Source organism: Pseudomonas sp. Leaf48 (assembly GCF_001421885.1).
Classification (GTDB): Bacteria; Pseudomonadota; Gammaproteobacteria; order Pseudomonadales; family Pseudomonadaceae; genus Aquipseudomonas.
In genome coordinates, this window is record NZ_LMLH01000006.1 from 1 (window position 1) to 57671 (window position 57671).

Sequence of the window (57671 nt, forward strand, 5' to 3'; positions counted from 1 at the left end):
AAATTAGCTCGGGTATTGTTTGCCTTGATGAAAAACCAAAGCGAATACAAGCCAAATTCTATGCTTGGGGGTTCCCCCCAAACATAGAATCTCCCACATTTTGTTCTRCGGTGACCACAAAGCCTGCGGCTGTCCGATATCCCGTGTGGGAGCGGGCTTGCTCGCGAAGACGGTGTGCCAGTCGCAATCACCGGCGTCTGACCCACTGCATTCGCGAGCAAGCCCGCTCCCACATTTTGTTCTACGGTGGCCACAAACCCTGCGGAGGTCCGGTCGCGCAGTGCGGCTACCGCAGCCTTCACCCCGCAGGCGGTTTCGCCAGTCGAATCCCCGCCGCACCCAGGCGCTTGAGTATTTCAAACAGCAGCTCGCTTTTGATCGCGCCGACCATGCGCGGGCTGCCGACGTAGCCGGTAATTGTCAGGGTTATGCCTTCGGGCTTGAGCTGGCTGAAGCGCACGAAGGGTGCCGGTTTCTCAAGAATGGATTCGTGCTCGGTGTAGGTGTCGTACAGCAGGTTGCGCACCTGCTCCGGGTCGATATCCAGTGGCAGCAATAGTTCCAGTGATGCCACCCCCTGGGCGCTGCCGCCGAGCGTGACGTTGCGCAGATTCTGCGAAATCAGTTGTGAATTGGGCACGATGACAATGGACCGGTCGGCCAGTTGGATTTCCGTAGCTCGCACGTTGATCCGGCGAATGTCGCCTTCGACTCCGCTGATGCTGATCAGATCACCGACTTTAACCGGGCGCTCGGTCAGCAGGATCAGCCCGGAGATGAAGTTCTTGACGATTTCCTGCAGGCCGAAGCCGATACCCACGGACAGGGCGCTGACGATCCAGGCCAGGTTGGTCCACTTGATGCCCAGTGATGACAACGTCAGCAGCACCAGCGACGCGTAGCCGATATTGGCAAAAAGGGTGCTGAGCGAGGCGCACATGCCCGGGTCCATTGCCGTCTTCGGCAGGAACTCGTTGTCCAGCCAGCGACGGAACGAGCGGATCAGATAGACGCCTATTACCACGGCCAGCAGGGCATTGAGCACATTGCCTGGCACAATGTTCAATCTGCGCAAACCGTCACCGCCGAGTATGGCCAGGGTATTGGTTGCCAGTTGCCCGAGTGTCGAACCCACGCCCCCGACCAGCAGGGTGATGCAGGCGATCAGCAACAGCGTGGCCCGGCCGGCGCCGGACAGAATGACTGAGATCTGCTCCAGGCGCGCGTCGCCGATTCCGAGCATCTGTTTCAGGGCCTTGCCGGTGCTTTGCCGAGGAGAAAACACATATTCGCAGGCATCCTTGAGTACCTGCGTCAGCATGTAGAAACCGGCAAAAATGATGTACAGCCAGACCAGTTCGTAGGTGATGAACCGGGCCAGGGATACGTAACCCACCAGCAAAGCGAGGAAAGAAACCACCACCGCGATGCTGGCGAAGGCATACACCATCCCTGCCAGCGTCCTGCCCGCTTCGGGGATTTCACCCGCGGCTACCAGGCCGCGCCGTACCCTGTTGGCGCGCATCAGAAGTGCTGCGATCAACGCCGAGACGACCAGCGCGATGAATCCGCGGACCGAGATCACCACTTCAGCACTGATTCCAGTGACGTTGGTGATCTGGGCCACCGCGCCCAAAATCAGCAGGACCAAGGCGAGACGCCCGGGGTATGGTTTGATTGCCAGTGCGACCGGATCGGCAATGGCCGGCAGACGCCATGAGGGATGTTGTGTGGACAGGAGTGCGCGGCTCAATCCGGTGATCAGCACACAGGTATAGAGGGTTTTTTCCATCTCTTCGGAGAATCCCGCCAGTTGCGCAGGCAACGGCAAGCGGTAAGTCAGAGCGAAAAACAGCAGTTTGAGGGCAATGCTGGCCGTCAACATGGTGGCGATGACCGAAGCCATCGTCAGGGCGCTGCGCCGCAGTCGCCCCTCTGGCACTTTATGAATGCACAGCCAGGTCAAGCCTCGTTCGGCCAACCCCCGGCCGACGAACCACAGGACCAGGGTCAGTATCACCATGGCGCTGGTGGCAAGGCGTTGCCCCGGTTGCCAGGCGGCGTCGAGTGCGCCATCCACTTGTTGCATGAAACCGGCCAGGCGTCTGCGGTCATCCAGTGGCGGATTGAGCAGCGTGGTCCAGAATAGGGGATTGAGTATGCTTCTGGTCTGCTGGGTCACTTCGGTTTCCAGCAAGGTGCGACGAATGCTGGCGATCTGGCCAAGCAGTTCGGTGGCACTGCCCTTGAGTACCGTCAGGGCCTTGAGGTGACTATCGACCTGGTTTTTTTGTTCGGTGAGCGTTGACCGCTGGCGGGTGATATCGGGTTTCTCGGCTTCGGCGGTATCGAGCGGAACAGGCCCCAGCACCGCCAATTGCGCCTGAAATTGCGACTGTTCGGGCAGTAACAGTGCCGAGAGGCGATCCACTTCCTGGATAAAGGCCTGGGCCAGATCCTGCGGACCTTCCAGCTGGCTGTAGTTGGTGGCCAGGGAAACCTGCTGCTTGAGGCCGCTCAGCTGACGTTGCAGGTCTTGCAGATCACTATCGGAAACGCTGAGGGTGGTAGTGGTTGCACTGGCGTCAGCTGCGGGCGGTGGCGCTGGCTCCGCCGCCACCCATGTGCTGCTCGCCCCGAAGAGGGCAAGCACGACGACCATCATCAAACCGAAAGCGTTGCGCATAGGCGTGTTCGATCCGTTGTTTGTCACTCAGCCTATGAGGTTAGGCTATGACGCAGGGCTTCGGGCATTGTTTTGCTGGAAAGGGACGCAGCTGGCGCGAGTCTCAAACCAACCACCCGCGGATCCATGGCCTAGACTTGTTCGCAGGCCAGTGTTCATTGAGCAGATTGTTGTTCCTGATCGACGGACACAGGGCACCCATAAAAACAATCGGGAGATCCCCATGTCCGCTTTGATCCGTCGTTTGAGTCGCGGCCTGGCCGCTGCAATCACCGCTGTCGCGCTCATCGCTCCAGCCTTGGCGCTGGATACCGTCAAGTTCATGGCCCCAGGTTCAGTGGGTGGCGGTTATGACCAGACCGCCCGGGTACTGGGCAAGGCCCTGGTGGAAGCCGGCACGGCCAAGTCAGTTACCTTCGAGAACAAGGGCGGCGCGGGCGGGACCCTGGGGCTGGCGCAATTTGCCAACAGCACCAAGGGCGACCCGAACGCACTGCTGGTGGTCGGTGCGATCATGGTCGCCGGTATCGAGCAGAACAAACCGCAGATCAGCTTGAAGGACGTGACGCCGATTGCCCGTTTGTTCACCGAATACAACGTGATTGCCGTGCGCAAGGAATCTGAATTCAAGACCCTCGACGACTTGATCAAGGCCTTCAAGGCCAACCCGACGAGCATTACTTTCGGGGGTGGCTCCAAGGGCTCGATCGATCACATCGGCATCGCCGAGCTGGCGGGCAAGCTCGACGTGCCGGTCAACAAGGTCAATTACGTGGCCTTCGGTGGCGGCGGTGAAGTGGTGGCCCAGGCCTTGGGCGGCCAGCTCAAGGTCATCACCGGTGGCTACGCCGAGCTGGGCCAGTACATCAAGAGCGGCCAGTTTCGGGTCCTGGCCATCGGTGCGCCCGAGCGCGTTCCCGGGATCGACGCGCCGACGCTCAAAGAGAGCGGCTACGACGTGATCATCGGCAACTGGCGCGGTGTGTACGGCGCTGCGGGCCTGAGCGCCGAACAGCGCAAGGACGTCATCGATGCGGTGGTGGCGGCCAGCAACAGCAAGGTGTGGCAGGACAACGTGCAAACCAACGCCTGGACCCCCAGCGTGTTGACCGGTGACGAGTTCGGCAAATTCGTCGACGAAGAACACGTGCGCCTGCGGGCGATGCTGGTCAAGGTCGGGCTGCTCTGAAATGAGCGGGACCCGTGCAGTGATGCCGGCACAATTGGCGGTCGGCGTCGGTCTGATCGCCCTCAGCGTTGTGCTGGCGATTGGCGCCTGGCGCTTTCCCCCGGAAATGGGCTTCGTCATCCTCGCCGCTTACGTCTACCCCTATGCGGTCGCGGTTTTTTTGGGGACGGTGGGGCTGTTGCTGAGCTACCAGGCCTGCACCGGCGGTTTTCGCGAGCTGGATAACGATCAGACGAACACCGTGGCCGGCGGCAAGGGCGGGGCGGCCTGGGTCTCGGCCGGGCTGATCGGCGTTGCCTTGCTTATCAATGTCATCGGCTTCGTACTGTCTGCCGGCTTGCTGTTTGCCTGTTCGGCGCGGGGTTTTGGCAGCCGTCATCCGCTGCGGGATCTGGCCATCGGCATGGCGTTGACCTTGCCGATCTACTGGCTGTTCAACGCCGGACTTGGAGTTGCCTTGCCGGCGCTGGTCAATGTCTGGATCTGACAGGAGTTCGACACGTGGACATTCTCGCAAGCCTGGCGATGGGTTTTTCCGCGGCGCTGACGCCGATCAACCTGATGTGGGGCTTCATCGGCTGCCTGCTCGGTACTGCCATCGGCGTGTTGCCGGGAATCGGGCCGGCGTTGACGGTGGCCCTGCTGTTGCCGATCACCGCCAAGGTCGATCCAACCGGGGCCTTGATCATGTTTGCCGGCATCTACTACGGCGCGCAGTTCGGCGGTTCCACGACCTCGATTCTGCTCAATACGCCGGGTGAGTCGTCCTCGATGGTCACGGCGCTGGAAGGCAACCTCATGGCCCGCAATGGCCGAGCAGGTCCGGCCTTGGCTACGGCGGCGATCGGCTCATTTGTCGCCGGCACCATCGCGACGGTCCTGCTGACGTTGTTCGCACCGCTGGTGGCCCGGCTGGCGCTGAATTTCGGCCCGACTGAATACTTCGCCATTCTGGTGCTGTCTTTCACCACGGTGTCGGCGGTGCTCGGCGCCTCGATGCTGCGCGGCTTTGCCTCGCTCGGCATCGGGTTGACCATCGGCCTGATCGGCCTGGATTCGACGTCGGGCATTGCCCGCTACACCCTGGGAGTTCCTGAACTGGTGGATGGCATTGAAGTGGTGCTGGTGGCGGTCGGCTTGTTTGCGGTCGGTGAGGCCTTGTACAGCCTGCTGTACCAGACGCCATCCGCGGAAGGCCGGCATCGCCTGACTTCATTGTGGATGACCCGGGCTGACTGGAAGCGCTCGGTTCCGGCCTGGCTGCGCGGCACGCTGATCGGCTTTCCGTTCGGCTCGATACCGGCCGGGGGCGCGGAGATTCCGACCTTTCTGTCGTATTCCGCCGAACGCAAACTCAGCAAGTATCCCAAGGAGTTTTCAGCCAATAAAGGCGAGGGCGCCATCGAGGGGGTCGCCGGCCCGGAAGCGGCCAACAACGCCAGCGCTACCGGGTCACTGGTGCCATTGCTGACCCTGGGCATCCCGACGTCGGCTACCGCGGCGATCCTGCTGGCGGCGTTCCAGAACTACAACCTGCAACCGGGGCCGATGCTCTTCCAGACCTCGGCCGACCTGGTCTGGACCCTGGTGGCGTCGCTGTACATCGGCAACGTCATCCTGCTGGTGCTGAACCTGCCGCTGGTGGGGCTGTGGGTCAAGCTGCTGCAAATTCCCCGGCCTTATCTGAATGCCGGGATTCTGGTGTTCGCCACCATCGGCGTGTACGGCATGCGCCATTCCTCCTTCGACCTGCTGCTGATGTTGGCCATCGGCTGGGGCGGCGTGCTGATGCGGCGCTTCGACTTCCCGGTGGCCCCGGTGATTGTTGGCATGCTGCTGGGGCCCATGGCAGAGAAACAACTGCGCAATGCCTTGTCGATCAGCCAGGGTGACTGGATGGTGTTCGTGACGCAGCCGATCTCGGCGTTTTTCCTCGGGTTGACGTTGTTGGTGCTGGTGATTCCCCATTTGCTGCACGCGCGGGGGATCAAGTTGCATGAGGATGATTGAACCAGGGGCGAGGTAGCTCGCGATGAGGTTGGCACAGCCAACATCGATGTCGCCTGACAATTTTGTGTCGTACTCAGAGTTAGTGTGCGCTGCAGATCACTGTAGGAGCGAGCATGCTCGCGATGGACTTGGGGACACCGCGCCGATCCAGTAAGCACGCGTGATCGTTGACGTCCATCGCGAGCATGCTCGCTTCTACAGGTAATTTTGCGGTTGCTTTACGACTGCATCAGAACTTGAACGCCTGCCGTCCTGCCAACAGCCATTTACCGTCCAGCTTTTGCCAGACCTGGAAGTTTTCGATTTCCGTCGGCACCACTTCAGTGCCTTTGAGCGCTTGCGCCGAGAAGTGGTGACGGACCAGCGCGACATCGCCGGAGACGGTGAGGGTCTGGTTTTGCATTTCAAGGGTCTTGAAGGCGCTTTTGCCGGATTCGAGTCATCGTACAACCTGGCGTGAGCTACAGGAAAAAAGCGAACTTGCGTGGCGCGCTTGCCTCGAAGTTAAAAGGAAATGCCCTGACTTCGAGGTATTGCACCATGCAGTCTGACTCGCGTTTACGGCTCGACCTGACCTTTCTCATGGTGTTTTTGCTGGTCGTCGTGGTGTCGGGTTTTTCTCCCCGCAGCCGTGTGGACTGGGCGCTGGAGAACCTGTTGGTGTTATTGCTGGTGGGGACCCTGATAGCGGTTTATCGCCGGTTTCGCTTGTCTGTAATGTCCATCACGCTGGTGTTTGCGTTTCTGTGCGTGCATGAACTGGGCGCCCATTACACCTATTCCCTGGTGCCTTACGATCGTTGGTCTTCAGCGTGGTTGGGCTTGAGCTTCGACCGGGCGGCCGGTGCCCACCGCAATCACTACGACCGCCTGGTGCACCTGAGCTACGGGCTGCTATTGGCTTATCCGGTGCGCGAAGTCTTGTGGCGACTGACGCCGCTGCGCGGGCTCTGGCTGTTTTTCGTGACCCTGAACATCATCCTTTCGACGTCCGCCGTGTATGAACTGGTGGAATGGATCGGCGGGGCGTACCTGGGTGAAGACACCGGGAAAGCCTTCGTCGGCGCGCAAAACGATCCCTGGGACGCACAAAAGGACATGGCCATCGCAGTCTTCGGCGCATTGGGCAGTTTGCTGCTGGTTTCCCTGCGCGGCGCGACGGAAAAAGCATCGCGGCCTACCGCATGTCACAAAAACACTAATCAGCGGGGATAGCCTTCAATTACCGCTCCGGCCAGCCGATAACCTCTTCAATCGCGACTTTCGCGGTGGGCGGAGCAATCGACCGATGTGCCAGAGGGAAACCCCAAAGTGTCCATAAAACTGCGTTTACTGTTACTGATGGGCACCGGCCTGCTGGCTGCGTTGATTATGAGCATGGTCAGTTACCTGGGAAATAGCGCGATGGCCGGGGCCGTTGACGCCAACGATGTCGGCATGGTCGCCCTGCGCAATCACCTCGAAGCCGACATGATGCACGATGCACTGCGCGCCGATGTGCTGTCGGCGATGCTGGTCGGGCTGGGCAAGAGCAGCAGCAGTAAAGCCGAAGTGCGCAGCTCCATCGAAGAGCACGCCCAGCGGTTTCGCCAGGTGCTGGGTGAAAACCTCAAGCTGGCGGTCAACGAAACCATCAAGGCCGGCCTGAATCAGGTCAAGCCAAGTCTCGACACTTACATCGGCGCCGCCGAGCGTATCGTCGCGTTGGCCCTGGATAACCCGCAAGCGGCACAACAGGAACTGGGTACGTTCAACACGGCGTTCAGCCAGCTGGAAGAGCAGATGGCAGCCCTCAGCGAGCTGATCGAGAACAACACCCGGCAGACCAGCCAAGGCACCCAGCAGGCGATCAGTAGCGCCAATCTCACCCTGGGCGCCGTACTGATTGCCAGCCTGTTGCTGTTGCTTGCGCTGGGACGCTGGGTAATTCCGAGCATCACGGGGCCGTTGCGGGCCGCCAGCCGCATCGCCGACGGCATCGCCCGGGGCAATCTCAACGAGCCGGTTGTCGAAGCCACCGGTCAGGACGAAGCCAGTGCGTTGCTACGCAGCCTGGCAACCATGCAGCGGGATTTGCGCGGCATGATCGAGGTGGTGCGCAGCAACGCCCACGGCGTGAGCGGCATGAGCGAGCAACTGAGCAACGGCTGCCACCAGGTCGCCGGCAGCAGCCAGCAGCAAAGCGCAGCGGCCAGCACCATGGCCGCCGCCGCCAGCGAAATGACCGCGAGCATCGAGGAAATCACCCGGCATGCCCAGCGGGCGCTGAACATGGCCAGTCAGGCCGAGTCCCTGGCCAATGATGGCGGCCGGGTAATCCGTCAGGTGGTCACTGACATGGACGGCATCTCCCGTTCGGCGCAGCAATCGGCGCAAGTGATCCGCACCCTGGACAAGGAGTCGGAGGGTATTTTCAACATCATCCAGGTGATCAAGGGCATCGCCGATCAGACCAATCTGCTGGCATTGAACGCTGCCATCGAGGCCGCGCGCGCCGGGGAGCAGGGCCGTGGTTTTGCCGTGGTCGCCGACGAAGTCCGCAGCCTGGCGGGGCGCACCAGCGCCTCGACCCAGGAGATCGCCAGCATGGTCGCGCGCATTCAGCAAAGCACCCGCGAGGCGGTTATCAGCATGGAGGAGGGGGTGGCCCAGGTCGATAAAGGCATGGCCGTGACTGCCGACGTCGAGCGAGCTATCGGTGAAATCCTCGAAGCCACGCTCAACACCACGCAGTTGGTCAACGATATCAGCCGAACGATTGGCGAACAGAGCCTGGCCAGCAATGAAATCGCGCATCAGGTGGAGATGATTGCCGGGATGTCCGAGGGGAACAGCAAGGTGATTGGGCAGACGGCTTTGACCACTGATGAGCTGTCGACGCTTGCGGGTCAGCTGTCGCAATCGGTGGGGCGCTTTCGGTTGTGAGACTTGTGAGGGGGTCAGAAGATTAGAGTTGATAGTGCCGGCCTCTTCGCGAGCAAGCCCGCTCCCACATTCAATCGAGTTCTTCAGATAGAAACGCGATCAAATGTGGGAGCGGGCTTGCTCGCGAAGGGGCCAGTTCAGACAGCTGAAATTATAGATATTTGTCTGTAACCGCCCCCTCCGAAGCACTCGACACTGTCTTCGCATACTTGGCCAACACCCCACGCTTGTACTTGGATTCAGGCCGCACCCAACGGCTCTTGCGCTCGGCCAGTTCGGCATCCGAGACCGCGACCGTGATCTGCCGGGTTTCTGCGTCGATGGTGACCCTGTCGCCGTTCTCGATCAGCGCGATGGGCCCGCCCTCAAACGCTTCCGGGGTGATATGACCGACCACGAATCCGTGGGACCCGCCCGAAAAACGCCCATCGGTGATCAGCGCCACATCCTTGCCCAACCCCTTGCCCATGACCGCCGACGTCGGCGACAGCATCTCGCGCATACCCGGCCCACCCTTGGGCCCTTCATAGCGAATCACGATGACCTCGCCGGGTTGGACCTCGCCGTTGAGAATGCCGGCCAGCGCACCTTCCTCGCCGTGGTAGACCCGCGCCGTACCTTCAAACCGCAGTCCTTCCTTGCCGGTGATCTTCGCCACCGCGCCGGTGGGCGCGAGGTTGCCCCGCAAAATCACCAGGTGCGAATCCTTTTTGATCGGCTGATCGAAGGGCCGGATCACGTCCTGGCCGACCGGGTAGTCGGGTACGTTTTCGAGGTTTTGCGCCAGGGTCTTGCCGGTGACGGTCAGCACATCGCCATGCAGCATGCCGGCGTCGAGCATGCGTTTCATCAGGGGCTGGATGCCGCCGATGGCTACCAGCTCGCTCATCATGTAGCGGCCGCTGGGGCGCAGGTCGGCGAGCACTGGTGAGACCTTGCCCAGTTCGACGAAATCATCCAGGGTCAGTTCGACATCCACTGCGTTGGCCATGGCCAGCAAGTGCAGCACGGCGTTGGTCGAGCCGGCGAGGGCAATCACTACGCGGATGGCGTTCTCGAAAGCCTTGCGGGTCATGATGTCGCGCGGCTTGAGGTCGAGCTTGAGCAGTTCCATGACCTGCTGCCCGGCGCGGAAACTGTCCGAGGCCTTGTCGCCGCCGATGGCTTCCTGGGAGCTGGAGCCGGGCAGGCTCATGCCCAGCGCTTCGATGGCCGAGGCCATGGTATTGGCGGTGTACATGCCACCGCAGGAACCGGGGCCGGGGATCGCCACTTCCTCGATCTGCTTGACCTGGATCTCGCTGATGTCGCCCCGGGCATGCTGGCCCACGGCTTCGAACACGGAAATGATGTCGGTATGGCCGGCGCCCGGGCGAATGGTCCCGCCGTACACAAAGATCGAAGGGCGATTGAGCCGTGCCATGCCGATCAGGCACCCCGGCATGTTCTTGTCACAGCCGCCCACGGTGACGAGGCCATCGAAGCCCTCACAGCCGGCCACCACTTCGATGGAATCGGCAATCACCTCCCGGGACACCAGCGAATACTTCATGCCCTCGGTGCCGTTGGCGATGCCGTCGGAAATGGTGATGGTGTTGAAGATCACGCCTTTGGCCCCGGCGGCGTTCGCGCCTTTTTCCGCTTCGACGGCCAGCTTGTCGATGTGCATGTTGCACGGCGTGACCATCGCCCAGGTCGAGGCGATGCCGATCTGGGGCTTCTTGAAGTCTTCGTCGGTGAAGCCCACGGCGCGCAACATGGAGCGGGCCGGTGCGGCTTCGACGCCGTCGACCACTTGGGAGGAGTACTTGCGCAGATCGACTTTGTCACTCATGACCTATCCTCACATGCGTCTGTGAAAAAACAGGTTGAGTATAGTGGGCCTGACGCGCACGCCCGGACCAGCAGGTCAGGAACAGACGCGCGGGTTTGCCCTGACGTGATATTATTTGCACTAACTTGGTTTGACTTATTCAGTTTTCCTTTCTTTGAGAGGGGTTAACAGAATCACTGTCGCTCAAGTAGCTGAAGCCAAAAAAGATAAAAAGTCAGTTCAGAAGGGACATATAACTGGGGTCGATGCAGTCCGTCGGCCTTGTGTGCCCACCCTCCAATCGTCATGCGCGAGCAACCACGACATCCTGCCTGAATGCCGTGAAACAGGCCTCGCGAGTGCAGATGGAAGGGCGGATGGCGTTTATCATAGGTGCTACAGATGTTTAAGAAAGTGAACACGGCCCTCCTGGGGCTGGCCTTGTCGTTGGGGATGACGACCGCCCAGGCCGAAGAAGCCAAGAAAGTCGACGTGCTGCTGATTGGCGGCGGCATCATGAGTGCGACCCTCGGCGTCTGGCTCAATGAGCTGGAACCCGGCACCTCGATGCAGATGCTCGAACGCCTCGACGGTGTTGCCCAGGAGAGTTCCAACGGCTGGAACAACGCCGGTACCGGTCACTCCGCTCTGGCGGAACTGAACTACACCCCGGAAGACGAGAGCGGCAAAGTCTCGATCCCCAAGGCGGTGGAAATCAACGAAGCGTTCCAGGTCTCCCGTCAGTTCTGGGCCTGGCAGGTTCAGCAAGGTGTGCTGAAGAACCCGCGTTCGTTCATCAACTCCACGCCGCACATGAGCTTTGTGTGGGGCGACGACAACATCAAGTTCCTGAAAAAGCGCTACGACGCTCTGCAAGCGAGCCCGCTGTTCGCCGGCATGCAGTACTCCGAAGACCCGGCTGTGATCAAGCAGTGGGTGCCGCTGATGATGGAAGGGCGTGACCCGAACCAGAAAGTCGCCGCCACCTGGTCGCCGCTCGGCACCGACGTCAACTTTGGCGAAATCACGCGCCAGTTCGTTGCTCACCTGCAAACGACGCCGAAATTCGACTTGAAGCTGTCCAGCGAAGTGCAGGACATCACCCGCAACGAAGACGGCAGCTGGCACGTCAGCTACAAGAACCTCAAGGACGGCAGCAAATCCGGGACCGACGCGAAGTTCGTGTTCATCGGCGCCGGCGGCGGTGCCCTGCACCTGCTGCAGAAGTCGGGCATTCCTGAAGCCAAGGAGTACGCAGGCTTCCCGGTGGGCGGCTCGTTCCTGGTGACCGAGAACCCGGCCATCGCCGAGCAACACCTGGCCAAGGCCTACGGCAAAGCCTCCGTTGGCGCACCACCCATGTCGGTTCCGCACCTGGACACCCGCGTGCTCGACGGCAAGCGTGTGATTCTGTTTGGCCCGTTCGCGACCTTCAGCACCAAGTTCCTCAAAGAGGGTTCTTACCTGGACCTGCTGACCACTACGACCACGCACAACGTGTGGCCAATGACCAAGGTCGGCATCAAGGAATACCCGCTGGTCGAGTACCTTGCCGGTCAGCTGATGCTGTCGGACGAAGACCGCCTCAACGCCTTGAAAGAGTACTTCCCGAACGCCAAGGCTGAAGACTGGCGCCTGTGGCAGGCCGGCCAGCGCGTGCAGATCATCAAGCGTGATGAAACCGCTGGTGGCGTGCTGAAACTGGGTACCGAAATCGTGGCATCCCAGGACGGCTCCATCGCCGGTCTGCTGGGCGCCTCGCCAGGTGCTTCGACCGCTGCGCCGATCATGCTGACCGTGCTGCAGAAGGTGTTCAAGGACAAGGTCGCGACCCCTGCCTGGCAGGAGAAGCTGCACCAGATCGTGCCTAGCTATGGCACCCAGTTGAACGCCAGCCCCGAGAAGGTTGCGCAGGAGTGGGCTTACACCGCCAAGGTGCTGGAGCTGACTGCGCCGCCGGCGATTGGGCAGGTAGCGGCTCCGGCTGCTGCCCCGGCTGACGCGCCTAAAGCACCGAAAGACAATGCTGCGAGTGATATGGCTCTGTAACCAGAGGCCCAATCAAAAAGCCCACTGAACCGGTAACGGTCAGTGGGCTTTGTTTTGGGCGTTTGGCGCAAGCCGGCTCAAGACGTTTGAGTGTTCACCGCATCAAAGCGTTTGAGCATGTTGCGGTACATCCGGGTGCGTCGGTGATTGCCGGCGTAGCCGCCCGCGGCCGCGACCGTTCCGGCCTGGACGTGATCCAGGTAGCTGAAGACTTTCCCGGGGGAGAGAAACTCCACCTTGTGGCCAAGTTGCAGCATGCGATCCTGCAGCTCATAACCGGGCACTCGATCATCTATCTGGAAGTGCAGGCCATGCTGTTTGATGAGCCGGCTGTTCCACAGCGTACAAAAGCTCTTCAGGTGGGTTTCCCTGTAGGGTTTTGGCTCTTTCGAACGCAGGCCCAGGGTCAGCTTCAGGCGTCTGTAGTGATGTTTGAACAGGCGGGAGCTGAAGCGCCAAAGGGTCCGGAGGGTGCCTCGATTCAGCTGCTCGGTGCAGCCGACCGCGGCGACGTTCGGGTCCCTGGTGCAGTACTTCATCATCATGGCAAACACTTGGGTGTCGTAGATGAAGGTATCGGTGTGCATCAGGAACAGATAGTCGGTGTCGATTCTGGCCAACGCCATGTCCAGCGCCTTGCCGTGGGCAATGTGCCCGGGTTCTTTGGCGGGGGCGTCGCGTTCGATCAGGTTGATCCATTGGAGTGAACGCAGGTATTCGATACTTTCATCTGCCGAGCCGTTATCAACCACCCAGACCGGGATGTTGGCTTGCTGTACATGCTCAAACAAAAGGTCCAGGCAAATTTTGGTCAGGTCGAACGTTTTGTAATTAACCAGGACGATGCTGAAGGGTGGTTTGGGCGATGTATCGTTGGGGCTCATCTTCGAAATACTCGACAATCCAAGAGTCCCGAAGGGTAACGGGGCAACCTTAGCCCAAGCTTAATTTTCCTTTGCCCGGGCGAGGCGGGCTGGAGTTATTGAGCTATACCAATACTTTCCCTCGCACTTCTTCCATGACTGGAGGTTGTCAATGAATCCCCGTATCCCCGTGGCTGTGCTGTTGGTGGCCGCGAGTCTGGTCGGCTGTACCCATTCATCGAACCAGTCGCTGAACCTTCCATTGACCGCCACGTACAGGAATCAAGGCCAGGCGGGGACTACTACGTTGACGGGCGTCGACAAGCAAACCAACTTCGACTTCTACATCAGCGGTGTTCCCTCCGGAACCATCCTGCCTCCGCGCATTTACACCTTCGTCAATAAGGGCTCTTGCCAGCAGCCAGGCACTGTCGCTTATGCCATGAATGACAAGGTCAACGTCCAGAGCGCGGCGGGTGCCAAGGGCTGGAGTTTTTACAGGAGCGCGCCGATTGCGATCGCTGACATGATTTCCCGCAAGTACTCCATCGTCGTGCGTTCGGCTCCGGAGGATGGCAACTTTGATCTTTTCTGCGGCGATGTCGTCAAGACGACGCAGTGAGAACGCTGTTGCAAAGTGTGAGCCGAGTGAGCGGGTAAGGGGGCTTAGCTGCCAGGTTCGCCGCCCACTGCTTTGTCTGCATCGCTCGTGGCGTCCGCTTCCTTTTTCAACGAACCCGACTCGGCACCGGAATTGGAACCTGCAGCTTCCTCACCCTTTTTATCGGCTTTTTCTGCGTTTGACTCAGGGACGTTCGACTGGTTGATTCCGGGAACCTCGTTGGGTGGAAGGGTCGTTTCTTCTACCGGTCTCTGGGTTGCAAAAGCCGAGATCGAGAGGGTCGACAGGAGGCTGGCGAACGCCAGAACAGCGATTGTTCTGTTCATCATTTCAGTCTTCCGTGGGTGGGATGTATTGGGTTGGAGGAGTCGCAGGAGGGAAGGTGCCGGGTGGCTGACGAGTGGTGGCCAACAGCTTCTATGTGCGTGCTGCATCTGATCATCAGCAAGATAGAAGAAGGTTCTAGTACCATAGTGCTTATATCGAACTGGATATTACATTTTTATGCTTTTCTGGTAATCATGTAATCCCGATTGGTAGTAGTGACGCGATCTTCATGGAAAGTTGGAAAGCGGCCCTTGGCTCAGCTCGCATTGGTGAGTCCAAATACAAAACGTTGGTGCAGACCATCATTCGCGAAATCGAAAATGGGAGGTTTGCAAATAACCAGCGCCTGCCGTCGCAGCGACAGGTCGCCAACGTTTTGGGTATCAGCGTTCAGACGGTGAACAATGCCTATGAGGTGCTGGAGCGTCAGGGGCTGGTGCGGTGTGAAGTCGGTCGTGGCAGCTTTGTCATGCGAAATACCGTTCAACAGATCACCGATGAAATTCTTGAAGCAGCGGAACGCTCCGTGGTGGATCTGTCAATCGCACGCATCATGCAAACTCAGGTCCATGACCGGATCTGGCAGGATACATGCGCTGAACTCAGCACCGAAGAGCAGCAGCCATGGATGTCCTCCCTTCTACCCCGGGCCGGGTTAGAGGCGCACCGCGAGGCGGCCATGGAGTGGGTCAATGGATTGGGCATGCAGGTCGAGCGTGAGAATCTGCTGATAACCAATGGTGCTTCCCAAAGTATTTTTCTGGCCCTGGCATCGATTGCCGGTCCTGAAGACGTCGTGCTTTGCGAAGGGTTGACCAATCACATCGTGATCGGTAACGCCCAGATATTGGGGTTTACGCTCAAGGGGTTGCCGACGGACAGTGACGGCATTGACCCGGATTTCTTCGAGGATATGTGCAGTAACGAGCGCATTACTGCACTGGTATGTACGCCGAACCTGAACAACCCTACGTCGAGCCTGATGCCCGACGCCCGCCGCCGTGAGATTGCAGCGATCGCACGACGCTTTGGCGTACACATCATCGAAGACGATGTTTATGGACCGCTTGTGGCTCAGCCGCATGTCCGGCCGATCAGTTATTACGCTCCCGAGTTGTCCTTCTACTGCACGAGCATGACCAAGTCGGTAATGGCCGGTCTTCGTATTGGTTGCCTGGTGATGCCCGGGCGTCTGACCCAACGCACGGAAAGTATTTTGCGTGTCAGCACCTGGATGGCCTCGCCCCTGATCGCCGAAATTGCGACGCGCTGGATTCGCGACGGGCGTGCCGACAGCCTGGTGAAGTTGCAACGCAAACTGCTCGGTGAGCGTCAGGCCATGGTCAAGGAGTACCTTGAAGAACACCTGCTCGGTCATCATCTGCAAGCACCTAGCGCCTGGGTAAACATTCCGCCGCAATGGGAAGTGGACGACTTGGTGCGGGCGTTGCGCGCACGGCACATCGCAGTGACGCCGCCAGACCCCTTTCTTGTCCGTGGCATCTCCAGGCCTCGAGCGGTTCGGCTGTGCGTCGGCGCCAAATGCACTGACCAGGTATTGCGCAAGGCATTGTCCGACATCCGTGAGGTGTTCGGACAATCGCCAGAACCATGATTCTTGGGGGGGCGGGGCGTGAAATACCCCTCGATAAAGTGAACTAGTACATTCCTTGTGAGGGTTTTCCGTTTTTATACTCGGACAACACCCTCGGGAGTTGGGATGTGGAAAAGTCGGAGCTGTTGCTTAACGGTATTTGCCTTACTCGTCAGTGTGGCGGGGACTTGTCCAGGCGGCTTAAATGGAATTGCGCCAAGGCGTTAATCAAGGACGGTGATTCAATTCAAACTCACCGGGCGAATACCTGCGCTCGACGCGGTGCCGTACTAGCTGTTCGCCATCTTTTGCAGCAGGTGCAACACGAAGCATCTTGGCAGCGAATGTTAATTCGTTCGCCAGCGCACCTGCAGCCGGCCATAAGGCGAGGGGAATAATTAGCTTAAAGAGCAGATCAGGAACACAGGCATTTAAAAAACACGCCCAGAAGTTTTTTGTACATGTTTGTTCTATTAACCCTGTTCCGTACCGAGCACCACCCAATGACGAGTAGAGCTCTGAAGTAGATCTCTGGACCCTGTTTTTTGGTTGGTCTTCGCGATGTACTAACTAGTTGGAGATAACATGGATATTTCCGCAAAAGCCATCCCTCTCAATCAGCCTGCGACCGCAGGTTCATTCCAGGGCGTGACCGATGGACTGACTGTCACCGAACCCAGTCGCGTATTTCTGAATCTACGGCCCGCTGACATTTCCTCATACAGCCGTGAAGGCGCAGACTTGATCGTCGTCACCGGTGGAGAGTCGTTGCGTATCGTCGGCTTTTATCAGGATAAAGCCGATAGCCAGCTTTACCTGAAGGATGACGAAGGCAACATGTTGCTGGCCGACCTGTCGCCGGCCGCGAGTGGCGGTGCGGTATTCGCTCAGTACACCCCGCAGGCGGAGGCCTCACCTTTTGAGTCCCTGACTGGCGCCGCCGCTGAGGATGACGATGGCTTGGCGGGATGGGCTTTGTTCGGGGCCGGAGCGGTAGCCCTCGCCGCCGGACTCAGTTCGGGCGGCGGAGGCGGCGGAGGCGGGGACGATGCACCGCCACCTGCCACGAGCGTGCCCGATACCACGCCTCCGGGCACGCCGACCGCCAGCTTCAATGCAGACGGCAGTGTCATCAGCGGTACAGCTGAGCCGGGTAGCACGGTGGGTGTCGATTTGAATGGTGATGGCACCAGTGATCTCACCACCGTAGTCGGCTCGGATGGCAATTACAGTATTCCCCTGACTCCACCACTGGCCAACGGCGAGACAGTGAACGTGGTTGCGATCGATCCGGCAGGCAATGTCAGCCCGCCCGCCAGCGCCAACGCTCCGGATACCACGCCGCCAGCCATTGCGCAGATCAATGGATTTAACGATGACGTGGGTAGTGTGACGGGCAATCTGGCCGATGGCGCTTCCACGGACGATACAATGCCCACGCTGACCGGCAGGGGGGATGTCGGCACTACCGTGCGTGTCTATGTTGACGATACATTGCTGGGCACAGCTTTAGTCGACTCCAACGGCGATTGGAGTTTCACCCCGACAGCGCCTTTGGGCGCGGGCGTGCATCATTTCGAAGTCACCAGCGTGGATGCGGCGGGTAACGAGTCGCTCGAAAGTGCGCCGTACTCCATCACCATCGACACTACGGCTCCGACCGCACCCGTGGTCAATCCCACCAATGGCACGCTGCTCGCAGGCAGTGGCGAACCCTTGAGTACCATCGCTATCGACGTCAACGGCGACGGCGTGGCTGATTACAGTGTCGCCGCCGATGCCGCCGGAAACTGGTCGGTAATACCAGTGCCGGCCCTGGGTGATGGTACTGCTATCAGCGTCACGGCCACCGATGCCGCCGGCAATACCAGCAGCCCCACCGGCGTGGTGGTGGACGCTGACCTGGTCGACAGTATCGCGCCTAGCGCCCCGCTGATCAGTGCGATCATGGACGATGTCGGCAGCGCAACCGGCTCCGTGGCCAACGGCGGCAGCACCGATGACAATTTGCCAACGCTCATGGGTACCGCCGAGGCAGGCAGTACCGTGCACATCTTCCTCGCCGGCGTGTTGCTCGACAGTGTGGTTGCTGATGCGGTCGGTGCCTGGAGCTATACGCTGACGACACCCTTGGCGAACGCTAGCTACAGTTTTACCGCGACCAGCCAGGACGCGGCGAGCAATGAGTCGGTATCCAGCGCGCCTTACGTGATTACTGTCCAGCATGATCTCAGCGCTGGCGGGTTGTCTGGCAGCGATGCGCCGATCCTGGCGATTCCCGAAGCCGGGGGCGGCGGCATCAATGCCGCCGAACTGGCCAATGGCATTCAGGCGGTAGTCGGGCTGGCCACTGGCACCCAGGTGGGTGATGTCATCACCATCACCACCAACGATGGCACCAGCGACTTAGTCACCACCCACACCGTGACCCAGGCCGATCTCACGAACGGTATCGTCGTGGTGACCCTGACCGGCACCTACGCCGATGGTCACTACACAAGCAGCGCCGTGATCAGCGACTCGGCCGGCAACAGCTCGGCGCCGTCCAGCACGCTGCAGTTCAGCGTCGATGCCACCAGCCCTGGCGGGGTGACGGGCACCGATGCTCCGACCGTGGCAATTGCCGAGGCCGCAGGCGGCATCAATTCTGCCGAACTGGCCGACGGCATCCAGGCGGTGGTCGGGTTGACTCCCGGTACCCAGGTGGGTGATGTCATCACCCTCACCGCCAATGATGGCACCAACGACGTTGTCACCAGCCACACCGTGACCCAGGCCGACCTCACGGCCGGCAACGTTGCGCTGACCCTGGCGGGCACCTACGCCGATGGCAACTACAGTATCAGCGCCGTGATCAGCGATGCGGCCGGCAACAGCTCGGCGCCGTCCAGCCCACTGCTGTTCAGCGTCGATGCAACCAGCCCTGGCGGGGTGGCGGGCAACGATGCTCCTACCGTGACTATTGCCGAGGCCGGAGGTGGTGGCATCAATGCCGCCGAACTGGCCGATGGCATTCAGGCGGTGGTCGGGCTCACTCCTGGCACTCAGGCAGGTGATGTGATCACCCTCACCGCCAATGATGGCACCAGCGACTTCGTGACCAGCTACACGGTGACCCAGGCCGACCTCACGGCGGGCAACGTGGCGGTGACCCTGGCCGGTAGCTACGCCGATGGCGACTACAGTATCAGCGCCGTGATCAGCGACGCGGCCGGCAATAGCTCGGCACCGTCCAGCCCACTGCTGTTCAGCGTCGATGCCACCAGCCCAGGAGGGGTGACGGGCAGCGATGCTCCGACCGTGGCGATTGCCGAGGCTCTCAATGGCATTGATGCCGCCGAACTGGCCGATGGCATTCAGGCGGTGGTCGGGTTGACTCCCGGTACCCAGGTGGGTGACGTGATCACCCTCACTGCCAACGATGGCACCAGCAACTTCGTCACCACCCACACCGTGATCCAGGCTGACCTCACGGCCGGCAACGTCGCGGTGACCCTGGCGGGCACCTACGCCGATGGCGACTACAGCATCCGCGCCGTGATCAGCGATGCGGCTGGCAACAGCTCGGCGCCATCCAGCCCACTGCTGTTCACGGTTGATGCCTTCCAACCTGGCGGGGTGACGGGCACCGATGCCCCGACCCTGGCGATTGCCGAGGCCGCCGGCGGCATCAATGCCGGCGAACTGGCCGATGGCATCCAGACTGTGGTCGGGTTGACCCCCGACACCCAGGCGGGTGATGTGATAACCATCACCGTCAATGATGGCACCAGCGATTTCATCACTACCCACACCGTGACCCTGGCCGAGCTCACGGCCGGCAGCGCCGCGGTGACGCTGGCGGGCACCTACGCCGATGGTGACTACACAACCAGCGCCGTGATNGATGGCATTCAGGCAGTGGTCGGGYTGACCSCCGACACCCAGGAAGGTGACGTGATCACCATCACCGCCAACGATGGTACCAACGACTTTGTCACCACTCACACGGTGACCTTGGCCGAGCTCACGGCCGGCAGCGCCGCGGTGACGCTGGCGGGCACCTACGCTGATGGCGACTACACAACCAGCGCCGTGATCAGCGACGCGGCCGGCAACGTCTCGGCTGCGTCCAGCCCACTGCTGTTCAGCGTCGATGCCACCAGCCCTGGCGGGGTGACGGGCAACGATGCCCCGACCCTGGCGATTGCCGAAGCCGCGGGAGGCATCAATGCCGGCGAACTGGCCGATGGCATTCAGGCAGTGGTCGGGTTGACCCCCGACACCCAGGAAGGTGATGTAATCACCATCACCGCCAACGATGGCATCAATAACTTTTTCACCACTCACACGGTGACCCTGGCCGAGCTCACGGCCGGCACCGCCGCGGTGACGCTGGCGGGCACCTACGCTGATGGCGACTACACAACCAGCGCCGTGATCAGCGACGCGGCCGGTAACGTATCGGCTGCGTCCAGCCCGCTGCTGTTCAGCGTCGATGCCACCAGCCCTGGCGGGGTGACGGGCAMCGATGCCCCGACCCTGGCGATTGCCGAAGCCGCGGGAGGCATCAATGCCGGCGAACTGGCCGATGGCATTCAGGCAGTGGTCGGGTCCGACACCCAGGAAGGTGACGTGATCACCATCACCGCCAACGATGGTACCAACGACTTTGTCACCACTCACACGGTGACCCTGGCCGAGCTCACGGCCGGCACCGCGGCGGTGACCCTGGCCGGTAGCTACGCTGATGGCGACTACACAACCAGCGCCGTGATCAGCGACGCGGCCGGCAACGTCTCGGCTGCGTCCAGCCCACTGCTGTTCAGCGTCGATGCCACCTGGCGATTGCCGAAGCCGCGGGAGGCATCAATGCCGGCGAACTGGCCGATGGCATTCAGGCAGTGGTCGGGTTGACCCCCGACACCCAGGAAGGTGAYGTGATCACCATCACCGCCAACGATGGCATCAATAACTTTGTCACCACCCACACCGTGACCCTGGCCGAGCTCACGGCCGGCAGCGCCGCGGTGACGCTGGCGGGCACCTACGCCGATGGTGACTACACAACCAGCGCCGTGATNACCCACACCGTGACCCTGGCCGAGCTCACGGCCGGCAGCGCCGCGGTGACGCTGGCGGGCACCTACGCCGATGGTGACTACACAACCAGCGCCGTGATCAGCGACGCGGCCGGCAACGTCTCGGCTGCGTCCAGCCCGCTGCTGTTCAGCGTCGATGCCACCAGCCCTGGCGGTGTGACGGGCACCGATTCCCCGACCCTGGCGATTGCCGAAGCCGCGGGAGGTATCAATGCCGGCGAACTGGCCGATGGCATTCAGGCAGTGGTCGGGCTGACCGCCGACACCCAGGAAGGTGACGTGATCACCATCACCGCCAACGATGGTACCAACGACTTTGTCACCACTCACACGGTGACCCTNCCGATGGCATTCAGGCAGTGGTCGGGCTGACCGCCGACACCCAGGAAGGTGACGTGATCACCATCACCGCCAACGATGGTACCAACGACTTTGTCACCACCCACACCGTGACCCTGGCCGAGCTCACGGCCGGCAGCGCCGCGGTGACGCTGGCGGGCACCTACGCTGACGGCGACTACACAACCAGCGCCGTGATCAGCGACGCGGCCGGCAACAGCTCGGCGCCGTCCAACCCGCTGCTGTTCAGCGTCGATGCCACCAGCCCTGGCGGGGTGACGGGCACCGATGCCCCGACCCTGGCGATTGCCGAAGCCGCAGGAGGCATCAATGCCGGCGAACTGGCCGATGGCATTCAGGCAGTGGTCGGGCTGACCGCCGACACCCAGGAAGGTGACGTGATCACCATCACCGCCAACGATGGTACCAACGACTTTGTCACCACTCCGACACCCAGGAAGGTGACGTGATCACCATCACCGCCAACGATGGTACCAACGACTTTGTCACCACTCACACGGTGACCCTGGCCGAGCTCACGGCCGGCAGCGCCGCAGTGACGCTGGCGGGCACCTACGCTGATGGCGACTACACATCCAGCGCCGTGATCAGCGACGCCGCGGGAAACAGCTCGGCGCCGTCCAGCTCACTGCCATTTACCGTCGATGCCACCAGCCCTGGTGGGGCGACGGGCACCGCTGCCCCGACCCTGGCGATTGCCGAAGCCGCCGGCGGCATCAATGCCGCCGAACTGGCCAATGGCATCCAGGCGGTGGTCGGGCTGACCCCCGGCACCCAGTTGGATGACGTGATCACCATCACCGCCAACGATGGCACCAACGACTTCGTCACCACCCACACCGTGACCCAGGCCGAACTCACGGCGGGCACCGCCGCGGTGACCTTGGCGGGCACCTACGCCGATGGTGACTACACATCCCGCGCCGTGATCAGTGACGCGGCCGGCAACAGCTCCGCCCCGTCGAACACCCTGCCGTTCCGGGTTGAGGCGGTCAACGTTGCACCTAATGCTCAGGCAGACAATACAGCTCTGCTTGGCCTGATAGGCGCTGACGCGCTGAACCTGATTGACTTGAGTTCGCAGGCGTTCAGGGCGGTGGACCGTGATGGCAACCTGACAAGTGTCGTGGTGACGTCTGGCGCGACGCTGGCCTTGGCTGCGCTGCAGCTTGTTGCCTCAAATGCTCTGGCAGCGGAACTGGGGCTGCAGGTCAATATTGTCAACAATCCGGGGCTCTTGGGTATTATTGCACCCACATCGACGCTGACCATTACTGCAATCGACGGCGGAGTCATCGACAACCAATCGATCAACGAACTGCTGGCTACTGTGCACTACGGGCAAGATGTGAGTGTGCTGGCGGCTACTGTTCTCAGTGGCAGCGTCATCACGGCCACGGATAGCAACGGCTTGTCGTCGTCCTCAGGACTGGGCGTGTTGGCGGATGCCGATATTCTCAACTCTCAAGGTGACACCAGGATCCAGGAGGGCACGTCGGCCAACGACACGCTGACCGGGACATTGGCAGCCGACCGCCTGTATGGCCACGCTGGCAACGATACCTTGTCGGGTGGCGACGGCAATGACCTGTTGAGAGGCGGCATTGGCGATGACACGCTCAATGGCGATGCCGGGAATGATCTGCTGATAGGGGGGGGCGGTCAGGACACCTTCAATGGCGGAATCGGCAACGACACGATGGTGGTTTCCGATATCACCTTCACCTCTGTGGACGGCGGCGTCGGATTCGATACCCTGGCGCTGGACGGGATTAGCATCAACTTCGATAACCCGGGCCTTGGCACTGTCAGCAATATCGAGAAAATCGACATGGGTACCGGCGATGCTGGCACCACCCTGACCCTGACCGACGCGGCGGTAGACAGCCTGACTGATGCGGATAACCAGCTGTATATCAGCGGGGACGTCTTTGACACCCTGAACATCAGCGGTGCCGTGGCCACCGGCGTGCAAACCACGGTCGGCGATACCACCTATTCGCAATACACATTAGGTGTGAACGATTTGCAGGTAGACACCCATCTGCAGGTGATCGTCTGACGGCGCCGGGCGGAAAGGGGGCTGTCCGGTCGTTCGCCCGGACAGTACTCACCGCTTTGCGTCCACTGTGCCAGTCCCCACAAAGGCCGGGTTTCCTGCCTTTGTGGGGGGCTTGCCTGGTTCTACAGGGACTGCCGCAGATGGCAACCGCGATCACACTAACCGATGCCGTTCACCTGGGCCTGGCCGCGCACCCCGAAGTACGCTCGGCCATGGCCGAGGTGAACAGGGCATCAACCGATCTGGATATGAGCAAGAACGGGTATTACCCGAAGGTGGATGCATCGGCTGGACCGGAGGACGGCATGTTCGGAGACATGGGCTACGACCTCACGGTTTCGCAACGGCTGTATGACTGGGGGAGGGTCGAGAGCCAGGTCGACACCGCTTCGGCAAAATTGCGTGAGCAGACGGAGAGCCTGTTGGTGGTCCGCGAGGATGCCGCGCTGGACATTTGCGAAATCTATCTGGATGTACTCACGACGGAGCAACGGCTCGACGCTGTGCGCAGCCATATTGCTCGTCTGGGCAAGCTCGGTGACCTGATTCGTGAACGTGCCAGCGCGGGATATACCGACAGTGGCGAGGAGAGCCGGGCCAACCTTGAACTGGCCCGGGCCCAGGAGCAATTGCTGATTGAAAAGGGCGCCCTGCAGGATGCCGAACAGCAATACCGACAGTTGATCGGGGGACCAGCGGCCGGCCTGGAACAGCCTGGCGACGATTCATTTTCCGCCCATCTAATTGGAGCGGGAGACCTGGACAATGCCATTGCTCAATCACCGCTGTATCGCAAGGCCAAACAGAAGCAAGCGGTTGAGGAAGCGAAGGTGCGCGAAGCGGATGCATCGATGTTTCCCCAACTGAACCTGGAAGGTTCGCTGTTGCGGCGTGAGCTCGGCGGGCAACTGACCAGTGATTCGGTCATCGCCCTGCGTATTCGCATGGACACCATCGCCGGGCTCTCCATTTTTCAGCGGCCCGCCGCAGCCCGCCAGAGTCTTGAGGCGGCTGAATGGAACGTGGACACCATGCGCCGCGATATCCGGCGCAAAGTGTCGTCATTGGTTGAGAACGAATCCACCGTGAAATGGCGTGAGCAGTCGCTTCGTGAACAGATCAAGCATGCCAAGGAGGTCGATGCCGTTTATCAGGATCAATTTGTCGTCGGCCTTCGCGACATGACCGACATGCTGACCATTGAGCATGAGCGTTTCGAAGCGGAGCGTCAGCTCATCAACCTGCAAAGTGAACACAAGCGCGTGCAATACCGTGCAGCGGCCCAGTTGGGCCTGCTGGTTCCTCTGCTGGAAGAACGATTGCCACCGAGGGGTACTTCATGATTGAAGCCATCGAAAGGGACACCCCTGAAATCCAGGCCAAGGCAGCGCCCTCGTTTAGTCAGGATCCGCTGCGTGACGGGCTGGTGTTGCTGTGTCGCCAGTTTGGCCGGGCGGCCAGCATCGCCGAACTCGGCGAGGGCCTGGCACTGGAAAAGGGCCGGTTGCCGCTGAAACTGGCACCCCGGGCCTTGCGCCGGCTTGGGTTGACCGCACGGGTGCTGGAGGTTCCGTTGATGGCCATCAGCCCAACGTTGCTGCCGGTGTTGCTGCAATTGCGCGATGGGCAAAGCGTCATCCTTGTCGAGCGCCAGGGCGAGGAGGTCACTGTGCTCGATGCGTCCAGCGGCGGGGGTCAGCGGACCCTGTCTCTGCTGGAACTGGAGGCGCAGTACAGTGGCTCGGCATTGTTCGCCCGGCCGCAGTATCGCCCGAATGGTCGCGCTGGAAACTATGCCAGCGAGCCTGCCGAACATTGGCTCAAGGCACCCCTGAAGGCTTGCTGGCGGGCCTATGCGGCGACCGGCGCCGCGGCCCTGATGACCAATCTGCTGGCTATTTCCTCTGCGCTGTTCGCCATGCAGGTCTATGATCGGGTGGTGCCCAATGACGCCTTTGATACCTTGTGGATCCTGGCCAGCGGTGTAGTGCTGGCGATGCTGCTGGAGTTCGTGCTGCGCAGCCTGCGCGCGCACATTCTGGACGTCACGGGCAAGCGCCTGGACGTGCATCTATCCTCGGTTCTGTTCAATCAGGTACTGCAGATTCGACTGCAATCGAAACCCGCATCGGTGGGCGCCTTCAGCACTCAGATCCGCGAATTCGAGTCCGTGCGCGAATTCTTCACCTCGAGTACAGCAGCGGCCATCAGTGACCTGCCATTCGTTTTCCTGTTTCTGCTGGCGATCGTTCTGATTGGCGGCTCTGTCGTCTGGGTGCCGTTGTTGGCGATCCTGCTGATGTTGTTGCCGGGCCTGCTGGCGCAGAAAAAACTCGCTCAGTTGTCGCGCCAGAATCTGCGGGAAGGGGCGGTGAAGAACGGCGTATTGCTCGAAGCCATCGAAAACCTGGAAACAGTCAAGGCGAGCCGTGCCGAAGGTCGCTTGTTGAACCAATGGGAAATGCTCACCGCAGAACTCTCCCAGTCGGCGGTGACCTCGCGCAGTTTGACCGCGGTGCTCAGCCATGGAGCGCTGTTGATCCAGCAGCTGGGCTACGTCGGCGTACTGATCGTGGGCGTCTACCAGATCAGCAACGGTGAAATGACGATCGGCGCCTTGATTGCCAGCTCGCTGCTGGCCGCACGGGCAATCGCCCCCATGGGCCAGATGGCGGGCCTGCTCGCGCGATGGCAGCATGTCAAGGTCGCTATGGAGGGCCTCGACGGATTGATGAATGCCCCTACCGAGCGACCGGCAGGCAGGCGCTTCGCTCACGTGGAGCGTCTGCAAGGCCACTACAGCATCGAGAAATTGCAGATGCGCTACCACGCGGAAGGACTGCCGGCGCTGGATATCCCGCAACTGCAGATCAAGCCGGGCGAGCATGTGGCCTTGCTGGGTGGTAACGGTTCGGGCAAATCGACGCTGCTGCGCTTGTTGTCCGGGTTGACCACGGCCGACCAGGGAAGCGTACTGCTCGACCATCTGAGCATCGGCCAGATCGACCCGAGCGGATTACGCCAGAACATTGGCTACTTGCCCCAGGACACGGTGCTGTTTTACGGCACATTACGTGAAAACCTGACCCCGGATAACGCCGATCAAAGTGACGAAGAATTATTCGCAGTCCTGGATGGTGTTGGCCTGGGCACCTTCGTGCGTGGACACCCCCTGGGGCTCGACATGTTGCTGGAGGGCAGCGCCAGTGTTTCGGGGGGGCAGCGCCAGGCCATTGGGTTGACCCGGCTGCTGCTTCAGGATCCGCCAATTGTGCTGCTCGATGAGCCGACCGCCGCGTTCGACCAGGAAAGCGAAGCTCATGTCATTCGCTACTTGCAGGGCTGGCTGGATGGACGCACGTTGATCCTCTCCACCCATAAGCGTGCGCTGCTGGTGTTGACCGAGCGAGCATTGGTGCTGCGCCAGGGCAAGCTGATCATGGATGGTCCGCTGAGCAGTGTTGTCAGTGGCAACCAGGTAAACGTCACTAAGGACGTCGTATGAGAACTCATACTCGCGCGGAATTTAAGCTGTTGCGTTCGCTTGGCGACTCACAGGTGGCCATGGAGAGTCCGACCGCCTGGTTAATCTTTTGGACCTGTCTGTTAAGCATGGTGGGGTTTGTCGTCTGGGCGGCCTGGGCCGAACTGGACGTAGTGACGCGTGGTGATGGACGCATCGTGCCCCACAGCCGGATCCAGAAAATCCAGAGCCTTGAGGGCGGGATTCTCGGGCAGTTGATGGTGCATGAAGGTGACTTGGTCGAGGCAGGGCAGTTGCTGGTCAAGTTGGACAATACCCGTTTCCATTCCGCCTACATGGAGAGCAAGAGCCAGGCCGAGGCACTGTCGGCGGCCATTGCCCGTCTGGAAGCAGAGACCCTGACCCAGGACACCATCAGTTTCCCGCCAGGTCTTTCCAGCAACAGCGCTTTCATGGCGAGTGAGCGCGCCCTGTTCAAGGCGCGGCGTGACACCTATCAGCAAGCGGTGCACTCGCTCAAATCGGAGCTGGAACTGGCGCGCCGACAGTTTCGTCTGATCGAACCGCTGGTGCACAAACGTGCAGCCAGTGAAATGGAGGCGTTGCGCTTGAGCAAGGAAATCGCCTCGCTGAACGGCAAACTGACCGAGGTCGCCAACGCCTATTTCCAGGATGCTTATACCGAGCTGTCGTCGAAAAAAGCGGAACTCAACGCACTTGACCAGACGCTGTTGCAGCGTGAAGACCAGTTGCGTCGTACCGAGGTGCGTTCCCCGGTCAACGGACGGGTCAACGACATCATGATCACTACTCGCGGTGGCGTTATCCAGCCCGGCGAGGCGATCATGGACGTGATCCCGGTCGACGACAAACTGCTGGTCGAGGCGAAAGTCAAACCCCGCGATGTTGCCTTTCTGGTCCCGGGGATGCCCGCGCGGGTCAAGATCACCGCGTATGACTATACGGTATACGGCGACCTTTCCGGCACTCTGGAGCAGATCAGCGCAGACACCATCGAGGAAGACACCCCACGCGGTAAGGAGGCTTTCTACAAGATACTCGTGAAGACCGATTCCAGTGATCTGCGCAAAGGGGAGGATGTTCTGCCGATCAAACCCGGCATGGTTGCCGAAGTGGATGTACAGAGCGGAAAGCGAACCGTGCTCAATTACCTGTTAAGGCCATTGCTCAAGGCTCGCTTGTATTAGATTTTTCGGCCGTTGTAGCGTCAACGGGCGATCAAGGCGATTGAGGAAGGGGGGGGCATGCCGCCCAACGCATTCTGATCGCCGAGACCTGCGTCGAGACGCTGTTGGATTCTCGAAGGTGAGATCCAGGCCACGGAGTCAAATTATGACAAACATGCCAAATGCCAATTGCTTCATCGACAGCGAACACGACGGCCTGCTGGAAATGTGCCGTGATCTGGGCGACTACGTGAGCATGGGAGAAGTGGTCGCCCGTGTTCACGACGTTACCCAGAGCGGCGTCGCGCCGGCGGAATATCGCACAGCCCGCAGCGGCCGGCTGGCGGCGCGCCACGTTCCGGGGCTGGTGCAGTGCGGCGATATCATTGCAGTCATTGCCGATGTATTGCCCTGACCGAGCACCACTGTGTGAGCAGCCAATGAACGTCGCTTGTACGGTTTCCACCGTTCGTCCATTGCACTGCACTTGCGATGTCTTTGCGAAGTCTGAACTTCATGCACGGATATCCCGCGCCTCTGAATGGAGAGTCAGCATGGACATTGATGAGAATGCGCCTGGGAACATCTCTCAGCAGGCCGTAACACGCACGACGGATAACGAAGCAGGTCACGACCCTGCACGGCCTGAAGCTGCGTCAAAGACGCGCGAAGATAGCCCTGATCGCGGTGAATCCGGGGCGGGGAATGACCGGGATTCGCCAGTTGTCACTGAGCCACAAACCGATACGGCGCCCAATAATCCCAAGCCGGATCCCGCCGCCAAAGAAAACGCCTACAGCCCTGACTTCAAATCCGAACCTGAGCATAAGCCGGTTCAAGACGCTGATATCGATACTCCGGGCGGTTAGTCGCAGGCCGGCGCCCCGCATTTGTCAGGGGCTTCGACTGTCCAGAACGCTCGAAACCCATTGATCTCGCCCGTTCGTCCCAACTTCCCCCACACTAGCGTCTGGGTTTGGCGGGCAATTGCACGGGCTTGCCCACCTGTTTTCACTCGACCTGACAGCCTTTTGCATCGGGTATGACCAGGTCGTTTCGTGGCCATGATAGGCAGAGAACAACCCAACCTGAAGATGGCGACAGGCAGAAATCGACCGATTCTGTTGAAAAAGTCGGCCATGGTTTGCGCAACTGAAAAGTATGCATCCGAGATTGAAATCTTTACTTTCAGCAACGGTCTCCAAACGCGGATTTCACGTAGCAGCGTGTACAAAAGGCGTTTTCACCGGTCAATGACCAGGCAGTTTTGGATGACCGACTTTTTCAACAGAATCGGCCGATTGCAGTCACTCCGGCGCCATTATCACCGCTAGCGTCATCTTGATGAACTCTTCGTTCTTGTCGATGGCTTCCAGGGCGCCACGCACATTGTCGGCGACGTCCGCCGATCCTTGCTGCTCGACCCAGTTAGAAAGCTCCATGATGGCGGCTTCGAGGGCGAGTTGGTTTTCATTGAGTTTGAACAGGAGGGAAGGGAGCAGGTCAGAATTTGGCATCGCGAAATCCTCCGTGGAGATTTCAGCGTAGCAGTGGTCAATCATAAAAGAGGGGATGGTACGGTCGGCAGGACGCCGAGGGGGGGCCGAAAAGGCGTGGGAGCTTTTTCGGGGATTCGCTAATTTCGGTTTGGCTCTGTAAGGCACCGTTTGCAGCGAGCGCCAGTAGAAAACTCAGCAAATGCTGGCTTTGTGCCCGTTTTCAAGCATGGGGTGCTAGTGCGCTGAGGCCTGCTGACGATCAAGGTCACCGGTGAATCATGCCTCTGATTGCGCTGTGATGGTCAGTCGGCAAAACGTCGGGGGAGGGACGTGAAATCAGCCTGAGTTCTGGAACACTTCCATAATAGTTATGGAACACCTCGTGCATCACGGTACTTGGCTACAAACCCCAGAAACGACAAAGCCCTGAATAATCAGGGCTTTGTCGGTACAAATATGGCGGAGGCGATGGGATTCGAACTCATGGACCTGTTACAGTCGACGGTTTTCAAGACCGTTGCCTTAAACCACTCGGCCACACCTCCGTTGCGTTGCGGGCGCCATAATACCTGAATGAAACACACTGTCAAACTCTCTGCATAGCTAGTTTCAAGGTGTCTGTTATGATCTTTGCGACTGAACGTTTCAAACCAACAGGAGTGTCGCCATGCGCGAACAGGATTACGCAGTTAATAACAGCGTGCAGGCTGAGCAGCTAGAGGTTAGCCGCGTCCTGCGCAACACATACGGCTTGCTCGCCCTGACGCTCGCATTCAGCGGCGTAATGGCCTACGTGGCGCAGCAGATGCGTGTTGGCTACCCGAACATTTTCGTGGTGCTGATCGGCTTCTACGGCCTTTTTTTCCTCACCAACAAACTCCGTGATTCGGCCTGGGGCCTGGTGTCTGCCTTTGCCCTGACCGGTTTCATGGGTTTCCTGCTCGGCCCGATCCTCAACCGTTACCTGGGAATGCAGGGCGGCGCTGAAGTGGTCAGCTCGGCTTTCGCGATGACGGCGCTGGTGTTCGGTGGCCTGTCGGCTTATGTGCTGATCAGCCGCAAGGACATGAGCTTCCTCAGTGGTTTCATCACCGCGGGCTTCTTCGTGCTGCTGGGTGCGACGGTGGCGAGCTTCTTCTTCCAGATCAGCGGCCTGCAACTGGCGATCAGCGCAGGTTTCGTGCTGTTTTCCTCGGTCTGCATCCTGTACCAGACCAGCGCCATCATCCATGGCGGCGAGCGCAACTACATCATGGCGACCATCAGCCTGTATGTATCGATCTACAACCTGTTCATCAGCCTGTTGCAGCTGTTCGGCATCATGGGCCGCGATGATTGATCGAAGGCCTTGAGTAAAAAACCCGCTCCGGCGGGTTTTTTATTGCCTCAAATGCTGGTCAGTTAATGACAATGCTGCCATCGGCCTGCTGACGGTAGATGGTGTAGGGCAGCAGCAAGGTATCGAACGCGCCGGAGATGACCACATCGATCAGCACGATGGCAGGAGCAAAGGTGTGGTTTTGTGGATCCAGCCCTGTTCCCAGCGGCGCATTCAAACTGCAAAAATCGTAGGTCACACCGCTGTAGATTCGTGGAACTGCGCCACAGTAGCTTTTTTGCTCCTTGAGGCTTTTGACCGCCACGTCGTCGCCGCGCACGACCGTTTGAACGGTGCCGCACCCTGCAAGCAATAGCGTCGCCAACAGCAGTAGCTGAATTTTCATAACGCCTGTCCTTAGCCGAAAAACAAGTAATCTACGCCGATTCGCTGCAAACAGCACTCATGCCATTGGCGGCAGCCGGCGTTTGACCGGGGTCTTCTTGACGATTGCGGTATTGGTTTCGGCGTGGGTGTTGAGGCGATCGAGCAGGGTGTCCAGTTGTTCCATCGAGCGCACGTGCAAGCGCGCGATGAAGCAGTCGTCGCCGGTGACCTTGTCGCACTCGGTGAATTCAGGGATGGCCTGGATCTGCCGTTCCACTTCCTGCAGCTGACCCGGCAGCGGGCGAATCCGCACGATGGCCTGGAGTTGATAGCCGAAGCATTTCGGGTCGATTTCAACGGTGTAGCCCTTGAGCACACCCCGTTCTTCGAGCCGGCGCAGGCGCTCGGCAACGCTGGGCGAGGACAGGCCGCTGATGTTCGCCAAGGCCTTGAGCGAGCGGCGCGAGTCTTCCATCAACGCCTTGATCAGCACCTGGTCGATGTCGTCGGTCATGGCAAAGCCCCTGTAAGGCAGTTAATTGAAAGTGCCTTTATAAAAAAGGCAGAAGCCGAGTTTAGCCTGCTTTTTGCGCTGGAGAAGCCCCCGAGTGGCTTGGCATACTTTGCGCTCAAACACAGGAGTCTGATGATGGACAAAACAATACGTCGCGGCTCGTTCGAGATGACCGCCGCCATGCTCATCTCCGGGACCATCGGCTGGTTCGTGCTGGTGTCCGGGCAACCGGTACTGGACGTGGTGTTCTGGCGTTGCCTGTTCGGCGCCGGCACCTTGTTGCTGATCTGCGCAGCCTTCGGCTTTCTGCGCCCGGGCATCCTGACCCGCACCACCTTCCTGCTGGCGGTGCTCAGTGGCGTGGCGATTGTCGGCAACTGGGTGCTGTTGTTTGCCTCCTATTCCCGCGCCTCGATTGCCATCGGCACGGCGGTCTACAACGTCCAGCCGTTCATGCTGGTGGGCCTGGCCGCATTGTTCCTCAACGAAAAAATCACCCTGCAGAAACTGTTCTGGCTGGGCATTTCGTTTCTCGGGATGCTGGCGATTGTCAGCGCCCATGGCGGGCAGGGCGAGAGCGGTAATGATTACCTGATGGGGATCGCCCTGGCATTGGGCGCTGCATTGCTTTATGCCATTGCCGCGTTGATCATCAAGCGCCTGATCGGTACGCCGCCGCACCTGATCGCGTTGATCCAGGTCTGCACCGGGGTGCTGATGCTCGCACCGTTCGCGCACTTTTCAGCGTTGCCGCAAGCGCCGAGTGCCTGGGCCAGTCTGGTGACGCTGGGCATCTTCCATACCGGGGTGATGTACGTGTTGCTGTATGGCGCGATTCAAAAACTGCCGACGGCACTGACCGGCGCGTTGTCGTTTATCTACCCGATCGCGGCGATTTTTGTCGACTGGTTTGCCTTTGGCCATCGCCTGCAAGCGCTGCAGTGGATTGGCGTGGCTGCGATTCTGCTGGCTGCTGCGGGCATGCAACAGGGCTGGGGCTTCAAGCCGCGCAAGCTGGTGGCGCAATAAGTCAGATGTTCCAGCATGGCGCGGTCCTGGCCTGGTGCTGTGTATCTCGCCGATACCGGCGTCAGCCTGGCTGGGCGATAGCGCCGGTACGGGACCGGCGCTGTACCGATGGTTGACGTACGCTGCCCTTAGAAGATGTAGTCAGTCGTCAGAAAACTCGAACTGCGTCCGCTGATGATCTCGCTGATCAGGTCTTTGTTGGTTTCCTGGAACTTGGTGGCGACCAGTGTCCGGATCGAAAACACCCGCAACGCATCATGCACCGACAATGTGCCCTCGGCCGAGTTCTTGCGGCCGTTGAACGGGTAGGTGTCGGGACCGCGCTGGCATTGCGCATTGAGGTTGATGCGCCCGACCTGATTGGCGAAGGTGTCGACCAGCCGGCCGACCGCTACCGGGTTGGTACCGAAAATACTCAACTGCTGGCCGAAGTCCGATTCCAGGACGTAATCGATTACCGTGTCCAGATGGCGATACGGCACGATCGGGATCACCGGGCCGAATTGTTCTTCCTGGTAGACGCGCATTTGCGGGGTCACCGGGTACAGCACAGCCGGGTAGAAGAACGAGGCGCGGGCCTGGCCGCCGTTGGGGTTGACCACCCGGGCGCCTTTGCTTTCAGCGTCCGCCACCAGAGCATGCAGGTAATCGACCTTGCCCGACTCCGGCAGTGGTGTCAGTGCCACGCCGCTGTCCCACGGCATGCCGGGTTTGAGGCTGGCGAGTCTGGCGTTGAATTTGTCGATGAAGGCTTCGACCACGTCTTCATGGACGAAGAGAATTTTCAGCGCGGTGCAGCGCTGGCCGTTGAACGACAACGAGCCGGTCACCGCTTCGCTCACGGCGTTGTCCAGATCAACCTCCGGCAGGATGATGCCGGGGTTTTTTGCGTCCAGGCCCAGGGCCGCACGCAAGCGGTGAGGCTTGGGGTGCAGTTTTTTCAGGTCGCTGGCGGCTTTGTTGGTGCCAATAAACGCGAAGATGTCGATCTTGCCGCTGGCCATCAGCGCGCTGACGGTCTCGCGACCGCTGCCATAGATCACGTTGATCACCCCGGTCGGGAAGCTGTCGCGGAACGCTTCCAGCAACGGGCGAATCAGCAGCACGCCGAGCTTGGCCGGTTTGAACACCACGGTGTTGCCCATGATCAGCGCCGGGATCAGCGTGGTGAAGGTTTCGTTGAGCGGGTAGTTGTAGGGGCCCATGCACAGGGCGACGCCCAGCGGCACGCGGCGGATCTGGCCGAGGGTGTCCTGTTCCAGCTCGAAGCGGCTGGAACGGCGGTCGAGTTCCTTGAGGGCATTGATGGTGTCGACGATGTAATCGCAGGTGCGGTCGAACTCTTTTTCCGAGTCCTTGAGGTTCTTGCCGATCTCCCACATCAGCAACTTCACCACCGCCTCGCGCTGTTCGCGCATGCGACCCAGAAAGGTTTCGACGTGCTGAATGCGTTCGGCCACCCGCATGGTCGGCCACAAGCCCTGACCTCTGTCATAAGCTCGCACGGCGGCGTCCAGGGCGGTCAATGCGGTCTCGGCATCCAACAGGGGCGTGCTGCCCAGGATCACTTGCTCATCGCCATCCGCGCCGCTCAGGTAAACCGGGCTGCGCACCTGTGCCAGGGGGCCGTTCCAGATCTTCAACTGGCCATCGACCAGGTACTCGCGCTGTTCGGTCTGGCCGTCGAGGCGGTACTTTTCCGGGATGCCGTCGTGGCTCGGGAACAGGTTGTCGAGAATGTTGGCTGTGGTCATGTCGCTAGCCTCTCTGGATTTAAAAAATGCGCTGATGAAACGTTTTAGCAGACCTCGACCTCGCTTGTCATGATTCATCTCAGGGTTTTGCTCGGCAACGTGACAGAGTGCGGACTTTGCGGTGCGTTCGGTCATGGCCTCAGAAGCCCCCCTTGTTGGCCCCCAATGCCCTCAACCGGCGTGCGCCGGTGCCTTAGTGTTGACCTCTCCTTGATCACAAGAAAAACAGGTGTACCCGGCTGGCCGGGCGCCACATGAGAGGACAGCTATGCGGGCATTCCGATTCATTGAAAAGCCTAGCCTTTGTTTGGCCCTGGTGGGCTGCGTCTGCGCCTTCCTGCTTGCGGGGTGTGGCCAGGAGCCGAAAAACCCTACCACTTCTGCAGAAGCTGCCACTGCCACTGCCAGGCCCGCCGACGCCGAACTGGCGCAGGTCTATGACAACAGTTGCAAGCTCTGCCACGCCAACCCGGCAGCCGGTGCGCCGCTGACCGGCGACAAGAACGCCTGGCAGCCACGGCTATTGCAGGGCGCCGACACGCTGCTCGATCACGCGATCAACGGCTACAACGGCATGCCGCCGATGGGCATGTGCATGCAGTGCTCGCAGGAGCAGTTCCTGGCGCTGATTGCCTTTATGTCCGGCCAGCCACTCCAACAATAACAACGACAGGGAGCGATTCATGACGATGGACTTAACACGGCGTCAGTTATTGCAACGGGCAAGTGTCATTGGTGCCTTTACCGCGCTCGGCTCCACGCCGGCGTTGGCCGAACTGCTGCGCGCGCCGCGGCTGATTCCCTGGCGCAACTGGTCGGGTGGCCAGAGTTGCCTGCCGGCGGCGCGGCTGGCGCCAAAGAACCTGGATGAACTGACCCAGGTGGTGCGCCAGGCCCCCGGCAAGATTCGCCCGGTAGGCTCGGCGCATTCCTTCAGCGCGCTGGTGCCCACCGACGGCACATTGCTGTCGCTGAGTTACTTCACCGGCTTGCTCGATCACGACGCGAAAACCCTGCAAGCCGAGTTCGCCGCCGGTACGCCGATGTCGCGCATGGGCACACCGCTCAAGGACATCGGCCAGGCCCTGCACAACATGGCCGACATCGACTATCAGACCCTCGCCGGGGCCATTTCCACCTCGACCCACGGCACCGGGAAAAACTTCCAGTCCTATTCGGCCCATGTCTGCGGCCTGCAACTGGTTACCGCCACTGGCGAGGTACTGGACTGCGACAGCACGCGACATCCAGAGGTGTTCAACGCGGCGCGGGTGTCCCTCGGTGCGCTTGGGGTGGCCACGAAGATCCGTCTGCAAAACCGCCCGGCTTATCGCTTGAGAGAGCGGCAGTGGATCGCCAAAACCGAAGAGTTGCTGGAGGACCTGGACAAGAACACCCGGGAAAACCAGCACTGGGAAATGCTCGTGGTGACCCATTCCGACTACGCCTTGTCGATTGCCCTCAACGAAACCAGTGACCCGGCGACACCGCCGATCCCGGCGGATGAGGAGGGCGGCAACGAGTTCGTCACCCTGATCGAAAAAATCGACAAGTACGGCAGCGACTTCCCGGACCTGCGCCGCACCATGCTCAATAACCTGCGCCACCTCGCCAGTTTCGACGACCGGGTCGGTGACTCATTCGACATCTACGCCAACGTGCGCACGGTACGCTTCAACGAAATGGAGTATTCAGTGCCGGCCGAATATGGCCCGGCGTGCCTGCGCGAGATTCTCAAGCTGATTCAGGACAAGGACCTGCGCACCTGGTTTCCGATCGAGTACCGCTACGTCAAGGCCGATGACATTCCCTTGAGCATGTTCGAGGGCCGTGACAGTTGCTCGATTTCGGTCCACCAGCACTATCAGATGGACCATCACAATTTCTTCGCTGCGGTCGAGCCGATTTTCTGGAAGTACAACGGCCGGCCCCATTGGGGCAAGTTGCATACCCTCAATGCAAAAAATCTGCAGCCACTGTATCCGCGCTGGCAGGAGTTCATCGAGGTGCGGCAGGCGCTGGACCCCAGTGGCAAGTTTCTCAATGGGCATTTGTCATCGATTCTGGGGGTGAGCTGATGGCGGTCAATCGGCGCAATTTCCTGATCGGGACAGTGGGCGTGGGTGCGTTGCTGGCGGGAGTCGGGGTGTGGCTGCGGCCGGGTGATAGAGGCGCGCCCTACAGTGATTATTTTCGCGCGCTCAACCGCGAACTCAAGGACCACGGGCCGATGCGGCCGGTGATGCTGATCGATCTCGACCGGCTGGATCACAACATTGATGTGGTGATGCAATCGGTCAAGCGTGGTGGCAAGCATCTACGCCTGGTGGAGAAGTCGCTGCCGGCGCCGGGGCTGTTGAGCTACATCGGCAAGCGCGCCGGCACCCAGCGGCTGATGTCGTTTCATCAACCGTTTCTGAACCATGATGCGGCGCTGTATCCCGAGTCTGACATCCTGTTGGGCAAGCCGCTGCCGGTGCGTTCGGCCGAGTTGTTCTATCAGTCGCACAAGGGGGCTTTTGACCCTTCGAAGCAACTGCAATGGCTGCTCGATACGCCGCAACGCTTGCAGCAATACCTGGCGCTGGCGCAGGGGTTGGGTACGCGACTGCGCATCAACATCGAGCTGGATGTCGGGCTGCATCGCGGCGGTGTCAGCGATGTGGCAGTACTCGGGCAGATGCTCGCGCTGATCAGCCAGCACCCACAGCACCTGGAGTTCGCCGGATTTATGGGGTATGACCCGTTCGTGGGCATGGGCGTGCCGGGGATACTCGGCTCCTCTGAAGAGTTGTTCGCCAGGGTGATGGTGATTTACAACCGCTGCGTCGACTTCACCCGTCAGCAATACCCCGGACTATGGCACGAAGGGCTGACCCTCAACACCGCCGGTAGCCCGAGCTATCGCATGCACGAGCATGAACAGCTCAGCAGTGAAGTCTCGGTGGGCACGGCAATGCTCAAGCCTACGCACTATGATTTGCCGTCCCTGGTGGAACATGTGCCGGCGGCGTACATCGCCACGCCGGTGTTGAAAAGCACCGGGGCGGTGAACATTCCGGCGCTGGATGAGAAGTCCAGGCTGTTTTCCTGGTGGGATACCAATCAGCGCGAGACGTTTTTCATTTATGGCGGTAACTGGATGGCGGAGTTTGAATCGCCGGCTGGGTTGCAGAGTAACGGAGTGTATGGCCGCAGCTCGAACCAGGAAATGGTGAATGGTTCGGCGGCGGTAGGGCTTGGGATTGAGGACCAGGTGTTTTTACGGCCTACCCAGACTGAGTCGGTGCTGTTGCAGTTTGGCGATTTACTGGCGGTTCGGGGTGGGCGGATTGTGGATAGCTGGCCGGTGTATTCCTGAAGGTATTTTGGCGCTTGTTCTGACGCCTTCGCGAGCAAGCCCGCTCCCACATTTGACCGAGTCCTGGCAGGGGGAGTGCGGTTAAATGTGGGAGCGGGCTTGCTCGCGATGGCGTCAGTTCAGTCAAAACGCGTACGGAATGCTCACCTTGGCCCAGAGCATCTCGCCCTTGGGCCGGTTTTCTACATCAAACTCCTTGGCCCAGCGAATCTCCGCGCTGGCGTACTTGAGAAAGGTCCAGTGCAACGCCGGGCCAATCGCAAACACCTGACCGCGCACGCCGTCGTCCACGTCTTCGCCATTGAACTGCACGGTGTGGCCGAACTGTTTGTCGTCGGTGGTTTGCTTGAGGTAGTAGCCGTTCAGCCCGAGCATCAGGTCGTCGGTGATCTTGTAGCTGGCCGAATAGTCGAAGTGGAAAATCTGCCCCGACTTGTAGTCGGTGTCTTTGTTTTTCTCGTTGAAACTGTACGTCGTCTTCAGCGACACCTCGGTTTTATCCGTCGGCAGCCAGGTGAAGGAGAACAGCGGTTTGTAGGTGTAGAAATTGTTGCTGGTGTTGGCCAGGCGATCGATGCTGTATTCGCCGGTCGGTACGGTGACTTCCACGGCGGCACCGAGGGTCAGGTTCGGGCCCATGTCCCACAGAATGATCGGCGCGAATGTGGTGTCGCCCATGCCTTCGCGGGTGTCCTGCAAGCCGAATACCGAGACTTCCTGCTTGAGCCAGGGCTGGGCGATGTAAGCCCCCAGTCGCCCCCCGAATACCCGCAGCGGGGTGAGGTAATCCAGGCGCGGAATGACCGCCGTGGATTCGATCTCAACGTTCGGCACCTTGCCGCCCAGCGAACTGATATTCAGCTCCCTGGCCTTGTAGTGGTTGTAGTAGACGTTGAACGCCAGCATGTTGTCCGGAAGGCTGTCGGGCGACAGCGGCAACATGAAAAAACCGTCGGTGCCGGGGCCGATGTTGTCCACGCCAGCCTCAGTGGCCAGTACCGGTTCAATGGCGCAGACGCAGGCCAAGCTGATGACCAGAAGGGGAATTGTCGTGCGGATCGGGATCATGGGCATACTCATTCTTATTGTTAGCGGGCTTTCCAGCGTCCATACGAGGGCCGCAACATAGAAATAAGCTGTCTGCGCCCTGCAAGGCAGGGTATTGGCGGCCATTTAGGGGGACTTCTGCGGACAGCCTGTAATCCCTGTGCTAACTTCCTTCGACATAACCGGTTACAAAAATAAGAATGCAGCTCGCCCCGGAATGTATGCCCCATGCAAATGAAAGTGATCGATCCCACCTTTGAACTGGCGCTGGTGTCGCCGTTTCTCCTGCAAACCCTGGCCGAAGTCGCCGAGCAAAAAGGCGTCAACCCCGACACCCTGTGCCGAGGGCTGGGCTTTACCCTGGAAGACCTCCAGGACCCGGCGCAACGCATCTCCTACCGCCAGGCCGTGACCATGATTCAGCGAGCGCTCAAAGTCTTGCCCAATCAGGGGCTGGGCTTGTGGGTCGGCGCGCAGAATGTGCTCGGCACCCTGGGGCTGCTGGGGCATGTCTTGTCACTGTGCAAGACCCTTCGCGATGCCTTTGAACTGGGCATTCGCCATCAACACACCTCTGGCGGCATTGTCGTGTCGAGTGTGGAGGAGGCGGGTGATCGGGTGTTTGTCGACGTCGAGTGCCGCTTGCCATTCGCCGATGTGCAGCTGTTTGCGGTCGAGGAGTTTTTCGCCAGCCTGCTGGTGTATGGCCGGGCGCTGGTCGGGACCGATTTCAAGCCGGTGGCGGTGCAATTCATGCACGCCGCGCCGGATTATCTCAGCGAGTATGCGCGACTGCTGGGCCCGGACGTGCGTTTCGGCTGCCTGCAGAACCGCATGGTGATCTCGGCGCACTGGCTGGATGTGCACTTGCCCAATCACCATTCCCTGGCGTTGCGTCAGGCGGTGCAACTGCTGGAGCTGGAAGCCACGCAGGTGCACCAGAAGATCGACTTGATCCAGGCGGTGGAGCGGGCGATTGCCCGGGACCTGACCGAGGGCAGTCATATCGAGAAAATCGCCGGCGACCTGAACATGAGCAGCCGCACCTTGCGCCGCCGCCTGACTGAGCACGCACTGACTTTTGAAACGCTGCTGGAACAGGTGCGCCAGAGTCGTACCATGAGCCTGCTGGCCAACCCGGACATGTCCATTGAACGCATCACCGAAGAGGTCGGCTACAGCGACGTGCGCAGTTTTCGCCGCGCCTTCAAGCGCTGGACCGGCATGAGCCCGAGCGCGTTCCGCCATGAAAGCCCCAGCGTGGTTTAATCTTTTTGTACAGCGGGGTTTGCTGTAATGAGCGGGCTTTTGTGGCGAGGGGGCTTGCCCCCGCTGGGTTGCGAAGCAGCCCCAAAACCCGCCTACCCGGTATGACTGGAGAATGCAGGGGAGCGCTTCGCACTCCAGCGGGGGCAAGCCCCCTCGCCACAAAAGCTCCCTGGCTGCAGTAGCTCCCCGGCCGTTGGTAGCCGCCTCACCCTGGCTTCATAACCTCTCAAACCACACAAATCCTCGTGCTGCGGTTAAACTCGGTGCTCTTTTTCAAGGAGTTCATATGAGCCATTACCAGCCGGGCATTCTCGCCACCCCTGTTCCGCCTCAAGCCCGTCATATGTTCTTCGCCCTCCAATGCGCCGAAGCGTTGCCGACCGCGCTCGACAACTTGATGCAACTGGTGGACGGGAAGTCGGCTGTCGTCGGTTTCGGCGAGTCGCTGGTCAAGGCGTTGCACGGCCAGATCGTAGGCCTGCGCGCGTTCCCGGCATTGACTGGGGTCGGTGTCGACAACCCGTCGACGCAACATGCGCTGTGGTGCTGGCTGCACGGTGTCGACCGTGGCGAGTTGCTCAACCGCAGCAACGCCATCGCCGCGGCATTGGCCCCGGCCCTGCGCCTGGTGCAGATGAACGAAACCTTCCGCCATATGACCGGCCACGACCTGACCGGTTACGAAGATGGCACCGAAAACCCCCATGACGAAGCTGCCGTGGCCGCTGCGCTGGTGGGTGAGGGCGCTGACGGCCTGGTCGGTGGCAGTTTTGCCGCGATCCAGCAGTGGCAGCATGACCTCAAGGGCTTCCACGCTCTGTCGTCCGGGGAAAAGGACAACATCATGGGCCGGCGCCTGAGCGACAACGAAGAAATCGATGACGCGCCGGTCTCGGCTCACGTCAAGCGCACCGCCCAGGAAAGCTTCGCCCCCGAAGCCTTTGTGGTGCGCCGTTCGATGCCATGGATCGAAGGTGAGCACGCCGGCCTGATGTTCCTGGCCTTCGGTTTTTCCCTCGACGCCTTCGAAGCACAACTACGGCGCATGAGCGGTCTGGAAGACGGCATCACCGATGGTTTGTACCGCATCAGCCGCCCGATCACCGGTGGCTACTACTGGTGCCCGCCGCTCAAGGACGGCCATCTGGACCTGCGCGCATTGCGCATCGGCTGACAATCAGGGAGTGACTATGAACGTGGTGCGCTGGGGCATGATTGGTTGTGGCAGTGTCGCTGAACGCAAGAGCGGGCCGGCCTTCTACAAGGCACCGGGCTCGGCGCTGGTGGCGGTGATGGGGCGGCGCCGGGAGGCCGTCGCTGATTATGCCGCGCGCCACGGCATCGCTCGGGTGTATACCGATGTCGATGCGCTGATCAACGATCCCGAGGTCGACGCGGTGTACATCGCCACACCGCCCGACAGCCATCGTGCCTATGCCTTGCAGGTGGCTGCCGCCGGCAAGCACTGCTGCGTGGAAAAGCCGATGTCGCTGAGCGCCGGGCAAAGTCGCGAAATGCAGCAGGTCTTCGCCGATGCCGGGCTGCACCTGTTCGTGTCTTATTACCGACGTTCGCTGCCACGCTTTCAACAAGTGCGACAGTGGCTGGAGGAGGGGCGGATCGGCGAGGTTCGGCATTTGACCTGGACCCTGACCAAAGCCCCGTCGGAGGCGGATCAGGAAGGCCGCGCCAACTGGCGCACCGACCCGGCGATTGCCGGCGGTGGCTACTTCGCCGACCTGGCCAGCCATGGCCTGGACCTGTTTCAGTACCTGCTGGGCGACATCGATGAAGTCAGCGGACTGACTGCGCGCCAAGCCGGACTGTATGCCGCCGAAGACGCCGTCAGTGCCTGTTGGCGATTCGCCTGCGGGGCGCTGGGCATGGGCTGCTGGAACTTCGTCGCTGATCGTCGCGAAGACCGTGTCGAGCTGATCGGCAGTAAAGGGCGGATCAGTTTTTCGGTGTTCGATGAACACCCGGTGCAGCTTGAAGCGGATGAAAGTCTCAGCCTGCACATTGCCCATCATGAACACATCCAGTGGCATCACGTATTAGGCATGAATGCACACATTCGTGGTGAAACACAGCATCCGGCGGTGGCGGCGCAAGCGCTGAAAACCGATTGGGTGATGGATCAGATCCTCAAGCGACACTAAAACCTGCAGGCTGCAGGTGGTCCTGTGGGAGCGAGCAGGTTCGCTCCCACAGAGGATATCGGTGCGCATATAACCTTATGCTCAAACAGTATTTCTCAATCCTCGCATAGCCTCTCTAAGATCACGTCATAACTCGTTATAACAAGTGATCTGCCATGACCGATAACGTTCTATCCCTCAGCAGCGTCCCACTGCACACCCAGCTTCGGGACGTGCTGCGAGCGCGCATCCTCGACGGTGAATACCCGCAAGACAGCCAGATGCCTTCCGAAAGCGAACTCGGCACGCTGTTCAAAGTCAGCCGCATCACCGTGCGCCAGGCCCTCGGTGATCTACAAAAGGAAGGGCTGATCTTCAAGATCCACGGCAAGGGCACCTTCGTCGCCAAACCAAAAACCTTCCAGAACGTCAGCACCCTGCAAGGCCTGGCCGAATCCATGACCGGTCGCGGCTACGAGGTGATCAACCGCCTGCGCAGTTTCAAATTCATCGCCGCCGACAAGCTGGTCGCCGAGCGCTTGCAGGTCGCCGAAGGCGAGATCGTGGCGCAGATCAAGCGGGTGCGTCTGATCAACCGCGAGCCGATCTCCCTGGAAATCACCTACCTGCCCAAGGCCATCGGCGAGCGCCTGGAAAAGGCCGATCTGGTCACCCGCGACATTTTCCTGATCCTGGAGAACGACTGCGGCCTGGCCCTCGGGCACGCCGACCTGGCCATCGATGCCGTACTGGCCGACAGCGACCTGACCCAGGCCCTGAGCGTCGAGCCCGGCTCGCCGATCATGCGCATCGAGCGACTGACCCACGATGCCGCAGGTCGTCCACTGGACTTCGAACACCTCTACTACCGTGGCGACGCCTTCCAGTACCGCCTGCGGATCGACCGGCAAAAAGGGGATCAGGCATGACTCGAAGCACCCTCGAACAGGAATACGACATCGTCATCATCGGCGGTGGTACCGCCGGACCCATGGCGGCCATCAAGGCCAAGGAGCGCAACCGCGATCTGCGCGTGCTGTTGATCGACAAGGCCAACGTCAAGCGCAGCGGGGCGATCAGCATGGGCATGGACGGCCTGAACAACGCGATCATTCCCGGCCACTCGACGCCGGAGCAGTACACCAAGGAAATCACCATCGCCAACGACGGCATCGTCAACCAGGCGGCGGTGTATGCCTATGCCACCCACAGCTTCGAAACCATCGAGCAACTGGACCGCTGGGGCGTGAAATTCGAGAAGGACGAAACCGGCGACTACGCGGTGAAAAAGGTTCACCACATGGGTGCCTACGTGTTGCCGATGCCCGAAGGGCACGACATCAAGAAGGTCCTGTACCGCCAGCTGAAGCGGGCCCGGGTCAGTATCACCAATCGCCTGGTCTGCACGCGCCTGTTGACCGACGCCGAGGGTGCCGTCAATGGCGTGATGGGCTTCGACTGCCGCACCGCCGACTTCCACGTGATCAAGGCCAAGGCGGTGATCCTGTGCTGCGGCGCCGCCGGGCGACTCGGTCTGCCGTCCTCGGGCTACCTGATGGGCACCTACGAAAACCCGACCAATGCTGGCGACGGATATGCCATGGCCTATCACGCAGGCGCCGAGCTGGCGAACCTGGAGTGCTTCCAGATCAACCCCTTGATCAAGGATTACAACGGCCCGGCCTGCGCCTACGTCACCGGCCCCCTGGGCGGCTACACCGCCAACAACAAGGGCGAGCGCTTCATCGAGTGCGACTACTGGAGCGGACAGATGATGTGGGAGTTCCACCAGGAACTCGAAAGCGGCAACGGCCCGGTGTTCCTCAAGCTCGATCACCTGGCCGAGGAAACCATCCAGAACATCGAGGAGATCCTGCACAGCAACGAGCGCCCGAGCCGCGGCCAGTTCCATGCCAATCGCGGTACTGACTACCGCACGCAAATGGTCGAGATGCACATTTCCGAAATCGGTTTTTGCAGCGGGCATTCGGCGTCGGGGGTGTGGGTCAACGAGAAGGCCGAGACGTCGGTCAAGGGGCTGTACTCGGCCGGTGACATGGCCGCAGTGCCGCACAACTACATGCTCGGTGCTTTTACTTATGGCTGGTTCGCCGGGACCAACGCGGCGGATTTTGTGGCTGGTCGCGAGTTTTCCGCACTGGACGCACAGCAGATCGAGACAGAAAAACAGCGGGTCTACGCGCCCCTGGACCGCGAACACGGCCTGCCGCCCGCCCAGGTCGAGTACAAGCTGCGGCGCTTCGTCAACGACTACCTGCAACCGCCGAAGGTGACCAAAAAGATGCAGATCGGCCTGCAACGCTTCAGCGACATCCAGCGCGATCTGGATCAGATCAAGGCCAACAACGCCCACGAGCTGATGCGCGCCATGGAAGTCAGCATGATCCGCGACTGCGCGGAAATGGCCGCCCGCGCATCCTTGTTCCGCGCGGAAAGTCGCTGGGGGCTTTACCACTATCGGGTCGATCACCCGCAGCGCAATGACGGCGACTGGTTCTGCCACTGCCACCTCAAGAAGGACGAAAACGGCCACATGAGCAGTTTCAAGAAAGCGGTCGAACCTTACATCATCCCGCTCGACGCCGATGAAATGCAGGCCTACGACCGGTTACGGGTCGGCGCCTTTGCGGCCTGACGATTAAACCCAGGAGAGTTCGCCCCATGGCCTATCAACCCCAGGAAATATTTTTCCGTTCCAATGCGCCGGTCACGGTCGACGAGGATCTTTGCATCGCCCACAAAGGCTGCACGGTGTGCGTCGACGTCTGCCCGATGGACCTGCTGGCGATCAACCCGGCCACGCAAAAGGCCTACATGGCCTTCGACGAATGCTGGTACTGCATGCCGTGTGAAAAGGATTGCCCGACCGGGGCGGTGAAAGTCGAGATCCCGTACCTGCTGCGCTGAAACACTAGCCCGAATGTGGGAGCCAGCCTGCTGGCGATGAGGCCGGCACAGCTTGCATCTCCATCGACTGACAGGACGCCTTCGCGGGCAAGCCCGCTCCCACAGGGATTTGTGGTGGATCTCAAGTTTTACAGACACCAAGGAAACCTGTGGGAGCCGGGCTTGCCCGCGATTAGGCCAGAACAGACAACTCCAAAACGCCATCCGGCAACCACCGGACGCCAGATTCTAGACACCCCTCGTTTCCCACCGCGCCCTGATCGTGGCGGAGACGAACATCCTATAAATGATTCGAGGGGAAACACTCATGTTGCGTGCAGCTTTCGCCGGTCTGGTACTGGCTTCCTTCACCCTGTCGGCACAGGCCGAAACCATCCGCATTGCCATTGGCACCCAGGACACCACCATCAACTGCGCCGCCGGCGGCCTGTTGATTCGGGAGCTGGGCCTGCTGGACAAATACCTGCCCCACGACGGCCCCTACAAGGACGCCAAATATGAAGTGCAGTGGAAGAACTTCACCAGCGGCGCGCCCCTGACCAACGAGATGGTCGCCGGCAAACTCGACTTCGGCGCCATGGCCGATTTCCCCGGTGCCTTCAATGGTGTGGCGTTTGAAACAGCGGGCAAGCACAGCCTGTTTATCAGTGTGCTCTCGGGCAGCATCAAGGGCAGTGGCAACGGCATCGTGGTGCCGAGCGCCTCGGGCGTGCAGTCCCTGGCCGAGCTCAAGGGCAAGAGCATTTCCGTGCCGTTCGCTTCCACCGCCCATGGCATGTTGCTGCGCGCCGTGGCGGCCCAGGGCTGGGACCCGCTCAAGGATGTGAACATTGTTGCCCAGCCACCGGAAGTCGCCGGCTCCGCTTTGCAGGCCGGCAAGATCGACGCCCATGCCGACTTCGTACCCTTCGCGGAACTGTTCCCCAGCCGTGGTTTCGCGCGCAAGATTTATGACGGGTCCCAGGCCGGTGCGCCGACTTTCCATGGCGCGCTGGTCGATCAGGCGTATGCGAAGAAGTACCCGGAAATCGTCGTCGCCTACCTGCGCGCGAGCATCGAGGCCAATCAATTGCTGGCGGCGGAGCCTGAGAAATACAGTGAGCTGATCGCCAAGGTCACAGGCGTCGATGCCGAGGTCAATTACCTGTTCCACGGCCCGCTCGGCGTGCAGACCCGCGACCTGAGCTGGAAACCGGAATACCGCCAGGCCGTCGGCACAGCCATCGACACCCTCAAATTGCTCAAGAAAGCCGATCGCGGTCTCGATCTCAACCATTTCATCGATGACCAGTACATCCGCACCGCCTTCAAGGCCTCGAACCTGGACTACAGCGCGCAACTGGCCGACTACGGGCAAACACCACTCAAGGCTGTCGATGCGGCAAGCGGCAAAGCCATCACCGACTTCAACCATGTGGCGCAAATCTGGGTACGTGGCGAACCGAAAGTGCGCCAGTACGCTTCGGCGCAAGCCGCGTTCGCCGCGTTGGCCAGCCTCAAGCAGGAAGGCAAAAGCATCCGCGCGGTGTACGCCCAGGCCAGTGACAGCGGGATCAAGTTGCTGGCCGACCAAGCGTGGTTTGCCAGTGATGCCCAAGGGCGGCTCAGTGCATTTCTGCTCAAAGGGCAGGCCCAGGCGTTCGCCACGGCCCAGGGCGGAAAGGTGTTCGACTTCACCGACGCCACCACCCAGTCCGTGGTTAGCCGCTGAGTCAGGTGCCTGACTTGAGGGCTGCCCCTCACCCTAACCCTCTCCCGAGGGAGAGGGGACTGACCGAGGTGAATGCTGGTCATTCGGTGGCCTTTGATATTTGGGTTGAACTCAGGTTCGGAAAACACCAGACCTGCTCCCTGTTCCTTCACCCCTTGCCGGGGAGAGGACTGGCCGAGGTGAATGCTGGTCATTCGGTGGCCTTTGATATTTGGGTTGAGCTCAGGTTCGGAAAACACCAGACCTGCTTCCTGTTCCTTCACCCCCTTGCCGGGGAGAGGACTGACCGAGGTGATTGCTGGTCATTCGGTGGCCTTTGATATCGAGTTGAACTCAGGTTCGGAAAACACCAGCGATCGGCTCCCTTTCCCCCTCTCCCCCCTGGGGGAGAGGGCTGGGGTGAGGGGGTAAATGTTCGCCAACACACAGTTGCACAATTGGAAACCCGATCCATGAAAATACCGACCACCCGCTGGTTATCAAGAGCCGCCTCACTGCTGCTCTGCCTGCTGTTCTGGCAACTCGCCGCCAGCCATCACTGGAACCTCGGCCTGGTGACCTTCGCCAATGTACCGGCACCGCTGGCGGTGATTGAAGCCGCGCTGGGCCTCGGCGACTCCGGCAAGCTCGGCCAACACCTGAGCAGCAGCCTCGGCCGGGTCTTCGCCGGTTACCTCGCCGCGCTGTTCATCGGTATCACCCTGGGCCTGGCCATCGGTCGCTCGAAATGGGCCGAAGATTTGCTGCTGCCGCCTTTGGAAGTCCTGCGTCCGATCCCGGCGGTGGCCTGGATTCCCCTGGCGATCCTGATGTTTCCCTCGTCGGAATTGTCGATGGTGTTCATCACCTTCACCGGCGCCTTGTTCCCGATCCTGCTCAACACCGTGCACGGCGTCGAAGGTGTCGATCCGCGATTGATCGCTTCGGCCAGAAGCCTCGGGGCAGGGCGCCGGGCGATCCTGCTCGAAGTGATTCTGCCCGGTGCCGCACCGAGCATCATCACTGGCCTTGCCATCGGCATGGGCACGTCGTGGTTTTGCCTGGTGACGGCGGAAATGATCTCCGGCCAGTACGGCATCGGCTACTACACCTGGGAGTCCTACACCATCCAGAACTACGCCGACATCGTGGTTGGCATGTTGTTGATCGGCGTCCTGGGGATGGGCAGCAGCCTGTTGATCAAGCGTCTGGGCGGACTGTTCACGCCCTGGCATCGACCACGAGGAAAAGCCTGATGAGCGTTTTTCAACATCCTGAAGGCCGCATCGACATCCGTGGCTTGTCGATCAGCCTGGGCGAGGGCAGCGCGGCTTTCGAAGCCGTGCAGGGTCTCGACTGCCAGATCGAACCCGGCCAGTTCGTGTGCATTCTCGGGCCGTCCGGTTGCGGCAAATCCACCTTGCTCGGCGCACTGGCCGGTCACCTGCAACCGCGTACCGGCACCCTCGACGTTGATGGCGCCCCGGTATCCGGCCCATCGCCCCAGCGCGGCATGGTGTTCCAGCAACACACGCTATTCCCCTGGCGCACGGTGCGCGACAACGTCGCTTTCGGTCTGAAAATGCGTGGCATCGGCAAGGCCGAGCGACACAAGGCTGCCGACGAAATCCTCGCGCTGGTGGGGCTCGCAGGCTTTGCCGAGCGCTGGCCGAACCAGCTCTCCGGTGGCATGCAGCAACGGGTGGAAATCGCCCGGGTGCTGGTCAATCGACCGCGGCTGTTGCTGATGGACGAGCCCTTCGGTGCCCTTGATGCGCTGACGCGCTTGAACATGCAGGAACTGCTGCTGGATATCTGGACCCGCATCCGCACCACCGTGGTATTCGTCACTCATGACATCGATGAGGCGCTGTTCCTCGCCGACCGGCTGCTGGTGATGAGTACGCGACCGGGGCGGATCATCGAGGACCTGCGCCTCGACTTCCCGCGCCCGCGTACCACTGAGCTGGTGACAAGCCATGAGTTTTCCCGCTTGAAACGCCACTGCCTCGAACTGCTGCGTCACGAAGACGGGCGGCAATTGCCACGCCTGAATCCGCTCGGACTGCCTCCTGAAAACAAACTGCCGCGATTTGCCCTATGACCTCACTATTCGATGTAACCGACAACGACGACATTCTTGCCCTGCAACCGCGCCTGACCGATGCCGACCCCGGCGTACGCCGGATCGCGCTGATCGAACTGGCTGACCTGGAGGAACCGGACGGCCTGTTGTGGCTGGTTGACCGGCTGGCTGACGACCCGACCGAAGAGGTGCGTGCCGAAGCCGCACGGTTGCTCGAGGCCTGGGAGGATCAACCGGTGGTCGAGGCGCTGTGCCAGGCGCTGACCGATCCCTCGGCAACGGTGCAGGCCGCCGCTGCGCAAAGTCTCAGTCTGCTCAAGAGCGAAGCGGCAGGGCGGGTGATCCTGCCGTGGACCGGGCATGCCGACAGAGGCGTACGCATCGCCGCGTTCAGGGCGTTGCGCGAGTTGCGCTATCCAGAAGCGGCTTCGGCGGCGCTGCTGGCGTTGGGAGATCAGGACGCCAATGTCCGCCGTGAAGCGGTTGGTGTACTGGGCTGGCTCAAACAACTGGATGCCTTGCCGGCCCTGGCGCGACTGGCCAGCGACGACCCGGACAGCGAAGTGCGCCGCGCCGCCACTGGTGCACTTGGCCTGGCGTCCGACTCACAGGTGCTGCCGGCCCTGCGCCAGGCGTTGCAGGATCAGGCCTGGCAAGTGCGCGAGGAGGCCGCCACCACACTCGGAAAGGTCGGACACGTCGACGCCGGCCCGGCCCTCGTCGAAGCCCTGAGCGACGATTACTGGCAAGTGCGCCTGCGCGCCACCCGCAGCCTCGGCCGCCTGCGCTACGTGCCGGCCCTCGACGGGCTGATCGAAACCCTCGGCCATCGCATCAGCAACCTGCGCAAGGAAGCCGCGCTGGCACTGGGCGAACTCGATGATCGAGGCGCCATCCCGGCGCTGCAGGCCGCGCAAGACGACGGCGACCCGGAAGTGCGCAAGGCGGTGCGCATCGCCTTGAGTCAGTTGCAATGAATCCGCTCTCGGCAGGTAACTCCCAGAGCAAACAGCAACTGCGCCTGAACTGGCCCGATGGCCGCGAGCATTTGCTCGATCATGCCGAATTGCGCCGCCAGTGCCCATGTTCCCAGTGCCGGGCGTTTCGTCTGCGGGGGATGACGCCGATGGTCGATGCCCGGGTGCGGGTGGTTGAGTTGAATCCGCAGGGCTATGGCTTGCAGCTGGTGTTCAGTGATGGGCATGAGCGGGGGATTTATCCGTGGGCGTATCTGGCAGAACTGTGATGCATACAAAGAGCTGCCGCAGGCTGCGATCTTTTGACTTTGATTTTAAAGAACAAGATCAAAGATCGCAGCCTTGCTCCTACAAGTCCTTGCCAGAAAAACGCCAAAAGAGTACAAATGTACTCCATGACGACTCTGACTCCCCGCCGTACCGCCATCCTGACCTTTATCCGCGATCGCATCGCCGAGCATGGTCAGCCCCCCAGCCTCGCTGAAATCAGCGAGGCGTTCGGTTTTGCCTCTCGCAGCGTGGCGCGCAAGCATGTGCTGGCGCTGACCGAGGCCGGTTTCATCGAGGTCAATCCCCATCAGGCCCGGGGCATTCGCCTGCTCGGGCAGCCGCCGCGCCCCGAGTTGCTGGACATTCCGGTGCTCGGCCGGGTCGCGGCGGGTGCGCCGATCGGTGCCGATGCCGAGGTGCACAGCCGTCTGTTGCTTGATCCGGCGATTTTCTCGCGGGCGCCGGACTACATGCTGCGGGTCCGGGGTGACTCGATGATCGGGGACGGTATTCTCGACGGCGACCTGGTGGGCGTACACCGCAACCCCGAGGCGCTCAACGGCCAGATCGTGGTGGCGCGGCTCGACGGTGAGGTCACCATCAAGCGTTTTGAACGGGTCGGTGACGTCGTGCGACTGCTGCCGCGTAACCCGGCTTACCAGCCGATCATCGTCGAAGCCGGTCAGGACCTGGCCATCGAAGGGGTGTTCTGCGGCCTGGTGAGGCAAGGCTGATGGGGGCCGTCGTTGCGCTGGATACGCTGTTCAATGGCGGCCAGGTCTGGAGGGGTCGACCTGCGCCGCCCACGGCCAGCCCGCAACCCACCGGGCATGCCGCGCTGGATGCGGCGTTGCCCACCGGTGGCTGGCCCGAGGCTGCGCTGAGCGAGATCCTCCTGGCCGGGCAGGGCGTGGGTGAACTGCAACTGCTGTGGCCAGCATTGGCGCGGTTGTCGGCGGCGGGCGAGCGTATCGTGCTGGTGGCACCGCCCTATGTGCCGTATCCCCAGGCGTGGCACAACGCCGGGGTTGATCTGCGCCAGCTGTCGATCATCCAGGCCAGCGAGCGCGATGCCCTGTGGGCCGCGGAACAATGCCTGCGTTCGGGCAGTTGCGGTGCCGTGCTGTGCTGGCCGCACAAGGCCGATGACCGCGCCTTGCGCCGCTTGCAGGTGGCTGCGGAAACCGGCCAGACCCTGGCATTCGCCTATCGCCCCCTCAGTGAAGCGATCAACCCTTCGCCCGCCGCCCTGCGCATCGCCATCGATGCCAGGCCGGCGCAATTGCGCGTGCTCAAGTGTCGGGGCGGCCTGGCCCGTGCGACGCCGATTGCCTTTTCCGTGGGGCATTGAGGTTGCCATGCGCTGGGTGTGCATTCTCTTCCCGCAATTGGCGCTGGACGCGGTACTGCGTCAGCGCGCTGATCCCGATGAACCGCTGGCGTTGCTGACCGGTCCGGCCCAGCGCCGGGTATTGCAGGCGGTCAATGGCCCGGCCCGGGCACTGGGCTTGCGCCCCGGGCAGTCCATGAGCGCCGCGCAGGCCTTGAGCAAGGGCTTTGCCACGGCTGAGTACGACGCCGCCGAAATCGAGCGCTGGCAGCAGTTCCTCGCCGCCTGGGCCTATCGCTTCAGCTCCCAGGTCAGCGTGCATTACCCGCGAGCCGTGGTGTTCGAGATCGAGTCCAGCCTGGGCTTGTTCGGCACCTGGGCACAATTCGAAGTGCGCTTGCGCCACGAACTCGACGAACTGGGTTTTCGCCACCGCATTGTCGCCGCACCCAACCCGGTGGCGGCGCGAGTGCTGGCCAACGCCTATGACGGTCTGGTAGTGCCTGACGACCAGGCCTTGCAGCATCACCTGGGGCAATTGCCCGTCGACCGGATCGGCCTTGCGCCGCAGGTCGCCACCGCTTTGTCACGCATGGGCTTGCGCACCTTGAGTCAGGTGCAGGCGCTGCCCCGGCACAGCCTGGCCCGGCGTTTCGAGGCCCCGGTGCTCAAGCACCTGGACGCCTTGCTCGGTATGCGGCGACTGGCGCTGGCGTTCTACCTGCCACCGGACCGCTTCGATGTGCGCATCGAACTCAACTTCGATGTGCAGTCCCATCAGGCCCTGCTGTTCCCGCTGCGCCGCCTGACCGGCGACCTGTCGGCGTTTCTGTGCGGGCGCGACAGCGGCGTGCAGCGGTTTGACCTGCACCTGGAGCATGCCGGGTTGCCGGACACGCTGATCAAGGTCGGCCTGCTCAGCGCCGAACGTGACCCGGCGATGCTGTTTGAACTGGCCCGGGGCCGGCTGGAGCAAGTCCAGGTCGAGGCCCCGGTGCGGGGTTTTCGCCTGCGCGCCGAAGACCTGCCGACTTTCGTGCCCCAGCATCAGGAACTGTTCGACGATCGTCCTCAGCAGTCCTTGCCATGGGAACAACTGCGCGAACGCCTGCGCGCACGGCTGGGCGATGACGCCGTGCATGGTCTGCGTTTCCAGGCCGATCACCGCCCTGAATGCGCGTGGCAGGCCCGTGCCGACAACCAGCCCTGTGCCGGGCTCGGCGCCGTGAAACGGCCGGGCTGGCTGCTGGCTGAACCCCTGGCCGTGCACCAGGGGTCGGCGCGCATCCTCATGGGGCCGGAGCGTATCGAGTCCGGCTGGTGGGACGGTGATGACGTGCGCCGCGACTATTACCTGATCGAAACCCGTGCCGGCCAGCAAGGCTGGGCCTATCGGGCGGTCGGTGAGGACGGCCCGCTGTGGCTGCAGGGCTGGTTTGCATGAGCCGCGAATATGCCGAGCTGCACTGCCTGTCGAATTTCAGTTTCCAGCGCGGTGCGTCCAGCGCCCTGGAACTGTTCCAACAGGCGAAAAAGCAGGGTTATCAAGCCCTGGCAATCAGCGATGAATGCACCCTGGCGGGCATCGTGCGCGCCTGGCAGGCGGCGAAGTCGGTGGAGCTGGCGCTGATCATCGGCAGTGAAGTACGGATCGAGAACGGCCCGAAACTGGTGCTGCTGGCGGAGAGCCTCGAGGGTTATCAGGCGCTGTGCCGGTTGATCACCCGCGCCCGGCGCCGGACACAGAAGGGCCAGTACCAGGTTCTGCGCGAAGACTTCAGCGAAGCGCTGCCGGGGCTGCTGGCGCTGTGGGTACCGGACGCGGTCGATGCCTTCGAGCAAGGTCGCTGGTTGCAACAGGTGTTCGGCGACCGCCTGTGGCTGGCGGTGCAGTTGCATCGCGGCCAGGACGACAGCCAGCGCCTGAGTGATTTGCTGAACCTGGCCAGTGAACTGCGCATACCAGCAGTGGCGAGCGGCGACGTGCACATGCATGTCCGTGGACGACGTGCCCTGCAGGACACCATGACCGCAATCCGCCATCACCTGCCGGTGGCCGATGCCGGGTTGCGCCTGCACCCCAATGGCGAGCGTCATCTGCGCAGTCTTGACGTCCTGCATGAGCTTTATCCGCAAGCCTTGCTCGAGGAAACGCTGAACATCGCCCGGCGCTGCACCTTCGACCTCGCTCAGTTGCGCTATCAATATCCCCGGGAACTGGTGCCGCAAGGCCAAAGCGCCGCGTCCTGGCTACGCGAGTTGACCGAGCGCGGCATTCGCCAGCGCTGGCCCGAAGGCGCCAGCGACAAGGTACGCGCGCTGATTGATAAGGAACTGGGGCTGATCGCCGAACTGGGGTATGAAAGTTATTTCCTCACCGTTCAGGACATCGTCGCTTTCGCCCGGCGCGAGAAAATTCTCTGTCAGGGCCGGGGCTCGGCGGCCAACTCGGCGGTGTGTTTTGCCTTGGGCATCACCGAGATCGACCCCGAGCGGATGAACATGCTGTTTGAGCGTTTTCTCTCCAAAGAGCGCAACGAGCCGCCGGATATCGATGTGGACTTCGAGCACGAGCGCCGCGAAGAGGTCTTGCAGTACGTATTCCAGCGTTACGGCCGGACCCGTGCCGCGCTGACGGCGGTGGTCAGCACCTACCACGCCGCCGGTGCGGTGCGCGATGTGGCCAAGGCCCTGGGCTTGCCACCGGACCAGATCAACGCCCTGGCCGATTGCTGCGGTCACTGGAGCGATGAAGCGCCGCCCGTGGAGCGGCTGCGCGAAGGCGGCTTCGATCCCGAAAGCCCGGTGTTGCGCCGGGTATTGAGCCTGACCCGACAACTGATCGGTTTCCCCCGGCACCTGTCCCAGCACCCTGGTGGCTTCGTGATTTCCGAGCAGCCGCTGGACCATCTCGTACCGGTGGAAAACGCCGCCATGGCCGAGCGCACCATCATTCAGTGGGACAAGGACGATCTCGATGCGGTCGGGCTGCTCAAGGTCGATATCCTCGCCTTGGGCATGCTCAGCGCGATACGTCGCTGCTTTGATCTGTTGCGCCGCCATCGCAACCGCGACCTGAGCCTGGCGACAGTACCCTCCGAAGACTCGCAGACCTACGACATGATTGGCCGTGCCGATACCGTCGGCGTGTTCCAGATCGAATCCCGGGCCCAGATGTCGATGCTGCCCAGGCTCAAGCCACGCACGTTCTATGACCTGGTGATCGAGGTGGCCATCGTCCGCCCCGGACCTATCCAGGGCGGCATGGTGCATCCGTACCTGCGTCGGCGAAACAAGGAGGAACTCGAAAGCTACCCCTCCGAAGAGTTGCGCGAGGTGTTGAAACGCACCCTGGGTGTCCCGCTGTTTCAGGAACAGGTCATGCAGATCGCCATCGTCGCCGCCGACTACAGCCCCGGCGAGGCCGATCAGTTGCGCCGCTCCATGGCGGCGTGGAAGCGCCATGGCGGGCTCGAACCGCACAAGGATCGGCTGACCGCCGGCATGAAGAAGAAGGGCTACACGGCGGAATTCGCCGCGCAGATTTTCGAGCAGATCAAGGGCTTTGGCAGCTATGGTTTTCCCGAGTCCCACGCCGCCAGTTTCGCCTTGCTGACCTACGCCAGTTGCTGGTTGAAGTGCCATGAGCCGGCGGCCTTTGCCTGTGCGCTGATCAACAGCTGGCCCATGGGTTTCTACAGCCCTGACCAGATTCTGCAGGACGCGCGTCGCCACCATTTGCAGGTGCGCCCGGTGGATGTGCGCGCCAGCGACTGGGATTGCAGCCTGGAGCCGATGGTCGGCGCGCAGCCGGCGATTCGCCTGGGCTTGCGCATGATCAAGGGTTTTCGCGAGGACGATGCCCTGCGCATTGAGGCGGCGCGTGCCCAAGGCGCATTTGCCGACGTCGCCGACCTCGGTGAACGGGCTTGCCTGGATGCCCGTGCCCGCGAGCTGCTGGCCGATGCCGGGGCGTTGCGTGGCCTGGCCGGGGACCGGCACAGGGCGCGCTGGGAGGTGGCGGGGGTGCACAGGCAGCTCGGTTTGTTTGCCGGCCTGCCGAGTCAGGAAGAGGACGCGGTGGCGTTGCCCAAGCCCACTGTTGGCGAGGACCTGCTGGCCGATTACAACAGCGTCGGCACCACCCTGGGGCCGCATCCGCTGGCGTTGCTGCGCGCTGAACTCAAAGCCCTGCGTTGTCGCAGTTCGAAGGAACTGCTGGAGGTCGAGCACGGCCGCCCGGTCAGCGTTGCCGGGCTGGTGACAGGTCGGCAACGGCCCAGCACCGCCAGTGGCGTGACCTTCGTCACCCTGGAGGACGAGTTCGGCAACGTCAACGTGGTGGTCTGGCGCGACCTCGCCGAGCGCCAGCGCAAAGCCCTGGTCGGCTCGCAGTTGCTCAAGGTCGACGGGCGCTGGGAGAAGGAGGGCGAGGTGCGGCATTTGATTGCCGGGCGCTTGAGCGACCTGAGCCCGTTACTGGATGGCATCAGCGTGCGCAGCCGGGACTTCCGCTGACCTTGTGGCAAAGCCAGTGCCCACAGGAAGTCCTTAATATTCGCGCAACCCTCGAACCTGGTGTGAATCAGCTATACCTCTATGAAACGAATTGCGTGCGCGACGCTCGAATCAAACGGGTGTGGATGACCGGGATAAAGCAACCGATGCAGTTTCTAGAAGATAGCCACGGGTGTGCCGGCTGGAGCGGCGAAATGGCTGGGCGCATTCGTGCGTTCGACTGGAGCCGGACCGAGCTGGGAAAGCTCGATAGCTGGTCGAAAAGCCTGAACAGCGCGGTGCAGATGATGCTTGCGTCACCGCTGCCGATGGTGATGCTCTGGGGGCGGTCCGGGTACATGATCTACAACGACGCCTATTCAAAGTTCGCCGGTGGCCGTCATCCTTATCTGTTGGGTTCGCCGGTAGAGCTGGGTTGGCCGGAAGTCGCCGAATTCAACCGCCATGTGGTTGATACCTGCCTGGCGGGCGGCACCTTGTCCTATCGCAATAAAGAATTGGTGCTGCTGCGTGCCGGGGTGCCGGAAGAAGTGTGGATGGACCTCTACTACAGCCCGGTCTCCGATGACCAGGGGTATCCGGCCGGGGTCATGGCCATGGTGGTGGAGACCACTGAACGGGTGATTTCCGAACGGCGCCGCCAGGCGGCCGAAGACGCCTATCGCGCCGACAATGAACGGGTGCGCCTGGCGCTCAATGCCGGGGCCTTGCTCGGTTCGTTCGTCTGGGACATCAAGGCCAATCTCTTGTCCGGTGATGAGCGATTCGTGCGCACGTTCTCCTACCCACCCGGGCAAGACCTGGCCAACCTGTCCCAGGAAGTCGCCGATGCGCGGATCCATCCGGACGACCGCAACTGGGTTCAGGAGCGGGTCAAGCTGTCGGTTGATACCGGCGAACCCTACAATGTGGAGTACCGCATTCAGCGCCCGGACGGCAGTTATCTCTGGGTACTCTCCAGTGGCTGTTGCGAATTCAACGAGCAGGGCGAAGCGTTTCGTTTTCCCGGCGTACTGATTGATATTCATGAACGCAAGATCGCCGAAGAATCCCTGCTCAGGTTCACCCGTAATCTTGAACAGCGAGTGGCCAATGAGGTCGAGGCACGCTTGACGGCGGAAGAGCAATTGCGTCAGTCGCAGAAGCTCGAAGCCATCGGCGGCTTGACCGGTGGCGTGGCCCATGACTTCAACAATCTGTTGCAGGTAATCGCTGGCAATCTGCACCTGTTGGCGCGCCATGAACCCGACAACGCCAATGTGCAGCGCCGGGTCGCGGCATCGATTGCCGCGGTGGAGCGCGGG

45 protein-coding genes, 1 tRNA gene and 2 pseudogenes (1 of these 48 running past the window's edge) are annotated in these 57671 nt (G+C 61.1%); 37 read left to right on the top strand and 11 right to left on the bottom strand.

What is annotated here, in order from left to right:
- Nucleotides 1–298 precede the first annotated feature (298 nt).
- Nucleotides 299–2686: a DUF3772 domain-containing protein gene (locus tag ASE98_RS06405; protein ID WP_060540549.1), complete on the bottom strand. Its 2388-nt coding sequence runs from the start codon at nt 2684–2686 to the stop codon at nt 299–301.
- A gap of 223 nt (nt 2687–2909) precedes the next feature.
- Here ASE98_RS06405 and ASE98_RS06410 point away from each other — a divergent pair, with 223 nt between their 5' ends.
- The 3 genes from ASE98_RS06410 to ASE98_RS06420 are packed head-to-tail and all read left to right on the top strand — an operon-like array spanning nt 2910 to nt 5885.
- Nucleotides 2910–3875, top strand: a complete 966-nt coding sequence (locus tag ASE98_RS06410) for a Bug family tripartite tricarboxylate transporter substrate binding protein (protein ID WP_060540550.1) — start codon at nt 2910–2912, stop codon at nt 3873–3875.
- Between the two features lies 1 nt (nt 3876).
- A complete protein-coding gene (locus ASE98_RS06415; RefSeq protein ID WP_060540551.1) occupies nt 3877–4362 on the top strand; it encodes a tripartite tricarboxylate transporter TctB family protein in 486 nt (161 codons plus the stop codon).
- A 14-nt stretch (nt 4363–4376) separates the two neighbouring features.
- Nucleotides 4377–5885 (top strand): tripartite tricarboxylate transporter permease, encoded by a 1509-nt coding sequence (locus ASE98_RS06420; RefSeq protein WP_060540552.1) that lies wholly within the window; start codon nt 4377–4379, stop codon nt 5883–5885.
- A 229-nt stretch (nt 5886–6114) separates the two neighbouring features.
- Here the strand turns inward: ASE98_RS06420 and ASE98_RS06425 are convergent.
- Nucleotides 6115–6324, bottom strand: a pseudogene (locus ASE98_RS06425) (nuclear transport factor 2 family protein); the annotation flags it as partial.
- Between the two features lie 101 nt (nt 6325–6425).
- Here ASE98_RS06425 and ASE98_RS06430 point away from each other — a divergent pair.
- Complete coding sequence (locus ASE98_RS06430) at nt 6426–7100, top strand: DUF2238 domain-containing protein (RefSeq protein WP_060540553.1); 675 nt, start codon at nt 6426–6428, stop codon at nt 7098–7100.
- Nucleotides 7101–8156: 1056 nt separating this feature from the next.
- Nucleotides 8157–8810, top strand: a complete 654-nt coding sequence (locus ASE98_RS27675) for a methyl-accepting chemotaxis protein (protein WP_442962700.1) — start codon at nt 8157–8159, stop codon at nt 8808–8810.
- 151 nt (nt 8811–8961) lie between these two features.
- Here the strand turns inward: ASE98_RS27675 and ilvD are convergent, their stop codons facing one another.
- The gene (ilvD, locus tag ASE98_RS06440; RefSeq protein ID WP_060540555.1) at nt 8962–10644 is read right to left on the bottom strand and encodes a dihydroxy-acid dehydratase; all 1683 of its coding nucleotides are present in this window, start codon (nt 10642–10644) and stop codon (nt 8962–8964) included.
- A 381-nt stretch (nt 10645–11025) separates the two neighbouring features.
- On the opposite strand from ilvD, the gene mqo reads away from it, so the two are divergent.
- Entirely contained in the window at nt 11026–12672 is a 1647-nt protein-coding gene (gene mqo, locus ASE98_RS06445) for a malate dehydrogenase (quinone) (protein ID WP_060540556.1), read from the top strand.
- Between the two features lie 77 nt (nt 12673–12749).
- Here the strand turns inward: mqo and ASE98_RS06450 are convergent, their stop codons facing one another.
- Complete coding sequence (locus ASE98_RS06450) at nt 12750–13556, bottom strand: glycosyltransferase (RefSeq protein WP_060540557.1); 807 nt, start codon at nt 13554–13556, stop codon at nt 12750–12752.
- A 151-nt stretch (nt 13557–13707) separates the two neighbouring features.
- Here ASE98_RS06450 and ASE98_RS06455 point away from each other — a divergent pair, with 151 nt between their 5' ends.
- Nucleotides 13708–14157, top strand: coding sequence for a hypothetical protein (locus ASE98_RS06455; RefSeq protein WP_060540558.1), 450 nt, complete (start codon nt 13708–13710; stop codon nt 14155–14157).
- Between the two features lie 44 nt (nt 14158–14201).
- Here ASE98_RS06455 and ASE98_RS06460 read toward each other — a convergent pair whose 3' ends face one another.
- Complete coding sequence (locus ASE98_RS06460) at nt 14202–14486, bottom strand: hypothetical protein (protein ID WP_330219608.1); 285 nt, start codon at nt 14484–14486, stop codon at nt 14202–14204.
- A 227-nt stretch (nt 14487–14713) separates the two neighbouring features.
- Between ASE98_RS06460 and ehuR the strand changes: the two genes are divergently transcribed.
- From ehuR to ASE98_RS06510, 9 genes and pseudogenes are all read left to right on the top strand, one after another.
- Nucleotides 14714–16099, top strand: a complete 1386-nt coding sequence (ehuR, locus tag ASE98_RS06465) for a MocR-like ectoine utilization transcription factor EhuR (protein ID WP_060540559.1) — start codon at nt 14714–14716, stop codon at nt 16097–16099.
- A gap of 564 nt (nt 16100–16663) precedes the next feature.
- On the top strand, nt 16664–19962 hold a 3299-nt coding region (locus tag ASE98_RS27680), incomplete at its 3' end, for an Ig-like domain-containing protein (RefSeq protein WP_442962698.1).
- Between the two features lie 1556 nt (nt 19963–21518).
- Entirely contained in the window at nt 21519–21968 is a 450-nt protein-coding gene (locus ASE98_RS27685; RefSeq protein ID WP_060540562.1) for an Ig-like domain-containing protein, read from the top strand.
- Nucleotides 21965–23581 (top strand): Ig-like domain-containing protein, encoded by a 1617-nt coding sequence (locus ASE98_RS27535; protein ID WP_060540563.1) that lies wholly within the window; start codon nt 21965–21967, stop codon nt 23579–23581. Before ASE98_RS27685 ends, ASE98_RS27535 begins: the two co-directional genes overlap by 4 nt.
- 140 nt (nt 23582–23721) lie before the next feature.
- Entirely contained in the window at nt 23722–24924 is a 1203-nt protein-coding gene (locus tag ASE98_RS06490) for a TolC family protein (RefSeq protein ID WP_082457485.1), read from the top strand.
- On the top strand, nt 24921–27086 hold the full coding sequence (locus ASE98_RS06495; RefSeq protein ID WP_082457486.1) for a type I secretion system permease/ATPase: 2166 nt from the start codon (nt 24921–24923) through the stop codon (nt 27084–27086). The genes ASE98_RS06490 and ASE98_RS06495 overlap by 4 nt, the downstream gene beginning before the upstream one ends.
- Nucleotides 27083–28273 carry an HlyD family efflux transporter periplasmic adaptor subunit gene (locus tag ASE98_RS06500; protein WP_082457487.1) on the top strand — a complete coding sequence of 397 codons (1191 nt, stop codon included), beginning with the start codon at nt 27083–27085 and terminating at the stop codon, nt 28271–28273. Before ASE98_RS06495 ends, ASE98_RS06500 begins: the two co-directional genes overlap by 4 nt.
- Nucleotides 28274–28381: 108 nt before the next feature.
- Nucleotides 28382–28667 (top strand): annotated as a pseudogene (locus ASE98_RS06505) (N-alpha-acetyl diaminobutyric acid deacetylase DoeB); the annotation flags it as partial.
- A gap of 139 nt (nt 28668–28806) precedes the next feature.
- The gene (locus tag ASE98_RS06510; RefSeq protein ID WP_060540566.1) at nt 28807–29121 is read left to right on the top strand and encodes a hypothetical protein; all 315 of its coding nucleotides are present in this window, start codon (nt 28807–28809) and stop codon (nt 29119–29121) included.
- 438 nt (nt 29122–29559) lie between these two features.
- Here ASE98_RS06510 and ASE98_RS06515 read toward each other — a convergent pair whose 3' ends face one another.
- Both ASE98_RS06515 and ASE98_RS06520 read right to left on the bottom strand, forming a co-directional pair.
- Nucleotides 29560–29769: a hypothetical protein gene (locus ASE98_RS06515; protein ID WP_060540567.1), complete on the bottom strand. Its 210-nt coding sequence runs from the start codon at nt 29767–29769 to the stop codon at nt 29560–29562.
- A 439-nt stretch (nt 29770–30208) separates the two neighbouring features.
- Nucleotides 30209–30296 (bottom strand) — tRNA-Ser (locus ASE98_RS06520).
- Nucleotides 30297–30418: 122 nt separating this feature from the next.
- On the opposite strand from ASE98_RS06520, the gene ASE98_RS06525 reads away from it, so the two are divergent.
- Nucleotides 30419–31090 (top strand): Bax inhibitor-1/YccA family protein, encoded by a 672-nt coding sequence (locus ASE98_RS06525; protein ID WP_060540568.1) that lies wholly within the window; start codon nt 30419–30421, stop codon nt 31088–31090.
- 58 nt (nt 31091–31148) lie between these two features.
- Here the strand turns inward: ASE98_RS06525 and ASE98_RS06530 are convergent, their stop codons facing one another.
- Both ASE98_RS06530 and ASE98_RS06535 read right to left on the bottom strand, forming a co-directional pair.
- The gene (locus tag ASE98_RS06530) at nt 31149–31475 is read right to left on the bottom strand and encodes a YceK/YidQ family lipoprotein (protein ID WP_060540569.1); all 327 of its coding nucleotides are present in this window, start codon (nt 31473–31475) and stop codon (nt 31149–31151) included.
- Between the two features lie 57 nt (nt 31476–31532).
- A complete protein-coding gene (locus ASE98_RS06535; protein ID WP_060540570.1) occupies nt 31533–31970 on the bottom strand; it encodes an Lrp/AsnC family transcriptional regulator in 438 nt (145 codons plus the stop codon).
- Between the two features lie 135 nt (nt 31971–32105).
- On the opposite strand from ASE98_RS06535, the gene ASE98_RS06540 reads away from it, so the two are divergent.
- Complete coding sequence (locus ASE98_RS06540) at nt 32106–32999, top strand: DMT family transporter (RefSeq protein WP_060540571.1); 894 nt, start codon at nt 32106–32108, stop codon at nt 32997–32999.
- Between the two features lie 128 nt (nt 33000–33127).
- Here ASE98_RS06540 and ASE98_RS06545 read toward each other — a convergent pair whose 3' ends face one another.
- Nucleotides 33128–34753, bottom strand: a complete 1626-nt coding sequence (locus ASE98_RS06545) for an NADP-dependent glyceraldehyde-3-phosphate dehydrogenase (protein WP_060540572.1) — start codon at nt 34751–34753, stop codon at nt 33128–33130.
- Between the two features lie 268 nt (nt 34754–35021).
- Here ASE98_RS06545 and ASE98_RS06550 point away from each other — a divergent pair, with 268 nt between their 5' ends.
- The 3 genes from ASE98_RS06550 (at nt 35022) to ASE98_RS06560 (ending at nt 38114) form a co-directional block, all read left to right on the top strand.
- Complete coding sequence (locus ASE98_RS06550) at nt 35022–35417, top strand: c-type cytochrome (RefSeq protein ID WP_060540573.1); 396 nt, start codon at nt 35022–35024, stop codon at nt 35415–35417.
- A 19-nt stretch (nt 35418–35436) separates the two neighbouring features.
- Entirely contained in the window at nt 35437–36831 is a 1395-nt protein-coding gene (locus ASE98_RS06555; RefSeq protein ID WP_060540574.1) for a D-arabinono-1,4-lactone oxidase, read from the top strand.
- A 74-nt stretch (nt 36832–36905) separates the two neighbouring features.
- On the top strand, nt 36906–38114 hold the full coding sequence (locus ASE98_RS06560; RefSeq protein ID WP_162237385.1) for a DSD1 family PLP-dependent enzyme: 1209 nt from the start codon (nt 36906–36908) through the stop codon (nt 38112–38114).
- Between the two features lie 123 nt (nt 38115–38237).
- Here the strand turns inward: ASE98_RS06560 and ASE98_RS06565 are convergent, their stop codons facing one another.
- Nucleotides 38238–39182, bottom strand: a complete 945-nt coding sequence (locus tag ASE98_RS06565) for a SphA family protein (RefSeq protein ID WP_060540576.1) — start codon at nt 39180–39182, stop codon at nt 38238–38240.
- Nucleotides 39183–39389: 207 nt separating this feature from the next.
- Between ASE98_RS06565 and ASE98_RS06570 the strand changes: the two genes are divergently transcribed.
- From ASE98_RS06570 to ASE98_RS06645, 16 genes are all read left to right on the top strand, one after another.
- Nucleotides 39390–40430 (top strand): AraC family transcriptional regulator, encoded by a 1041-nt coding sequence (locus ASE98_RS06570; protein ID WP_060540577.1) that lies wholly within the window; start codon nt 39390–39392, stop codon nt 40428–40430.
- Between the two features lie 286 nt (nt 40431–40716).
- Nucleotides 40717–41604 carry a Dyp-type peroxidase gene (locus ASE98_RS06575; protein WP_060540578.1) on the top strand — a complete coding sequence of 296 codons (888 nt, stop codon included), beginning with the start codon at nt 40717–40719 and terminating at the stop codon, nt 41602–41604.
- Between the two features lie 16 nt (nt 41605–41620).
- Nucleotides 41621–42589 carry a Gfo/Idh/MocA family protein gene (locus ASE98_RS06580; protein WP_060540579.1) on the top strand — a complete coding sequence of 323 codons (969 nt, stop codon included), beginning with the start codon at nt 41621–41623 and terminating at the stop codon, nt 42587–42589.
- A 155-nt stretch (nt 42590–42744) separates the two neighbouring features.
- A complete protein-coding gene (locus tag ASE98_RS06585; RefSeq protein ID WP_060540580.1) occupies nt 42745–43497 on the top strand; it encodes a GntR family transcriptional regulator in 753 nt (250 codons plus the stop codon).
- Nucleotides 43494–45224: a fumarate reductase/succinate dehydrogenase flavoprotein subunit gene (locus tag ASE98_RS06590; RefSeq protein ID WP_060540581.1), complete on the top strand. Its 1731-nt coding sequence runs from the start codon at nt 43494–43496 to the stop codon at nt 45222–45224. The genes ASE98_RS06585 and ASE98_RS06590 overlap by 4 nt, the downstream gene beginning before the upstream one ends.
- A gap of 26 nt (nt 45225–45250) precedes the next feature.
- The gene (locus ASE98_RS06595; RefSeq protein ID WP_007946457.1) at nt 45251–45496 is read left to right on the top strand and encodes a 4Fe-4S dicluster domain-containing protein; all 246 of its coding nucleotides are present in this window, start codon (nt 45251–45253) and stop codon (nt 45494–45496) included.
- Nucleotides 45497–45782: 286 nt separating this feature from the next.
- Entirely contained in the window at nt 45783–47207 is a 1425-nt protein-coding gene (locus ASE98_RS06600; protein WP_177336951.1) for an ABC transporter substrate-binding protein, read from the top strand.
- Nucleotides 47208–47659: 452 nt separating this feature from the next.
- A complete protein-coding gene (locus ASE98_RS06605) occupies nt 47660–48442 on the top strand; it encodes an ABC transporter permease (protein WP_060540583.1) in 783 nt (260 codons plus the stop codon).
- Nucleotides 48442–49290: an ABC transporter ATP-binding protein gene (locus ASE98_RS06610; RefSeq protein ID WP_060540584.1), complete on the top strand. Its 849-nt coding sequence runs from the start codon at nt 48442–48444 to the stop codon at nt 49288–49290. Before ASE98_RS06605 ends, ASE98_RS06610 begins: the two co-directional genes overlap by 1 nt.
- The gene (locus ASE98_RS06615) at nt 49287–50249 is read left to right on the top strand and encodes a HEAT repeat domain-containing protein (RefSeq protein ID WP_060540585.1); all 963 of its coding nucleotides are present in this window, start codon (nt 49287–49289) and stop codon (nt 50247–50249) included. The genes ASE98_RS06610 and ASE98_RS06615 overlap by 4 nt, the downstream gene beginning before the upstream one ends.
- The gene (locus tag ASE98_RS06620) at nt 50246–50518 is read left to right on the top strand and encodes a DUF971 domain-containing protein (RefSeq protein WP_060540586.1); all 273 of its coding nucleotides are present in this window, start codon (nt 50246–50248) and stop codon (nt 50516–50518) included. Before ASE98_RS06615 ends, ASE98_RS06620 begins: the two co-directional genes overlap by 4 nt.
- Before the next feature lie 117 nt (nt 50519–50635).
- Entirely contained in the window at nt 50636–51253 is a 618-nt protein-coding gene (lexA, locus tag ASE98_RS06625; protein WP_060540587.1) for a transcriptional repressor LexA, read from the top strand.
- Nucleotides 51253–51870, top strand: a complete 618-nt coding sequence (imuA, locus tag ASE98_RS06630; RefSeq protein WP_060540588.1) for a translesion DNA synthesis-associated protein ImuA — start codon at nt 51253–51255, stop codon at nt 51868–51870. The genes lexA and imuA overlap by 1 nt, the downstream gene beginning before the upstream one ends.
- A 7-nt stretch (nt 51871–51877) precedes the next feature.
- A complete protein-coding gene (locus tag ASE98_RS06635) occupies nt 51878–53293 on the top strand; it encodes a Y-family DNA polymerase (protein WP_060540589.1) in 1416 nt (471 codons plus the stop codon).
- The gene (locus tag ASE98_RS06640; RefSeq protein WP_201782591.1) at nt 53269–56367 is read left to right on the top strand and encodes an error-prone DNA polymerase; all 3099 of its coding nucleotides are present in this window, start codon (nt 53269–53271) and stop codon (nt 56365–56367) included. Before ASE98_RS06635 ends, ASE98_RS06640 begins: the two co-directional genes overlap by 25 nt.
- A 146-nt stretch (nt 56368–56513) precedes the next feature.
- Nucleotides 56514–57671: the 5' portion of a hybrid sensor histidine kinase/response regulator gene (locus tag ASE98_RS06645; protein WP_060540591.1), read on the top strand. The gene runs 954 nt beyond the window's last position; the window shows 1158 of its 2112 coding nt (coding positions 1–1158); its start codon is at nt 56514–56516; its stop codon lies beyond the right edge, outside the window.

Bases quoted from the DNA above. Each gene is read 5' to 3' on its own strand.
- ASE98_RS06405 (WP_060540549.1), bottom strand. From the start codon at position 2,686: ATGCGCAACGCTTTCGGTTTGATGATGGTCGTCGTGCTTGCCCTCTTC.
- ASE98_RS06410 (WP_060540550.1), top strand. From the start codon at position 2,910: ATGTCCGCTTTGATCCGTCGTTTGAGTCGCGGCCTGGCCGCTGCAATC.
- ASE98_RS06415 (WP_060540551.1), top strand. From the start codon at position 3,877: ATGAGCGGGACCCGTGCAGTGATGCCGGCACAATTGGCGGTCGGCGTC.
- ASE98_RS06430 (WP_060540553.1), top strand. From the start codon at position 6,426: ATGCAGTCTGACTCGCGTTTACGGCTCGACCTGACCTTTCTCATGGTG.
- ASE98_RS27675 (WP_442962700.1), top strand. From the start codon at position 8,157: ATGGCCAGTCAGGCCGAGTCCCTGGCCAATGATGGCGGCCGGGTAATC.
- ilvD (WP_060540555.1), bottom strand. From the start codon at position 10,644: ATGAGTGACAAAGTCGATCTGCGCAAGTACTCCTCCCAAGTGGTCGAC.
- mqo (WP_060540556.1), top strand. From the start codon at position 11,026: ATGTTTAAGAAAGTGAACACGGCCCTCCTGGGGCTGGCCTTGTCGTTG.
- ASE98_RS06450 (WP_060540557.1), bottom strand. From the start codon at position 13,556: ATGAGCCCCAACGATACATCGCCCAAACCACCCTTCAGCATCGTCCTG.
- ASE98_RS06455 (WP_060540558.1), top strand. From the start codon at position 13,708: ATGAATCCCCGTATCCCCGTGGCTGTGCTGTTGGTGGCCGCGAGTCTG.
- ASE98_RS06460 (WP_330219608.1), bottom strand. From the start codon at position 14,486: ATGATGAACAGAACAATCGCTGTTCTGGCGTTCGCCAGCCTCCTGTCG.
- ehuR (WP_060540559.1), top strand. From the start codon at position 14,714: ATGGAAAGTTGGAAAGCGGCCCTTGGCTCAGCTCGCATTGGTGAGTCC.
- ASE98_RS06490 (WP_082457485.1), top strand. From the start codon at position 23,722: ATGGCAACCGCGATCACACTAACCGATGCCGTTCACCTGGGCCTGGCC.
- ASE98_RS06495 (WP_082457486.1), top strand. From the start codon at position 24,921: ATGATTGAAGCCATCGAAAGGGACACCCCTGAAATCCAGGCCAAGGCA.
- ASE98_RS06500 (WP_082457487.1), top strand. From the start codon at position 27,083: ATGAGAACTCATACTCGCGCGGAATTTAAGCTGTTGCGTTCGCTTGGC.
- ASE98_RS06510 (WP_060540566.1), top strand. From the start codon at position 28,807: ATGGACATTGATGAGAATGCGCCTGGGAACATCTCTCAGCAGGCCGTA.
- ASE98_RS06515 (WP_060540567.1), bottom strand. From the start codon at position 29,769: ATGCCAAATTCTGACCTGCTCCCTTCCCTCCTGTTCAAACTCAATGAA.
- ASE98_RS06525 (WP_060540568.1), top strand. From the start codon at position 30,419: ATGCGCGAACAGGATTACGCAGTTAATAACAGCGTGCAGGCTGAGCAG.
- ASE98_RS06530 (WP_060540569.1), bottom strand. From the start codon at position 31,475: ATGAAAATTCAGCTACTGCTGTTGGCGACGCTATTGCTTGCAGGGTGC.
- ASE98_RS06535 (WP_060540570.1), bottom strand. From the start codon at position 31,970: ATGACCGACGACATCGACCAGGTGCTGATCAAGGCGTTGATGGAAGAC.
- ASE98_RS06540 (WP_060540571.1), top strand. From the start codon at position 32,106: ATGGACAAAACAATACGTCGCGGCTCGTTCGAGATGACCGCCGCCATG.
- ASE98_RS06545 (WP_060540572.1), bottom strand. From the start codon at position 34,753: ATGACCACAGCCAACATTCTCGACAACCTGTTCCCGAGCCACGACGGC.
- ASE98_RS06550 (WP_060540573.1), top strand. From the start codon at position 35,022: ATGCGGGCATTCCGATTCATTGAAAAGCCTAGCCTTTGTTTGGCCCTG.
- ASE98_RS06555 (WP_060540574.1), top strand. From the start codon at position 35,437: ATGACGATGGACTTAACACGGCGTCAGTTATTGCAACGGGCAAGTGTC.
- ASE98_RS06565 (WP_060540576.1), bottom strand. From the start codon at position 39,182: ATGATCCCGATCCGCACGACAATTCCCCTTCTGGTCATCAGCTTGGCC.
- ASE98_RS06570 (WP_060540577.1), top strand. From the start codon at position 39,390: ATGCAAATGAAAGTGATCGATCCCACCTTTGAACTGGCGCTGGTGTCG.
- ASE98_RS06575 (WP_060540578.1), top strand. From the start codon at position 40,717: ATGAGCCATTACCAGCCGGGCATTCTCGCCACCCCTGTTCCGCCTCAA.
- ASE98_RS06580 (WP_060540579.1), top strand. From the start codon at position 41,621: ATGAACGTGGTGCGCTGGGGCATGATTGGTTGTGGCAGTGTCGCTGAA.
- ASE98_RS06585 (WP_060540580.1), top strand. From the start codon at position 42,745: ATGACCGATAACGTTCTATCCCTCAGCAGCGTCCCACTGCACACCCAG.
- ASE98_RS06590 (WP_060540581.1), top strand. From the start codon at position 43,494: ATGACTCGAAGCACCCTCGAACAGGAATACGACATCGTCATCATCGGC.
- ASE98_RS06595 (WP_007946457.1), top strand. From the start codon at position 45,251: ATGGCCTATCAACCCCAGGAAATATTTTTCCGTTCCAATGCGCCGGTC.
- ASE98_RS06600 (WP_177336951.1), top strand. From the start codon at position 45,783: ATGATTCGAGGGGAAACACTCATGTTGCGTGCAGCTTTCGCCGGTCTG.
- ASE98_RS06605 (WP_060540583.1), top strand. From the start codon at position 47,660: ATGAAAATACCGACCACCCGCTGGTTATCAAGAGCCGCCTCACTGCTG.
- ASE98_RS06610 (WP_060540584.1), top strand. From the start codon at position 48,442: ATGAGCGTTTTTCAACATCCTGAAGGCCGCATCGACATCCGTGGCTTG.
- ASE98_RS06615 (WP_060540585.1), top strand. From the start codon at position 49,287: ATGACCTCACTATTCGATGTAACCGACAACGACGACATTCTTGCCCTG.
- ASE98_RS06620 (WP_060540586.1), top strand. From the start codon at position 50,246: ATGAATCCGCTCTCGGCAGGTAACTCCCAGAGCAAACAGCAACTGCGC.
- lexA (WP_060540587.1), top strand. From the start codon at position 50,636: ATGTACTCCATGACGACTCTGACTCCCCGCCGTACCGCCATCCTGACC.
- imuA (WP_060540588.1), top strand. From the start codon at position 51,253: ATGGGGGCCGTCGTTGCGCTGGATACGCTGTTCAATGGCGGCCAGGTC.
- ASE98_RS06635 (WP_060540589.1), top strand. From the start codon at position 51,878: ATGCGCTGGGTGTGCATTCTCTTCCCGCAATTGGCGCTGGACGCGGTA.